Source organism: Campylobacter concisus, from assembly GCF_002914005.1.
Lineage (GTDB): Bacteria > Campylobacterota > Campylobacteria > Campylobacterales > Campylobacteraceae > Campylobacter_A > Campylobacter_A concisus_N.
The window spans coordinates 1-46,846 of record NZ_POZU01000072.1 but is presented as its reverse complement, the minus strand read 5'-3'; the positions used below and the strand labels follow the sequence as shown (position 1 = coordinate 46,846).

General features: G+C 37.3%; 53 protein-coding genes, 4 tRNA genes, 1 other RNA gene and 2 pseudogenes. 27 read left to right on the top strand and 33 right to left on the bottom strand.

What is annotated here, in order from left to right:
* The 17 genes and pseudogenes from CYP54_RS09955 to CYP54_RS08715 all read left to right on the top strand — a co-directional run.
* Positions 1–385 (top strand): annotated as a pseudogene (locus tag CYP54_RS09955) (hypothetical protein); the annotation flags it as partial.
* A complete protein-coding gene (locus CYP54_RS09950) occupies positions 382–531 on the top strand; it encodes a hypothetical protein (RefSeq protein ID WP_181001566.1) in 150 nt (49 codons plus the stop codon). The pseudogene CYP54_RS09955 and the gene CYP54_RS09950, both read left to right, overlap by 4 nt.
* Positions 494–1,096, top strand: a complete 603-nt coding sequence (locus CYP54_RS08780) for a DUF7338 family protein (RefSeq protein ID WP_103604963.1) — start codon at positions 494–496, stop codon at positions 1,094–1,096. Before CYP54_RS09950 ends, CYP54_RS08780 begins: the two co-directional genes overlap by 38 nt.
* An 87-nt stretch (positions 1,097–1,183) precedes the next feature.
* On the top strand, positions 1,184–1,672 hold the full coding sequence (locus tag CYP54_RS08775; RefSeq protein WP_103604962.1) for a DUF2829 domain-containing protein: 489 nt from the start codon (positions 1,184–1,186) through the stop codon (positions 1,670–1,672).
* Positions 1,669–2,046 (top strand): hypothetical protein, encoded by a 378-nt coding sequence (locus CYP54_RS08770; RefSeq protein WP_103604961.1) that lies wholly within the window; start codon positions 1,669–1,671, stop codon positions 2,044–2,046. The genes CYP54_RS08775 and CYP54_RS08770 overlap by 4 nt, the downstream gene beginning before the upstream one ends.
* Positions 2,030–2,323 carry a hypothetical protein gene (locus tag CYP54_RS08765; protein ID WP_103604960.1) on the top strand — a complete coding sequence of 98 codons (294 nt, stop codon included), beginning with the start codon at positions 2,030–2,032 and terminating at the stop codon, positions 2,321–2,323. The genes CYP54_RS08770 and CYP54_RS08765 overlap by 17 nt, the downstream gene beginning before the upstream one ends.
* Positions 2,310–2,534, top strand: a complete 225-nt coding sequence (locus CYP54_RS08760) for a hypothetical protein (protein WP_035142478.1) — start codon at positions 2,310–2,312, stop codon at positions 2,532–2,534. The genes CYP54_RS08765 and CYP54_RS08760 overlap by 14 nt, the downstream gene beginning before the upstream one ends.
* 2 nt (positions 2,535–2,536) lie before the next feature.
* Entirely contained in the window at positions 2,537–2,869 is a 333-nt protein-coding gene (locus CYP54_RS08755; RefSeq protein WP_087586358.1) for a phage holin family protein, read from the top strand.
* Positions 2,856–3,023 (top strand): annotated as a pseudogene (gene nrdD, locus CYP54_RS09985) (anaerobic ribonucleoside-triphosphate reductase). The gene CYP54_RS08755 and the pseudogene nrdD overlap by 14 nt, the downstream one beginning before the upstream one ends.
* Before the next feature lie 41 nt (positions 3,024–3,064).
* Positions 3,065–3,619: a glycosyl hydrolase 108 family protein gene (locus tag CYP54_RS08750; protein WP_103604959.1), complete on the top strand. Its 555-nt coding sequence runs from the start codon at positions 3,065–3,067 to the stop codon at positions 3,617–3,619.
* Complete coding sequence (locus tag CYP54_RS08745) at positions 3,616–3,948, top strand: hypothetical protein (protein WP_103604958.1); 333 nt, start codon at positions 3,616–3,618, stop codon at positions 3,946–3,948. The genes CYP54_RS08750 and CYP54_RS08745 overlap by 4 nt, the downstream gene beginning before the upstream one ends.
* Positions 3,945–4,547: a hypothetical protein gene (locus tag CYP54_RS08740; protein WP_103604957.1), complete on the top strand. Its 603-nt coding sequence runs from the start codon at positions 3,945–3,947 to the stop codon at positions 4,545–4,547. Before CYP54_RS08745 ends, CYP54_RS08740 begins: the two co-directional genes overlap by 4 nt.
* An 87-nt stretch (positions 4,548–4,634) precedes the next feature.
* Positions 4,635–5,873 carry a hypothetical protein gene (locus CYP54_RS08735; RefSeq protein WP_103604956.1) on the top strand — a complete coding sequence of 413 codons (1,239 nt, stop codon included), beginning with the start codon at positions 4,635–4,637 and terminating at the stop codon, positions 5,871–5,873.
* A gap of 62 nt (positions 5,874–5,935) precedes the next feature.
* Entirely contained in the window at positions 5,936–6,235 is a 300-nt protein-coding gene (locus tag CYP54_RS08730) for a hypothetical protein (protein WP_103604955.1), read from the top strand.
* Positions 6,222–7,082 carry a hypothetical protein gene (locus tag CYP54_RS08725; RefSeq protein WP_103604954.1) on the top strand — a complete coding sequence of 287 codons (861 nt, stop codon included), beginning with the start codon at positions 6,222–6,224 and terminating at the stop codon, positions 7,080–7,082. Before CYP54_RS08730 ends, CYP54_RS08725 begins: the two co-directional genes overlap by 14 nt.
* On the top strand, positions 7,082–12,358 hold the full coding sequence (locus CYP54_RS09945; RefSeq protein ID WP_181001564.1) for an LPD23 domain-containing protein: 5,277 nt from the start codon (positions 7,082–7,084) through the stop codon (positions 12,356–12,358). Before CYP54_RS08725 ends, CYP54_RS09945 begins: the two co-directional genes overlap by 1 nt.
* Complete coding sequence (locus CYP54_RS08715; protein ID WP_103604953.1) at positions 12,358–14,643, top strand: apurinic/apyrimidinic endonuclease family protein; 2,286 nt, start codon at positions 12,358–12,360, stop codon at positions 14,641–14,643. Before CYP54_RS09945 ends, CYP54_RS08715 begins: the two co-directional genes overlap by 1 nt.
* Before the next feature lie 73 nt (positions 14,644–14,716).
* Here the strand turns inward: CYP54_RS08715 and CYP54_RS08710 are convergent, their stop codons facing one another.
* The 13 genes from CYP54_RS08710 to CYP54_RS08650 form a co-directional block, all read right to left on the bottom strand.
* Positions 14,717–15,250 (bottom strand): ATPase, encoded by a 534-nt coding sequence (locus CYP54_RS08710; protein WP_087586366.1) that lies wholly within the window; start codon positions 15,248–15,250, stop codon positions 14,717–14,719.
* 735 nt (positions 15,251–15,985) lie between these two features.
* Positions 15,986–16,327, bottom strand: coding sequence for a hypothetical protein (locus CYP54_RS09745; protein WP_141108522.1), 342 nt, complete (start codon positions 16,325–16,327; stop codon positions 15,986–15,988).
* Between the two features lie 505 nt (positions 16,328–16,832).
* On the bottom strand, positions 16,833–17,015 hold the full coding sequence (locus CYP54_RS10350) for a helix-turn-helix domain-containing protein (protein WP_103604951.1): 183 nt from the start codon (positions 17,013–17,015) through the stop codon (positions 16,833–16,835).
* 10 nt (positions 17,016–17,025) lie between these two features.
* Entirely contained in the window at positions 17,026–17,475 is a 450-nt protein-coding gene (locus CYP54_RS08695; RefSeq protein ID WP_103604950.1) for a hypothetical protein, read from the bottom strand.
* 8 nt (positions 17,476–17,483) lie between these two features.
* Complete coding sequence (locus CYP54_RS08690) at positions 17,484–17,852, bottom strand: hypothetical protein (protein ID WP_103604949.1); 369 nt, start codon at positions 17,850–17,852, stop codon at positions 17,484–17,486.
* Between the two features lie 9 nt (positions 17,853–17,861).
* A complete protein-coding gene (locus CYP54_RS08685) occupies positions 17,862–18,323 on the bottom strand; it encodes a DUF736 family protein (RefSeq protein ID WP_103604948.1) in 462 nt (153 codons plus the stop codon).
* Positions 18,324–18,397: 74 nt separating this feature from the next.
* A complete protein-coding gene (locus CYP54_RS08680) occupies positions 18,398–18,979 on the bottom strand; it encodes a hypothetical protein (RefSeq protein ID WP_103604947.1) in 582 nt (193 codons plus the stop codon).
* 238 nt (positions 18,980–19,217) lie between these two features.
* Complete coding sequence (locus CYP54_RS09740) at positions 19,218–19,433, bottom strand: hypothetical protein (RefSeq protein ID WP_141108521.1); 216 nt, start codon at positions 19,431–19,433, stop codon at positions 19,218–19,220.
* Positions 19,423–22,338: a phage/plasmid primase, P4 family gene (locus CYP54_RS08670; protein ID WP_103604945.1), complete on the bottom strand. Its 2,916-nt coding sequence runs from the start codon at positions 22,336–22,338 to the stop codon at positions 19,423–19,425. The genes CYP54_RS09740 and CYP54_RS08670 overlap by 11 nt, the downstream gene beginning before the upstream one ends.
* Positions 22,339–22,346: 8 nt before the next feature.
* A complete protein-coding gene (gene dcm / locus CYP54_RS08665; protein ID WP_103604944.1) occupies positions 22,347–23,489 on the bottom strand; it encodes a DNA cytosine methyltransferase in 1,143 nt (380 codons plus the stop codon).
* Complete coding sequence (locus tag CYP54_RS08660) at positions 23,482–23,874, bottom strand: hypothetical protein (protein WP_103604943.1); 393 nt, start codon at positions 23,872–23,874, stop codon at positions 23,482–23,484. The genes dcm and CYP54_RS08660 overlap by 8 nt, the downstream gene beginning before the upstream one ends.
* A 304-nt stretch (positions 23,875–24,178) precedes the next feature.
* The gene (locus CYP54_RS08655) at positions 24,179–24,580 is read right to left on the bottom strand and encodes a hypothetical protein (RefSeq protein WP_103604942.1); all 402 of its coding nucleotides are present in this window, start codon (positions 24,578–24,580) and stop codon (positions 24,179–24,181) included.
* Positions 24,573–24,836 (bottom strand): helix-turn-helix domain-containing protein, encoded by a 264-nt coding sequence (locus CYP54_RS08650; protein ID WP_103604941.1) that lies wholly within the window; start codon positions 24,834–24,836, stop codon positions 24,573–24,575. The genes CYP54_RS08655 and CYP54_RS08650 overlap by 8 nt, the downstream gene beginning before the upstream one ends.
* 140 nt (positions 24,837–24,976) lie before the next feature.
* Here CYP54_RS08650 and CYP54_RS08645 point away from each other — a divergent pair, with 140 nt between their 5' ends.
* The 5 genes from CYP54_RS08645 to CYP54_RS08625 all read left to right on the top strand — a co-directional run bounded on the left by CYP54_RS08645 (position 24,977) and on the right by CYP54_RS08625 (position 27,686).
* Entirely contained in the window at positions 24,977–25,630 is a 654-nt protein-coding gene (locus CYP54_RS08645; protein WP_103604940.1) for a hypothetical protein, read from the top strand.
* Between the two features lie 10 nt (positions 25,631–25,640).
* Positions 25,641–26,108: a hypothetical protein gene (locus CYP54_RS08640; RefSeq protein WP_103604939.1), complete on the top strand. Its 468-nt coding sequence runs from the start codon at positions 25,641–25,643 to the stop codon at positions 26,106–26,108.
* Positions 26,109–26,258: 150 nt separating this feature from the next.
* Entirely contained in the window at positions 26,259–26,474 is a 216-nt protein-coding gene (locus CYP54_RS08635; protein WP_103604938.1) for a hypothetical protein, read from the top strand.
* Between the two features lie 81 nt (positions 26,475–26,555).
* Positions 26,556–27,443 carry an SDH family Clp fold serine proteinase gene (locus CYP54_RS08630; RefSeq protein WP_103604937.1) on the top strand — a complete coding sequence of 296 codons (888 nt, stop codon included), beginning with the start codon at positions 26,556–26,558 and terminating at the stop codon, positions 27,441–27,443.
* Between the two features lie 15 nt (positions 27,444–27,458).
* Positions 27,459–27,686 carry a hypothetical protein gene (locus CYP54_RS08625; protein ID WP_103604936.1) on the top strand — a complete coding sequence of 76 codons (228 nt, stop codon included), beginning with the start codon at positions 27,459–27,461 and terminating at the stop codon, positions 27,684–27,686.
* Between the two features lie 191 nt (positions 27,687–27,877).
* Here CYP54_RS08625 and CYP54_RS08620 read toward each other — a convergent pair whose 3' ends face one another.
* The 3 genes from CYP54_RS08620 to CYP54_RS08610 form a co-directional block, all read right to left on the bottom strand.
* The gene (locus CYP54_RS08620; protein ID WP_103604935.1) at positions 27,878–29,077 is read right to left on the bottom strand and encodes a tyrosine-type recombinase/integrase; all 1,200 of its coding nucleotides are present in this window, start codon (positions 29,075–29,077) and stop codon (positions 27,878–27,880) included.
* A 234-nt stretch (positions 29,078–29,311) separates the two neighbouring features.
* Positions 29,312–29,669: a transfer-messenger RNA gene (gene ssrA / locus CYP54_RS08615) on the bottom strand.
* Positions 29,670–29,695: 26 nt separating this feature from the next.
* Entirely contained in the window at positions 29,696–30,100 is a 405-nt protein-coding gene (locus tag CYP54_RS08610) for a histidine phosphotransferase (RefSeq protein ID WP_035167557.1), read from the bottom strand.
* 86 nt (positions 30,101–30,186) lie between these two features.
* On the opposite strand from CYP54_RS08610, the gene panB reads away from it, so the two are divergent.
* Positions 30,187–30,996 (top strand): 3-methyl-2-oxobutanoate hydroxymethyltransferase, encoded by an 810-nt coding sequence (gene panB, locus CYP54_RS08605; protein WP_103604934.1) that lies wholly within the window; start codon positions 30,187–30,189, stop codon positions 30,994–30,996.
* Positions 30,997–31,033: 37 nt separating this feature from the next.
* Here the strand turns inward: panB and CYP54_RS08600 are convergent, their stop codons facing one another.
* The 11 genes from CYP54_RS08600 to CYP54_RS08550 all read right to left on the bottom strand — a co-directional run bounded on the left by CYP54_RS08600 (position 31,034) and on the right by CYP54_RS08550 (position 38,298).
* Positions 31,034–32,053 (bottom strand): bifunctional 3,4-dihydroxy-2-butanone 4-phosphate synthase/GTP cyclohydrolase II, encoded by a 1,020-nt coding sequence (locus CYP54_RS08600; RefSeq protein ID WP_103604933.1) that lies wholly within the window; start codon positions 32,051–32,053, stop codon positions 31,034–31,036.
* Between the two features lie 266 nt (positions 32,054–32,319).
* Positions 32,320–32,396: transfer RNA gene (locus CYP54_RS08595), tRNA-Asp, on the bottom strand.
* 8 nt (positions 32,397–32,404) lie between these two features.
* Positions 32,405–32,480 (bottom strand) — tRNA-Val (locus CYP54_RS08590).
* A gap of 18 nt (positions 32,481–32,498) precedes the next feature.
* A tRNA-Glu gene (locus CYP54_RS08585) sits at positions 32,499–32,574 on the bottom strand.
* 13 nt (positions 32,575–32,587) lie between these two features.
* Positions 32,588–32,663, bottom strand: a tRNA-Lys gene (locus CYP54_RS08580).
* A gap of 565 nt (positions 32,664–33,228) precedes the next feature.
* Positions 33,229–33,489: a 30S ribosomal protein S18 gene (gene rpsR, locus CYP54_RS08575; RefSeq protein WP_021091467.1), complete on the bottom strand. Its 261-nt coding sequence runs from the start codon at positions 33,487–33,489 to the stop codon at positions 33,229–33,231.
* A gap of 15 nt (positions 33,490–33,504) precedes the next feature.
* Complete coding sequence (locus CYP54_RS08570; protein ID WP_103600191.1) at positions 33,505–34,062, bottom strand: single-stranded DNA-binding protein; 558 nt, start codon at positions 34,060–34,062, stop codon at positions 33,505–33,507.
* Between the two features lie 13 nt (positions 34,063–34,075).
* Positions 34,076–34,495, bottom strand: coding sequence for a 30S ribosomal protein S6 (rpsF, locus tag CYP54_RS08565; RefSeq protein WP_021091458.1), 420 nt, complete (start codon positions 34,493–34,495; stop codon positions 34,076–34,078).
* A 77-nt stretch (positions 34,496–34,572) separates the two neighbouring features.
* Positions 34,573–35,571, bottom strand: a complete 999-nt coding sequence (gene holA / locus CYP54_RS08560) for a DNA polymerase III subunit delta (protein ID WP_103604932.1) — start codon at positions 35,569–35,571, stop codon at positions 34,573–34,575.
* Positions 35,564–37,483, bottom strand: coding sequence for an RNB domain-containing ribonuclease (locus tag CYP54_RS08555; protein WP_103604931.1), 1,920 nt, complete (start codon positions 37,481–37,483; stop codon positions 35,564–35,566). Before CYP54_RS08555 ends, holA begins: the two co-directional genes overlap by 8 nt.
* Positions 37,480–38,298, bottom strand: a complete 819-nt coding sequence (locus CYP54_RS08550; RefSeq protein WP_021091523.1) for an HDOD domain-containing protein — start codon at positions 38,296–38,298, stop codon at positions 37,480–37,482. The genes CYP54_RS08555 and CYP54_RS08550 overlap by 4 nt, the downstream gene beginning before the upstream one ends.
* A 142-nt stretch (positions 38,299–38,440) precedes the next feature.
* Here CYP54_RS08550 and ilvC point away from each other — a divergent pair, with 142 nt between their 5' ends.
* The 4 genes from ilvC to ruvX are packed head-to-tail and all read left to right on the top strand — an operon-like array spanning position 38,441 to position 42,005.
* On the top strand, positions 38,441–39,463 hold the full coding sequence (ilvC, locus tag CYP54_RS08545; RefSeq protein ID WP_103604930.1) for a ketol-acid reductoisomerase: 1,023 nt from the start codon (positions 38,441–38,443) through the stop codon (positions 39,461–39,463).
* A gap of 3 nt (positions 39,464–39,466) precedes the next feature.
* The gene (locus tag CYP54_RS08540; RefSeq protein ID WP_103604929.1) at positions 39,467–40,858 is read left to right on the top strand and encodes a divergent polysaccharide deacetylase family protein; all 1,392 of its coding nucleotides are present in this window, start codon (positions 39,467–39,469) and stop codon (positions 40,856–40,858) included.
* Positions 40,855–41,625, top strand: coding sequence for a DNA-processing protein DprA (locus tag CYP54_RS08535; protein WP_103604928.1), 771 nt, complete (start codon positions 40,855–40,857; stop codon positions 41,623–41,625). The genes CYP54_RS08540 and CYP54_RS08535 overlap by 4 nt, the downstream gene beginning before the upstream one ends.
* Complete coding sequence (gene ruvX / locus CYP54_RS08530; RefSeq protein WP_103604927.1) at positions 41,622–42,005, top strand: Holliday junction resolvase RuvX; 384 nt, start codon at positions 41,622–41,624, stop codon at positions 42,003–42,005. Before CYP54_RS08535 ends, ruvX begins: the two co-directional genes overlap by 4 nt.
* 15 nt (positions 42,006–42,020) lie before the next feature.
* On the opposite strand, the gene CYP54_RS08525 is transcribed toward ruvX, so the two are convergent.
* The 6 genes from CYP54_RS08525 to CYP54_RS08495 all read right to left on the bottom strand — a co-directional run.
* Positions 42,021–42,821 (bottom strand): hypothetical protein, encoded by an 801-nt coding sequence (locus CYP54_RS08525; RefSeq protein WP_103604926.1) that lies wholly within the window; start codon positions 42,819–42,821, stop codon positions 42,021–42,023.
* Positions 42,818–43,840: a tRNA preQ1(34) S-adenosylmethionine ribosyltransferase-isomerase QueA gene (queA, locus tag CYP54_RS08520; protein ID WP_103604925.1), complete on the bottom strand. Its 1,023-nt coding sequence runs from the start codon at positions 43,838–43,840 to the stop codon at positions 42,818–42,820. The genes CYP54_RS08525 and queA overlap by 4 nt, the downstream gene beginning before the upstream one ends.
* A complete protein-coding gene (gene tatC, locus CYP54_RS08515; RefSeq protein WP_072594579.1) occupies positions 43,833–44,591 on the bottom strand; it encodes a twin-arginine translocase subunit TatC in 759 nt (252 codons plus the stop codon). The genes queA and tatC overlap by 8 nt, the downstream gene beginning before the upstream one ends.
* On the bottom strand, positions 44,591–44,989 hold the full coding sequence (gene tatB, locus CYP54_RS08510; protein WP_084042117.1) for a Sec-independent protein translocase protein TatB: 399 nt from the start codon (positions 44,987–44,989) through the stop codon (positions 44,591–44,593). Before tatB ends, tatC begins: the two co-directional genes overlap by 1 nt.
* Before the next feature lie 67 nt (positions 44,990–45,056).
* Positions 45,057–46,103, bottom strand: a complete 1,047-nt coding sequence (hemW, locus tag CYP54_RS08500) for a radical SAM family heme chaperone HemW (protein WP_103604924.1) — start codon at positions 46,101–46,103, stop codon at positions 45,057–45,059.
* 53 nt (positions 46,104–46,156) lie between these two features.
* Positions 46,157–46,846, bottom strand: a 690-nt coding sequence (locus CYP54_RS08495; protein ID WP_103604923.1) for a helix-turn-helix domain-containing protein, incomplete at its 5' end; no start/stop codon positions are given.

The window sequence follows — 46,846 nt, the reverse complement described above, 5'->3', positions numbered from 1 at the left end:
AATAGATCCACTAGCAAGCAGCAAGGGCGAAACGATCTATCTAATGCCTCCAAACGCAACACAGATCGCACCAACTGAGCCAAAAGCTGGTTACGCAAATGTTTTTACTAATGGAAAGTGGGAGCAAGTAAAAGACGAGCGTGGCGAAACCTACTATGACAATGACAACAATGCCCTAACAATAACCGAATTAGGACAAGAAAAGGGGCTAAGTAAAGAGCCAAAGATAGATGAAAAAGCCAAACAGCTAGCAGAAATTGAAGCTGATATAAGTGAGTGCGAGAATCATATTAGGCATGCTTTGATTATTGGAAATAGCGCCGTACTTGAAAATCTAAGGGCTGAATATAAAGAGCTAATCGCTCAAAGAGAGGAATTAAAATGAGAATAAGAATTAAAAGGTGCGAAATTTGTGCATCAAAACTTGATAAAGATGGTAACTGCACTTGGAGCGAGTGCCCTAAATGCCCTAACTATAAAGCAGAGGTAAAAGATGAAGCTAAACCAAAAGCAAAAACTACAAATTCTTAAAAATGTAGCTATTGAGTTACCTATCGAAATACTGCATTTTATCGTAGTGCCTATCGCTCTGCTAGCCTGCGACGAAAAAAGCGAGAATTTGCCTAAATGGGCGGCGTGGTTTGATGAAAATGACTATGGGATAAACGGCGATGATGGCTGGAAAAACGAGCATTTCTCAAACGGCAAAAATAAAACTTATTGGGCTAGGCTTTGTTGGTTATATCGTAATAGGATAGGAAACTTTAGCGCGAAGTATCTAGGCGTAAAGGTTGAAGATATAGATGCAAGCAGTGTTAAAAGCGTAGGTGATACTCTAGCTACAGAAAACAAAGGAGTAAAAAGCACCCAGTGTCTAGTGACTTGCAAGATGAAAGATGGACGTGAGCGTTTTGGTTATTACAAAGAAATAAGATATGGCAAATCTAAGTTTTATTGCAGGATATATCTAGGCTGGAAGCTTATGGATATATGTGGAATGAATGAAGAGAACAAAAGCACATATCTTGAAGCAGATGATAAGAAAGTGCTTAAAAGTGTTTGGTGTGTAAATCCATTTAAAAGGGTTAAACAGTGAAGTCATCCATGAAGAATTTGGTGGCCATAGTTACAGTCTATTGACGGCTGTATTTTTTTATAAATTTTATTAAACAAAGGAGACATAATGCAAAAGTACATAGGAATGAAAGAGATTAAAGCAATGCCAATGAATCGTGGAGAGTACAACAAGCTACGTGGCTGGGAAGTACCTACGGATGAAAATCCAAATGATGAGGGCTATCTTGTAGAGTATGCTGATAGCAAGAAAAATCATCCAAATTTTGACGGCTACATCTCATGGTCACCTAAAAATCTTTTTGAAGCTGCCTATCAAAATATCTCTGATGGGTTTGATTTTGGCTCTGCGATACGTTTTTTAAAACAGGGTAAAAAGGTAGCTCGCAAAGTTTGGAATGGTAAAGGGATGTTTTTATTTTTGGTCAAAGGATCTAAATTTATCGCAAATCGCGAACCACTTTTATCTATCTTTGGAGAGGGAGAGGAGATTGACTACTGCCCTCACATCGATATGAAGACGGCTGACGATAAGGTTGTGCCGTGGCTTGCTAGCCAAACAGACGTTCTTGCTACTGACTGGGTGCTAGTAGAATGAATTTTTTAATTGCAAATAAACTTTGGCTAATCGTAATTGGTGGGTTAATAGGTGTAATGCTAGGACTTGGAGCTGAAATTTATAGTCTAAAAGGTGGTATTAAAGACGCTAAGACTGAACTAAAGGAAGCACAAAATGAGCTAGCTCTAAAAGAGGCAATTAGTGCAGTTGTCAAAGCAAATCTCGAGGCGTGCAACGCAAAGATAGAGTTGCAGAATGCTAAATTTAAAGAGCTTGAAATAAAAAAACCTGATGTAAAAAAGACACAAGAAAAAGCTAGGAGCAAATTTGATGGTATCAAGCCACTGGTTACACAAAGCTGCGAAGAGAAGCTGGAGCGTTGCGAAAGGATTTTTGATGAGCTGGCACGTTAAGATCACGATTTTTCTTGTCGCTATATTTTCAGGCTGTGCGAGTAAAGAGCCACAAATCATTAAGCAAACAGAATATCAAGATGTATATATCACAGTATCTTGCGTTGACAAAATGCCACAAAAACCAGAACGAGATAGAAGCGATCCAGATAATCAAAAGAAAATAGCAGAGTATTTTAAAGCCTGCGAAGATCTTCTAAGACAATGTGTGCATGCAAATATGCCGCAATCTAGTACGTCCGCAGCAAAATGGGGAGAAAAAAATGAGCGAGATTAAGCTACTACCAAAAGCAAAAAGCAAAATTAGGCGCTGTTTGGTGCTGTTACTTGGTGGTTTGTTTATGGTAGTGTTTAGTGTCGCCCTGTACCGCCTTTACGGCAATATTTTTTACAATGAAGAAATGAAGCTCACAGCGTTGGCCATCACTCAGGGTGTAGTAAATGTTCTATTGAGCCCGGCAAAGATAATTAGTATCTTTAGAGCATAGCCGTGGAATTACATTATTTATTTTATGTATTAATCATAGGTTGTGCAGGATCTATCACCGCTTTTATAAAAAATGGTGGTAGAGGTGTAAAAATTTTACTCAAACGAACGTGGGATGGCTGTTTTAGTGCATATATTGTTTATGAGATAGCTTTCTTTTTTGCCAAGGACGAACATGTGAGTTTTGCGATTTGTGGTGTGGGTGCTTGGATGGGAAGTGAGGCACTGATATTTGTTAGAGACTTTGTATCAAGCAAGGCTGGAAGGAGATACGATGGCTATGACGACTACGGCGGAAGTTTTAAACATGAGGAGTTTGGTGATGACAAACAGTGAAATATTGCAAGGCATGCAAGCACAGCGCACTAGATGCACCGTATGAAGTAGAGTTATGGGTTATCACCGCCCAGTAGAGGGTTTTAACATCGGTAAAAAAGGCGAGCATAAAGAGCGAGTATTTTTTGATGAAAATTTTAACACGTCAAAGTAATGTGTTAAAAAATCTTAAAAAGATTAACACAAGGAGTGAATATGGCAGATTTTAACAACGCTTTTCAAATTTTAATGAGTTTAGAGTTTAGTCGCCCTGAAAAAGCTTTACACAAAAATCCTACCGAGCGTGAGTGGACATTTATGGGGATATATCAAAAATATCATTCAAGCTGGAAAGGTTGGAATGAGATACTTGCTGCGTTAGCTTATGGTGGTGATACAGAAAAAATATCAAGGGTACTGTTTGATAACAAGGATCTTCGTGATGAAGTTTGGAAATTTTACAAGCAAATGTATTGGGATAGGATGAGGCTTGGTGAAATTAATAGTCAGTTAAAGGCCAATGAAATGTTTATCTTTGGCGTAAACGCCGATACAAAACCTGCCATAAGAGCTGCACAACGAATAGCCGGTGTAGTAGATGATGGCATAATGGGTGAGATAAGCTTGGCCGCTATAAATAAAGTAGATGAAGAGAAATTTGACAAAGAGTTTGATAGAGCGGAGCTTGAACACTACAACATGTTAATTAAGCAAAATCCAAATTTAAGAGTTTATGCCAATGGCTGGAGAAGAAGAGCGGAGGCAGTATGACAATAGAAGAGCTAAATGAAAAAATCACAAAACAGCAGACACAAATAGATGATCTAAAAAGTAAGGTTTTGTCTTATGAGAGCTCATTTGAAGAATTAGATGAAAAAATTAAAAAGCAACAGATACAAATAGATGAGCTAAAAAGTGAGGTTTTATCTTATGAGAGCTCATTTGGTGATATAAATAATGCCATAAATGCGCTATCTAGCAGGATAGGCGACATAGAAAATAACGGTATTAAGAACATTGTTGGTGACTTACAAGATGATATTGCCACACAAAGACTAAAGTTAAATAAATTAGACAGAATAAGAAAGGGACTAGCGTGAGTGCGATCAATTATAAAGATAATTTTGTAGAAAATTTTGAAGCAATTTTGGCAAGTAGCACTGGAGAGCGCTCGATATATCAAAAAGCTTTAGCTCATATAAAAAGCGAGTTTGATAACTTTCAAATAACAGATGATGCTAGGGCTAAATTTATAACCTCGCTTATGGCTGAGATGACGATTGCCTTTACGACAAAAGCTATGGATGCAGCCGGTGATGTTGCAACCAAAGCTTTAACGCTAGAAAAAGAGCTTGAAGCTTTGGAACTCAAAAACCAAGGGCTTAGAGATAGACTGGAGCTTGATAAACAAAATTTGCAAATGCAAATAGAACTTACAAGAGCTCAAACTGAAAAAACAAAGGCCGAAACTAAGCTAGCTGAAGAGCAACAAGTGGCCATAAAAGAGCAGATAAACGATAATAGAATTATAAAGGCTGGTATGATGACTGGCGATTTTATGCAAAATGTTTCTAATGGAAATCTTAGTGTGCCTTCGGATATGTTTGAATACCTCTTTAATATAATCGATGAGATTATCAAAAGAGCTGGTATAAATATTAAAAAGGTAAAAAATTTTAATTTACCTAAAATAAAATGAGCAACGCGATCCCAAAGGGGGTATTTCTGAGCAAAGCGGGTAAAATGAGCAAAATGGCCCCAAAGGGAGCATTTCTGAGCGAGTAAAATGAGCCAGTTTATAGCCTTTGATGACGAACTAAACATAACAAACAAAGAGCCAGATGATCTTTTTAGCTATCTAGCTGGCGGAGAACTTTATGCTAATACCTTTGCTGCCGGTGCTGCTTATGCAATCGGCAGGATTTCTAATATAAATTACACTTCTATCTTTTTACCTTTTTTTGTAGATAAGATCTCGTCTATGATGGAGCTTAATGAGGATTTTGTTGAGTTTGCTCTGATGCCTATGCAAATAATCTTTTATAAAACAGCCGATGAAAAGAGGCGAGAGAAAGAGATATATGATGAGATAAGTGAAGATACTGAAAAGATAGTAAAGCTAGCTAATAGGCTACATGAAAAAAGCGGTAGCAAGATCGGTTTTGCTATGGATGATGGATCTATTAGTAAAAGAACCGCTACTGATAAAAATTTCCTTAGAGAGTTGGTAGAACAAAGGCAAAAGGGCTTTTTTAAACAGACTTTGCAAAACATAGCATATACAAAATTTGGAGTTGTTGGTGCGATAGTTGCTGGATGGGCTTATGATGGCAAAGTAAGTGGTGCTGTTGTAGCAGATGTCGTAAGCCAGGTCTCAACTGCAAAAATTGCAGATGTGGCCGCAGGGCTTTTAGGTAAGGCTTTAGGATTGCAAGCCGGATTTGCTACGCTAGGGCTTAGTATGGTGCTAGGCTCTGTTTTAGATGAAGCCTTTGAAGTAGCTAGTGGACTTGATATAAGCTATGGTTTTGGTGGTGATATAGCAGGGTTTAATGAGATAGGTCATGGGATATATGAAGCACCACTCTCTTTTTTGGATGGAATAAAATCCGTGTTTGGTGGTGTACCAACAAAAGATTTGGCATATGATAAAGAGAGCTATCAAAGAACTGGGCAAATAGCTGGCATAAAAACTAAATTTGGAATGTATATAGGTCAAGTTGGCGACAATCTAGTAAGTGGTAAAGAAAAGGGACTAAACAAAAAAGAAAGAGATAGTGCTTTGGGTATGGCTAGAAGTATGGCTAGGGATCTTGATAAAGCTTCAAAGATGAGTCGTAGTGATAAGAGCAAACAAAGGCAAGCTGAGAAACATGGTAGTTCTAGTGGTAGCTCTTCAGGTATGAGTCGTAGTGAAAAAAGTAGACAAAGACAGGCTGAAAAACATGGCAATGCTGGTAGAAATAGCTCTCATGATAGAAACGGCGCTGGTAGAAATAGTGCTAGTGGTGGAGCTATGGCATAGTAAAAATATACGTTTTTTAGGAAATGTCCTAGTAATAATATCATTAAAAAAGGAGCTAAGAAATGTGGGATTTTTTAAAAAATTTAGGAGCTAAGGCTAGTGAAAATGCTGATGGGTTAAAGGCCTTTGGATCGCTTCTTGGTGCTGGTGCTGGGATATGGAGTGCAGTAGAGCAAGGAAAGCAGGCTAAAAAGCAAAATGATCTAGCTATGAAAAACTATAATCTAAATTTGCAAATTTTAAAAGATGAGAAAGCACGTCAAAAACAGATGCAACAAAACTTGGAACAAGGTTGGGCCAGATCAACTGCTGGTATGATCGACAAGGAAGAAGAGGAGAAAAAGAAAAATGGGCTACTTTAACATAGAGTTTTTAAGACGTCCGGAATTAAGTCCACTAAGTCCTAAAGCTGGATATGCTGTTGGGCTTGGTGCTGTTGCAAATGGCGTAAAGGATATAGCAGATATAGGGCTAAATCGTCAAAAGTTAGATGATGATAACAAGAGATATCAAGAGGAAAAGCTTTTTAGAAACGATGAGCTAAATTTTAGAAAAAACTCGCATGCAGAAACTATGAAAGCTAGAGGTGATGAGCTAGCGTATCAAAAAGATAAAGATGAAAAAGACCGCATTTTTAATGAGAAAAAGCTAAGTATAGATGAGCTAAGAGCAAATAGAGATAGGGAAGTGGATTGGTACAAAGCCAAGTCTTTAAACGGCTATTATAATTACTTAACCCAAAGAGGTGGCGAAGAGACGGGTGGTTCTCAAAAGGCGAATTATTACCGCGAAATTTTAAAAGACGAGCTAAAAGATAAATTTGGCGACGACTGGGTTAAGCTCAGCGATAAAGATGTGATTAATTTTGGAAACGTGCAAACGGCGATTAGGCGTGAGCAGGGAGGAAGCGATACGGAGGTCGTAGTAGATGAGTCGACGGCTAAATTTTTATATCCGACCGGAAGAGTAAGACAAGGCAATGACGGTAGATTTTACGCCCCAGCTGCTGCTGTAAATCAGCTCACTAAGGATAGAAACGAGAGAAAAGCAAAAATAGATGCGATGTCGCCAGAGCTTTTGCGTAAAGAAGTACGCAAAAAGCTATGGGAACAAACTGGTGATTTAGCGGAGAGCAATAGACTATATCGGGAGCGTAGTGCAAAAAATCCAAATTTTGCAAAAGATTATTTGCTAGATGGAGCATTATAATGACTGCAAGAGAATTTTTAGGCGATGATAATATAAAAAAGCTTGAAGGACTTGGATTTAGCCCTTTGGCTATAAGAGACTTGGCTAGAAAAGAATATGAAACCAAAAAACAAAGCCTAATAGATAGAGGCATAAACGAGAGTGTCGCAGCACAAGGTGCATACGAAAATATGAGCGATTATGAAATAGAGCAGATGAACGATGACGCTAGTCGCGGATGGATAAGGCGTGGTTGGGACGACACCAAAAAGGCCGTTTTGGAGACAGCTAATGCCTATTCTAAATTTAACGACTATGGTAAAGATATAGAAAACTATCTAAACAAAAAAATAAGTGGAGACGAAAAAGCTAAATTTGAGCAAAAGACAAAAAGTAGTCTTAGTGAGTATGCAGATAAAGAAATCAAGCGAATAGATAAGGCTGATGAAAGATGGGCTCAAGCTCATCCAGGAGAATGGAACGTCGCAGGCTTGGCTGGTGGTTTGGTTGGCGGTTTTATAGATCCTATAAATTTTATACCTTTGGGTAGCTCTGCAAAATGGGGGAAAAAGATTCTTTACTATGCTGGAACTGGAGCTGCTGCAGGTGGCGTTTCTGCATACGGTGGAGATAGAGATATAGGTGAAGGAGTAGTTGCTGGTGCAGTAGGCGGAGCGATCCTGGGGCCTTTGATGGAGTATGGAGTAAGTGGCATAAGTAAGCTCATAGCAAAGCGTCAGGCAAATAAATTGGCAAACGAGGCTGATGCGATAGAGAGTGCCGAAAATAGTGAGTTTTTAGATGGCAGCAATAGTGCCAGTGGAGATGGTGTGGGCACTGAGTTAAAAGAGGCTCAGACAATGACTGCTAGGGAATTTGCCACAAAAGAGACGGGACTTGATGAAGATACGGCCACAAATGTATTAAAAGAGGCTATGCAGGGCAAAGAAAGAAGCGACTGGACGGATGCAGACACTTATGCAGATATAGTTAAATTTAAAAACTTTGAGATCCAAAGAGAGTATGCTAAAGCTTATGGCGAGAAGATACAAGCCGCACAAGTTAGTATAAATAACGCTAGGGAGCAATCGGCCATAAGATATGCAGATACTCAAAAAGCAATTAGCGAGTATCAAAAACAAGGTATGTCACCAAGTGCTGCACGAGAGCTAATCAATGCTAAATTTAAGCCAAGTGTAGATGAAATAAACTACACTAGGGCATATAATGACGGATCAGATGTTGATGCTAGACTTGCCGGACAAGGGATATTTTATGCACTTGAAAAAGATATTGTAGCACAGACCTATACTCCAGAAATTTATGCCACAAGGCTAAAACAAAGAGGTTTTAGTGATGAGAGTGTGCAGGCCTTTACACAAGCATATATAAATAAAGATATAAACATTGCTAAAGACTATGCAAATTCAAAAGTAGCTGATGCGTATGAGAATAAAATTCAAAGAGAAGTAGCTAACGAGATCAGAGATAGAGATGAAGTAGGGGGTGGTTTTGTCAATGAAGAAGCAAAAAATAACGGATTATCAGATAGCGTTTCTGATATCGGCGATAATGCAAGCCGAACAGGAGAACGACAAGCAAGCGATGAGCAAATACTACGCCAAGGCGGACGCAATACTTCAAGCGCTAGCCAGACAAAGCGGACAGCCCAGAGCGATGAGCAAATGGAGCAGCGACCAGCCTTTAAAACAGATGGCGATACTGATGCCACAGCTGCAAGCAAGCAAATGGTGGAAGAACAAGGAAGCGGCGATAATGAGATAAGAGGCGAGAATTTTATCACAAAAGAAAGCCCAGAGCCAAAAAGTGATTTGAATGTAAAAATGGACTTGGCTCCAAATGTGAGAGACTTATCAAAGATAACAACTGATGAGATTAGTGCGGATTTAGATTATCTTGCTAATAAGCACCCTGAAATGTTTAAAAAGCCAAGTGATGTTTTTAAATTAGTTAAAGAGATAAAAAATGAGCCTACACATTTTTTTAATAATAATAGACTTGATTATGCGTTAATAGTCAAAAGGGTTGGCGACAATAAAATAGGCAAGTTGGCAGTTGACAAAGAAAGTGGCGAAGTAAAACATGCGACAAAAGTAAAAGAAAAAGATATAAAACGTCTTGATAGGATTAGCAGAGAAAACTCTAAAAATGCTGGCATTATCCAAACTTTCATCCAGCCAGGCAGCAAATCAAATAGTGAGCTTGGGCTGCCAAGTGAGATTATACCAAAACAAACACAAGAAGAGTATAAAAAGCTTGTAAATGAATATGATGTTGATAAATTCTTAAGCGACAGAGAAAATGTATTATCTAAAGATGCAAGGCATGGAAAAAATAGAATAACTGATAGAACCATTGAAAGCAACGAAGGAGTTGGCGGCTGGGAGTATAAACTAACTCCAGCAGGTTATGAAAAAAACTATAAGGCTGATTTTTTAACTACAAAAGCTGACGTCGCAAAGATAAGAGCTGGCAAAATGGATGAGGCTACTTTTAATAAACTAAAATCTGATCTTGAAAGCAGTGATGCACTAGGCTATGAGTATAAAAAAGCCAGTGAATATGCTGATATGGAAGACTTTGAGCGGGAATTTGGAAGCTTATATAATCCAAAAGGTGGCAGAAATATCAATGCTAACTCTCACATAGCAAGTGGTTTGGTTGGTGGCACACTAAATTCTATCGATGAAGATGGAAGCTTTAATCCAGAGAAATTTGCTGCTGGGTTTATAGCAGGGCTTGCAGGAAGTAAAGCGGTGGCAATAGCTGCAAGAAAGATGACACCACAGTTTTATAATAAGATCTTGGGTGTAGCTAATAAGATGCCACAAATGGCAAAAGGTAATCCTAAACTTCTAGGCAAGCTTTATTCAAATGGCAAAGACATAAGCATAAATTCCTTTGCTGGAGAAAAAGCGATCACGGCAAACGTCGGCAAGCTAGATCAGGCTAAAGCAATGCTCGAAAAGGGCGTGGACGAGGTAGAAATCTGGCAAAAGACGGGGTGGTTTAAGGATAAAGACGGTGCTTGGAAATTTGAGATAGGAGACAGCAAGGCAAGGCTAAATCCAAATTTTAAAAGTGGCGGAAAGCTAGGTGAGCTACTGGAGCATGAAGAGCTATTTAAAGCATATCCGGAGCTAAAGGATATTAGCGTTAAAAAGATAAGCGATGATATACCAAAAGAGGCTTCTTTAAGCACAAAAGACGCTGTGCAAAAAGAAAAGCGGGGGATATATAATGTAACTTATAATGATAAGAGTGCTACTTTGGTAAGGCGTGATCTAGAAAAGATAGATGATGCTTTGATGTTTGAAAAGGGTTCTAACAAAAAAGGTGGAGCGATACATATAAAAAAACATTTAGAACCAGAGGCGCAAGGTGCAATAACACAAAGTGAGCTTTTGAATATTGGTAAAAATATAAGAGAGTATCTGCAAAAATTTAAAGAGCCTTTTATAGACGAGCATGGTGGTAGGATCTATGAATGGGGTAATAAAGAAGGTGTGAAATTTAGAGTTGTGGTATATGAAAAAACGGATGGGATCTCCGCATCCCATCCAAATTCCATTATATCCTTCTACTCTAATAGAAACCTTAAAAAGTCTATGGAGTTTCGCAATCCGCAAGTCAAATACGACGTAAATTTGAAAGAGTGGCATAAGGATAGCGCGCCTATTACGAAAAACTCCGACGGAAGCCCGAAAACGTTTTATCACGGAAGCAACGAGGGTGGGCTCGATATTTTCAAAAGACAGCCTGAAGGCAGCGGCTACGGTTTTTGGTTTACCGTAAGCCAAAAGCAGGCAAACGAATACGCGAGCGCCGAGCTGATACCCGGCTATTTAAAAATCACAAAACCTTTTGAAATAGAAAAAATAAATGATTACGATACGTTAAAAAATATTTTCGGACTAAGCGAGAAGGCTTTTAAAGAGTTCCAATCCGAACGTCAAATTTGGCGAAAGGCTATGGAAAAACTAAGGGCGCGCGAGTTTAGGATAGCCGATAAAGATCATTTGGGATTTATGCTTTACGATAAAAACGGCGACTATGTTCAAACTCCCAATCAAATGCTAGTTCACGACGTACATACGCTAAGAGATGCAGACAACGACGAGTTGGCACATTTTGTTTACGATAAATATTATGACAGGTATGTCACGGGTGAAGTAGACGTTTTAGCCGCCGTGCTAAACAAAAACGACTACGACGTAGGCAAGAATTTTTTACGAAATAAGCTAAAAAAGGCGGGCTACGACGGTATAAAAATCGACGATAACGTAATTGTCGTCTTTGATAGCGCGCAAATCAAACACGTAAAAAACAACGGGAACTTTAGCGATAGCCCGAATATTTACAAATCAGGGGCGGAGGGGTATTATGATCCGGCGCGTAACGAAATAGGGCTAAGCGATCTGGGCGACAAATCGACGCTCATGCACGAAGCGCAGCATGCTATACAAGAGATAGAGGATTTTGCTAGAGGGTCCGGCGCAAAAGACGAGAGCTACCGTCTAAGCCACGGAGAAGCGGAAGCTAGAAATGTGCAAAATAGGTTAAATTTAGATGGTAAAGCACATCCGCACGAAACCTTTGACGTGAACCCAAATGAAACGATCGTAAGCAAAGAGGACGGTATAAGCTATAGTCGTAGGATAGAGGAGATAAAGCGCGAGCATCCAAATGTCGAAAAAGAGCTAGACGAGAGTATAGCAGCGATGAATAAAGAGAGCTTTAATGACTCAAATTTTAAAGCCGGGCTGATAAGTAAATTTGATACAAAAGAGATAACCACCCAGCAGCTTGGTAAAAGCATAAATTTAAGCAATAAACAGCTAACTATCCTAAAAAACGATATAAAAAATGCAGACTTCAAAGTAATCAATGAAAGCAAAATTTACTTTGACAAGGTGGGTAAAGATGGAGACAAAAAGAGATTTTTTATAGATATAGCAGAAGATGGAAATATAAGAGTAGATGCATACGCAAAGTCCCAAATAGATAGTATACCTATAAAAGAGAATGCACTTCAGGAGTTAGCTGGTGTAGGAGATAGAGCAAGGCTAAAAAACATGAGCTTTGAAGTAAAGGCAGCGTATCGCAACGAGCTAGATCCTATCAAAAAAGAGGCGATACTAAAGACTGCTGAGCTAAACAAGCTAAAAAAGGCAGCTCAGAGTGGAGATAAGGTGGCTGTAGCTAAATTTGAAGAGTTTAAGGCTAAAAACCTAGATAAAGATGGAAATATTAAAGACGGATTGAGGTTGTGCTAATGAGTGAAAAATGTCCATTAAAAGAGATCCAAAAAAGATCAAGTAAGCTGCTAGATCGTTGGGCACTAAAGGTTGACAGTGCCTTTGAAAAGGCTAGTGATGGACTTGACAAGGCTGCGAAGTGGACTGATAAAAACATACCATTTGCTGGCAAGTTATTAGATATCAGAGAGCATGCCAAAGAGATAGATGAATTGCTAGGAGAATATCATAGAACAACAGCTGCCATATATACGCAAGCTGGCCAGTTTAAAGAGTATCTTGGCAAACTAAGTCTTGGCAATAGAAAGGCGATGTTTAAGGCACTTGATGGTGAGATGGATCCAGGAGAGCTGCCAGAATATGTAAGACCGCTATACGAAAAAGTGCGTAAAACTATCGATGACGGCGCACAAGCTCTGGTGGATGTTGGTGCACTAGAGTCAAAAAACGTCATCAAAGACTACATAAAACACTACTACAAAAAGCACCTAGACGAAGCAAAAGAAAATAGCCGCATCGCAAAGGCACTAAAGCAAAGCAAATTTTTTGCTAGAAAACAGATGAGTTGGGAGCAAAAACAACTAAGAGAGATAGAAGACGATGCGGCTTTTGCGGTCACAAACACGATCCTAGAGCAAAAAAAGCAGCTTCTTAAGGCTCAGACGTTAAAGCTTTTTGCAGATAAATTTGCTAAAGATGTGCCACCTGAAGGTGTTGATGAGCTAAAATGGGTAAAGATGAGTGATGAAAGTGCAGGCGGAGGTATAAAGAAGTATGGAGCACTAGCTGGCAAATACATCCCTGAAGATGTCGCAAATGCTCTAGCCGAGGCTGAGATGCTAGGCCGAGAGATGGCTAAATTTAACGGCTCATACTTTAAACTAATCGACCATATCAAAGTAAACGTTACTGTAAAAAACCCATTTACGCATCTTTATAACTTTGGCTCAAATATGGCTCTTGCGTTTTTGCATGGAGATTTTAATGAAGCAATTAAAACTACGGCCGCATGGATGAGAGGAGATAAGCAGTTTAAAAAATGGGAAAATTTGGCTAATTCATTAGGACTTGATAGTCATCTAAACGATCTCGAAGGTCTGGTAAAGCCTTTGCAAAGCGAGTCAAAAGGCAATATCTTAACCAAGGCATTAAAAGAAGCATATATGGCCGAGGGTAGCTGGAGTGGAGAGAAAGCTAGATATCTATATTCGATGGAGGATAAGGTATTTAAAATAGCTAGGTTTAAGAAAAATCTTGAAATTATTGCCAAAGACAAGGGTTTTGACGTAAATGACTTTAGCAAATTTAGTGCAAATGAGCTAAAGGCAGCAATGAAAGACGCGCAGTATAGTTACGTGGACTACTCAACGCACTTTAACGGCACGCTAAAACTACTGGATAAAAGCGGAGTTCAGCCTTTTTTACACTATGCTGTAAAATCAACTCCGATGGTGCTAAAGGCTGCGTTAAAGCGGCCAGATAGATTTTTGATGATGCAAGCCGTACTGGCCTACGGCGGAGGCAGCGCATGGCTGGGCGCTGATAATGAGCGAGATAACCTAGCAAAGCCGGAGTGGGCCGAAAGTGGTACGTTACCAAACCTTGTAGGTGTAAAAAGCTGGATGAGAGTTGGTAATACGAACTGGTATTTTAACTCTGGCCGCTTGGTGCCTGGCTTTAGGTTTGATGGATTTGACAAACTAGAGTTTAATGGAGGCTTTGTCGGAGGAGCAATAAATATAGCAAGTGGTAAGAGCACGCTAGGCTACAAAATAGAGGGTGAAGAGGACTCAGTCGCCGAAAAAATAACCAAAAGAGTGCTCGAGCTAACTAAAAGCTACTTCCCACCAATCTCTCCTCTTGGCCGCTACGGACAGCAGTTAGGTGCGCAGGCAACTGCCGATGTCACGGGACTAGATGTGGCACCTAAAGACTACAATAAAGATGATCTAGGATATGGCGGCATAATGGCAAGGGGTATTGGTGTAAGAAGGTTTAATAAAGAAAAAGAGTACGGCAAGGAGCTAAAAAAGGCGCGAAAAGAGTACGAAGAACTCGTGCCTGTAAAGATACCAAACTCAAAAGATGAAGAGAAGATGGCAAAGGCAAAAGCTCATAATGAAAGGGTCGCAAAACTAAGCGTAGCGGATCTGCGCGAGGCTAAGGCAAGAGCAGAGGCCAAATTTAAACGTATCAAAGAGCACGCAAGTGCTGATGGTGTGAAGCTGAACATCGAGCTGCTAAAACAAAGCAAACAGGGCGGAAGAGCTTTTGGAATTTCTAAAATCAAATTTCCAGAGTAATGGGAGCTCCTTTACTTTTAATAAGATTTCGGTTATAATTAACCTACAATTCACCGGGGGCGCTTTAAAGCCCTCACTCAAGATATCCCTTTAAATCTTCATTAAAACAGCATAAAATATCATCTATAAAAAGCTTTAAATTTTCAGGATCTATACCTGCTACTATGCCATCTAAGTTGGTTGATATACGTGGTGTGCCATCGGCATTTAGCTTATATAGATTTTCCCAATGTAAGGCTCTATTTCTAATAGTTAGAAGTAGTGAATAGCATATCTTTACTTTTTTATAATTTAGCATAGTACTTTTGCTTTGCCTATTAAATTTAGAGTATTTTGATAAATTTAATTCACGTAGATCTAGTAGATCGTTGTGTATTTTATTTTGATCTATTAGCCTACACCAATAACCAAAAGTCTGGCGTGATATGAAAACACTATCTATGTTTCCTAAAATTTGCGCTGTTTTATTTCTTGTAATGATTTCGATGATGCCAAGTTTTGGTGCTAGCTGGCCAATAAGCAGCAGATTTGCTCTATGCTCATCATCACTAGCGTATGCTTTTAGTCTATCTACTGAAAAAAGATCGTTAAGCTCTTTGGACTGCATGTCTAACCTTTGTTTTTTATAATTGTGCAATTTTATCAATTTTTTATTCAAACTATTCGGCTTGTGTTTAGTTTAGGGTTTGTCCGCCTCAATTAGTAGGATGTTGGTAAAGATTATCATAGGGCGATCGCAAGCAAGTGGCGGGGCGGTGCCGGTTTTTCACTTAGGAGCGATGGCGTAAGTTCGAACACCAATAGCGGCCAAAGCAAGTAATGAGATGGCTTGTCGGGGTGGGGTGAGTGTGTGAGTTTTTGAGAGTAATCCCAGCCCATTTTTACATATTTGTAGCTTTTTGGTGCGTAGGCCGCCGCTGTTTTTTGGTGTATGGCGTCTATTTTGGCCGGATATTTGCTGTGTAAAAAAATGAAAATTTGCACGCTGGTCGTTGTCTATTTTTGAGAAAAATGGCTTAAGGTTAGTTTGGCAAAAATGGTCAAAAAATGGTGTGAAAATTTACTCATGAAAATTATACTTTTCAATACTAAAAATAAGAGAGTGCCTAAAATACGGCTCTTGCGTGTAGTAAAGAAAAGTTGTTTAAGGTTAGAGCGAGTAAATTTGGCTAATTTTTTATGAAAAATGGCGATTTTGTTTAAGGTTAGAGTGGCTTTTTGAAAGATAGATTAGTTTTATTTTTTAAGCTTTGGTGTGGTGTATGGTGCTTGGATGCGTGAGCTTTGGATAGAAATTTATAGATTATTGGCTTGGTGCGTTGGCCTTGGTATTTTTGTTGTGCTATTTAATAGCGTGAGAGTGCAAAAACTCAACTGTCAAAATTTCTTTTACAGTTGCGTTGTATGGTTTGATAGCGAGATGATACGGAATGATTGGACGTGCGAGCTTTGAGATAAAAACTTGTATGGTTCTTGATCTGGTGCGTCTGAGACGGCAAAGCGTTGGACGAAACACGTGAGAATTTGTGGATTGTTTATCGCTTGTGATTAGGATTACGAAAAAATTACGAGGTAATTTAATGTGTCTATTGGTCTTTGTGTGCGTGCTAGCTATGTGGGCTTGGCTGGAGTGTGATGTGTTGGTTGGTTTGTGTGAGCTGCCTGCTAGATCAAAGCTGGCCATAAAATCTTTGATAGGGGGGGCTATGAACCCACTTGGCCTGCGCCATACAATACTACAGTCACACTAAAAATTTTAAATTTTTTCAAACTTTTTTCATATTGTGAGCGGTTAAAATGGCGACAATAGCCCAAAAAACGTACTTTTATCTAACCTGCTGATAAAAAAATAAGTAAAAAATTCTTTGGCAAGCCAGCCGCTTGGGCGCGCCAGCGTTGGAGCTTGCGATCAATGCAGTTGCGCTAAAATTTCTAGCAATCGTAACTAAATGCTCTTATAGAAATTTTTAACGGTATCAAAGAAAGATGTTTTGATAGATTTTGCAATAAGATGCGGCGAGTTCGCCGCTCAGTTTTGTGTGTTTATTTGTAATTGCAAGCTTGTAAGTCACTATTAAAGAGTGTTGGTAATTAGTCTTGGGTCTTAGATTTTTAGTATTATCATAACTATGGCCAAAATTGCATTCATACTCAGTCTTTTATAGAGCTTTAAGCTCTAGATGGTGAAACTACTGAGGCTTCAAGAAATGCCATGATCTCGCTTGTGGAGTAGAGGACATTTTTGCGAGTGATGGCATACTTTTTAATTTACCATCTCTGACGTAGCGCCATAAGGTCACGGCATTGCACTTTAAAAGCTCGCAGGCCTGCTTAGTCGTTATAGGATCTGTTATAGGTAAAAGTGGTGTCATAGTTTATCCTTTAAATATTTTCAATGTAAAAATAGGCGAGGTTTTGGCTGTCCTCGGCTTCCTTGCTGTATTTCGTGTCGTAACTTTTGTTTAGAATATACGCTATCTTATCTTTATTGCAAGCGTAAAATTCCGCCAGCATGGGTGCTAATCTCTGCCCTTTACGGTTATTTGGTGCAAATTTTAGATAGAGCAGGTCACAAGCAAGTTGTGGTGCTGTGGTGCTAAAATCACTTTTGCAAATGCTGGCCTTGTTTTCAAGGGCTGTTATCTGAAGCTCTATACGCTCTTTAAAAGCATAGTAGTGCTGCACAATAGGCGACATAATCTCAATCAGCTCATCTATAAATTTGCTCGCCTTTTCATTAATGAAAAGTCCTAGATCTTGCGTGCTATCCATCTTTAAAAATGAATAAGCCATCACAAAGATGGCTGCGTCTTTTAGCTCTGCTGTAGTCATTTATTATCCTATATTTCAATCGCCCCGAAAAGCGCGCCCGGGTCGTAAATCGCATAGTCGTTTAGTAAAGCGTGGTTCATCTCCATCAAAATACCTTTTGAGCTTTGAGTGATGTCTGGATCACAAGTTTTTTCACTAGGCACAAATAAAGCGCCACAACTATCAAGCTGTTTTAGGCAAATTTTCATGACTTCGTCATAGCTTAAATTTCTATAGGCTGAGTTACTTAGAACTGGGCTAAATAGCTCATACTTTTCATCGCCGTTAAAATACTCATTGGCTTCTGCTAGCGCCTTGATGGCCACCTCTCTTGCCTTTTTCTTATTGTTCCCAAATACCGAGTAGGGGCTACAAACGTAAATTTTAGTTATTTCCATCTTATTTCCTTAAAATGGTATATCTTGATCATCTTCACAAAAATCAGTGTTCGTATCTTCACTAGGTGGTATATCTTGCTGTTCACTGCGTCTAGGAGCATTCCAAATAACATCATATAGCATGCCCTCTTTAGAGTTCTCTCCAGCATTAAAAAGAGCTATATATACTTTATAACCTGGCACTACTGGCGTTTCAATAAAACCACTTAAGTAGCTTTTTGTGCCATCCTTGCTCTTTCTGCCCCATAGTGCGCCTATTATCTGTCTGCCACCTTCATAGCCTTTTGGCTTTTGAAGGGCAAGATGAAAGCCTGGAAAGTCTTTATTTTTCTGCCTGTCTTCTGCACTTGTGCCAAACATCACGATCTCTATGGGCCTTAAAAATGGGATCATGATAGTCCCACCTATATATCCAATCTCCTCGCCATCAGCGTTTTTGTAGCTTTTGCGTTTAAAATAGCCTACGTTCATCTTCTATCCTTTATAAATTTGCTAAATTTTGAAATATCGCTAAAATAATAACTAGCGTAAAAGCCAGCATAAGCCTAAGAGCTAGCTTTTTCATCTTGCACCTCTGCATCAATAACATCGTCCTCAAACTCAACCTTGACCCCATTTAAACGAGATAAAAGCTGCTGAGCTGAAACAGCCTCTGGTGGCATGATGGCTAGGCGGTCTAGCATCTTGTCGCTTCTGCCAGCTGAGAGGGTAGAGATAAATTTCGCTCGCTCAAAGTCCTCGTCGCTAAGTGTGCCTGTCTCTCGCTGCTTTGCTACGATGCGCTTTGCTTCGCCCTCCATGATCTCATAGCTAGCAGCCAGCAAGACATTGTTTCGCTCGATATCAACCTTGGTGTTTTTAACTACAGTTTCTAAGCTTGATCTTTGAAGCAAATTTCTAGTTTGCTTATCCTCGCTCATGGCTAGCGTCACCTTATTTTGCAAGGCTTGCACCCAGTTAAAATCCTTTTTCCAGCGGTTTATAGAGCTGCTTGATCCTTTTAATCCTAGAGCGTCAAGCTTTGAAGCTAGCTGCTCCTCGCTAATAGGCTTATAGTCGCTCTCAAACGTCGCACTTTCGAGATATATCTCAAAAGCCTTTTGCTGCGTTTCGTTCATCTGCTTCATCTATTTTCCTTTTTTGGCTCGCTTGGCTCATGTGGCTCATAATCACTAAAAAATAGTGAGCCACCCCAAACCCCTAAAATACGTAATTTTATAAATTCTTTGGCTCATAAGTTTAAACTTCTTGAGCCAGCAGTTAAATACGATTTTATCGGTATTTAATAGCTTAAGATTTCTCTTTGGCTCATCATTTTTTATATATATAGCTATGAAAAAAATTTTTAAAAATAAAAAAATAATTTCAAACCAATATAGGGGCAAAAATGGCGAGATTGTGAGCCAACAGCACGCCAAGCCCCATAAAAACGGCTTTTTGCTGGCTCAAGAAAAATAAAAATCGTGAGCCAGAAGTGAGCCACCCAGATGTAAAACATCTATCAAACACCCTAAAATAGGACGCTTTGTAGATATTTTTAGTTAAAATCATCGTGAGCCACAAGAAAAGATTAGTTTTCATCGGCTTTTGCTCCATTGGCTTGATAGTGGTTTATCTGGTTTATGATAAGTTCACCACCGTTTTCTATCCTTACACTATCAAAGTCAAGATTGTCGCTACTTACCCTAAAACCAAAGAAGCACCTTGGTCTATCGCCTACTCCAATATAGTTTGCAGACATACGTTTTTGGCCATAAGAGCAACTTATACCAGCAAGGGTTAGTTCATCACGTAGGGCTTGAACAAAGTTCTTTTGTGCGATAGGCTTACCGCCTTTGTCGTTCATGTATGCTAGATAAACCTTATAAAGTGGCATTGACGGCACAAAATAGTTGGCATCTGCAATAATCGCATCTTTAACAAAGGTACGAAGCGGATTTACGCTATCTTTATACTCTTCAAGCTCGGTTTGCATGCGTTTAGAGCGAGTAAATTTGTTCTGAACAATAAGGCGTTTTAGTCCTTCAAGAGCTAGATTAAATATACCTCCTAGCTCATCATTAAAGCGATCACTAAGGCCTCTTATTTTCTGATTATCTTTTACTTCTTTATCAAACACAATAAGCAACATTCTTCTAAAAACGCCATTATCTATGCCACTTTTTGGCTTTTCATTGCCAGCAAATGCTAGCTTTGGCTTCTCATTTGGAAGCAAAGAGTAGGGCTCTTCGTTTTTTGGGTTTATAGTTATCGCATCTTTTGTGCTGACGATAGCTTTTAGATTGGCTAGTTGCCCTTTATCGGTACCGTTTTTGTCGATCTCAGAACCAATGTTTAAGAGCTTGTTTGTAAGTGCGCAAAGTTGATGCCCTTCAAACTGCTGAAGCTGGAGAGATGAAACATTGTCCTCACCAAAAAAGTTTCTGATGGTGTCTAATATAACGCTCTTGCCGTTTGCGCCACTTTTGCCGTATAAAAACAAAAAGCTTTCAAACTCATGGCTAGGAATAAAGCAATAGCCAATAAACTCCATAAGCGTTTTTATGTCGTCTTCATCACTCATAATATCGCGTAAGAATTTGTTCCACTTTGGGCTCTTGGCCGAAGGATCGTAGTTAAATTTTAAAATATTTGTAGCAGCATCTTTATAGTCGTGCTTTTTCTTAAATGTGATAACGCCATTTTTACTAATAAAAATCGTGCCATTTAATAAATTTATGACGCGGCGAGATTCGTGAGATTTTATCTCATCTAGATCTAGCGATAGGCTAGTTAGATCCTCGACTATCTTATTGACGTTTTCGCGGCTTTGTTTTTTCTTGTCCACATATGCAGCAGCCATCCAATGAGAGTGAATAAATTTGGCTAATGCATTTGTATCTATCTGCATGAAATGATTACTCGCCCAAACGTGCAAATTCTTTTTATACTCACCCAGACGGTAGCCTAGTTTTAAAAAAGTCTGATTTAGACTTGCTACCATATCCGTAATATGCGTTTGATGATAGTTTGTGCGCATGGTTTTATTTATACGGAAGGCATCGCTAAAAGCTTTTGAAAAACGCTCAAAGTTTTTTTCCTCTTGTTCAGTAAGAAGGAAACTTTGGATATAAGCTTTTTTAAATTCCTCATATCTCTCACCCATTTTTCTTTCTAGCTCTTTTGCATTGTTTAGTACTTCATCTACATACTTGTCATCAAGTTCGCCTTTTACTGGAAAGATATTTATAAAATTACCTTCTTCATCTCTTGCTAGTATCTCGGCCTTGATTTGACGAAATTCTTTGATAGGTAGATTTTGTTTAAACTTATCAAGTTTTGCCGAAAGGTTCGGGAAGTATTCGCATATCTCGTCAATAACGACGTTCGTTGGTTCAAAACAGCTAAAGGCCACTACTTCAAGTGGGCTAGCATTTTGAAATTTATAGGCGTGATCATAGAGATAATCGCTAATATCATAGCCTTTTGAAAAGTTTTTACCGATCATATAAAATAGCACTATTCGTACACTTTTAGCTACATCTTTGATCTCGTAAAATTTCTTTATAGCATTTTCATATCCGGCTTCGTCATGATCAAACCAGATAAATACATGCTTGTCTCTTAGAAGCTCTTTGCATTCTTCCCAGCTAGCAGTTACACCACCAAGCGTCAAAGCACAAACATTAAAACACATCAAATTTAATGCGTCTTTCTCGCCTTCACAAATGACTACACTACTACCTTTATAATCATCGTAAAAATTTAGAGGGAAAGGACTAGCGTGTGCACCACTTTCTCCTATCCATTTTCCAGGCATTCTCTCACTTGTTAGTTCGCCCTTATGTGTGTCATAGGCAAATTTCTCTCTATATTTGATATTTATAGGTGCGCCGTTAGCGTCTCTTATGATGATGGCTAGACTTTTATGCTCAAAGCTATATCCTATAAGCTCGCGGCTATATGAATCAAAGTTATTGACTTGTGTTGGGAATAGTGCTGAAATTTGATCTTTGATAAGATCGTAATTTTTAAGCTTGTTTTCCACAAGTTGTGGAGCTATCTTGGCTAGCCTGACTTTAAGGGCAATTTCCTTTTTTGCTCTTTGCTCAGCTTCTTTTTTCATACGAGCTTCATTTTCAGCCTTTAAAATGGCTTGGTGTGTTTCATAGGCTGCTTTCTCTTCCTCGCTCATCTCTTTTGCGTTGATAGTATTTGGTATACCAAAATGATCACAAACTTTTTTGGCTGCTTGAAGTGGTGAGAGATGCTCTTTTAACTCAACAAATTTTGTTATATCACCACTGGCATTGCATGCAAAGCATTTAAAGAATGCACCATTAGAGTCAGAATTGATGCCAAGACTAGGTGTATTATGACCATGGTCATGAAACGGACAATAAGCATTTCCGCTTTTAAACTCGATACCATAAACACTTTGCACAAAATCTTTAAAATCATGCTTAGATATTGTTTGTTTTATCGTTTGAAAAATGTTATCACTCATCACTTTGCCTATCTAGCCAGTTTAAATTGTTTGATGCTAGCTTTTTGAATTTGCTTAAATATCATCTTTATAATATTGACGCTCATCGCATTTCCTGCTTGTTTATAAGTCTGTGTATCGCTCACTACGATTTTAAAGCTCTCAGGAAATCCTTGCAGGCGTAGACACTCTCTAGGGGTTAGCTTGCGTATGCGCGCGCTTTTTAGCAGATTGTTTTGCTCAAAGCTGCTAGAGCTTATCGTAGGGCAAACTGCAAACTCGCCACCCTTATTAAAACCTCGTGCACGTTGTAAAATTTTCGGCTCTTGATTGCCACCTTGTGCCGTATATATAGTAGGAGCTACCCCGTCGACATCATAAACTCGTTTTAGTATGTCGTTGCCTTTTATGTCGAGCTTGCCGACTACTTTTATGAAGTTATCCGTGCGACGACTTCCTGCGGTAGTCATTATGCAATTCCCTACATCGCTTAAAGACTTTGGGGCAAAGCTGTCCTGAAAGTTGTTTTCTTTTTTCTTAAGACATGCGATCATCTTATCGCTCAAAAAGTATTTTTCATCTACTTCGCAATCTAGCATATCGCCCAAATTTAGCTCTAGTGCCTGCTTTGGTGCGTTAAAAAAGGCGTGATATTTGTCTGCGTTCAAAAACCCCACGATATACAATCGCTCTCTATTTTGCGGGATGCCGTAGTCTTTTGTGTTTAAAACTTCGGCGTGGCAGTGATAACCCAGCCCTCGCAAGGTGTCCGTAAAACTTTGATAGCTTTTGCCGCCGTTGATAGACAAAAAGCCTTTGACGTTTTCATAGATGAATACGCTAGGGTAAGCCTCGCTAACGACGCGGTAAAATTGCCATATCAGATTGCCTCTCTCGCCGTCCTCGCCCGCGCGCTGCCCTGCGATTGAGAAGTCTTGGCAAGGGCTACCGCCGATCAAAATATCTATTTGCCCGGCGTAAGCTTTGGCGTCAAGATCGCAAACATCCTCGTAAAAAGCTAGCGGGGCGTCGTGATTGGCTAGGTAGCTAAGTCGGGCAAATTTGTCTATCTCGCAGGCAAATACCGTCTTTACCTCGCTAAATACTTCGCAAGCGGCAAACTCGGGCGCACCGATGCCTGAAAATAGAGTGGCGAGGGATATTTTATCCATTATGCACATCCGAAAAGAGACTATTTTCTTTTATAAATTTCTTTAAAATTTCTACAACTTCATGTGCAAACTCAGGATTTTTAAAACGAAAACGCCTAAAATAAAAATAAATTGCAGCTTTGTTTTTACCAGTATACTTTGAGACGTAGTCTGCGATCTCGATTTCGCTTGATGCGCATTCAAGTGCTTTGTAGTATATATCTGCCACTTCATCAAAATGTGGGCAAAGGTAGTTTTGTTTAACGAAAAGGGCGTGTTCATATACCTTAAAACGATCATGCCTGTCATGCTTGCGGTCAAGATAGCTTAAATTTTGTAGATTTTTCTTGCATGTTTCAAGTATGCTAGCATGATCTACACGTATATACTCCCTCATCGTTGTCATGAGCTAGCTCCTTTTTTTAAAAAACAAAGCTAACATGCCAAGCGTAAGCATAGCACCGCCTACAAAAGCACAAACAACTACTGCAATAACGCTTAAGGCAAATTGCTCAGTCATCCTAAATCCTTTTTTAATCAAATTCACTCTTTTAACTCCTTTGGGATATAATCAAATCACGAAACGAAACCCCAAAGGAGCTAAAACAATGAACGAAGAGGGCGACTTAAGGCTGGTTTTTCATCAGCCTTTATCTCGTCGCTTGCTGGCTTACTTGCCTTCTTGTTAGCTTGTTGTTTTACATTAGACATTAATATCCTTTTATCTTTTTGCAGAGGCGTAAGGCTTTTTCCATAGCCACTATAAATTCTGCAAAGTTATCTTCGTTTTTCCTAAACATTGGATTGACATAGTGATTTGGATTACGAACGATCTTTTCTGCTTCCATCGCCGCTTGTTTAAATAACTCATCTACAAAATAGTCTTCCAAAGATGGATCATAAGGATCGTGCGGAATGCGTGCAGTAGGTTTTTCACTACATTTCTCTTCATTTTTTTTCTTAAACTTCAAAGAAGGTTTGGGTTGAGCGTATTTGGTTGGATATTTCCTGCACTCCTCTTTGGCTTTTTCCATAACTTCAAAAATTCTCTCATCAGTAAAAAATCTCTGAGTGGTCATTTCGATAAAACGTTTTCCTGAAGAATTACACATCGCTTCTCCTTTTACTAAAAGTTTCGCCTTCGCCATAAAATAGCCACTGGATCGAAAAGCCGTACTTGTCAGCAAGCAGTATGATCCACGATAGAGGCGGGTTGTTCTCTTTTATGGTGTTCCAGTAGGTAACCCTAGTGGTGTTAAGCACTTGCTCGGCAAAGGCGGCTTTGCCGTAGTCAAGCAGTCTCCTAGCAGCGTCAATACGTTGCGTAATCGCTACTATATCAAGCGTTGCGTGCTGCTTTTTATCCATCGAAAACCCTTTTTTACGCTATAATGTAAGAAATATTTAACATTTTTGTAAAATATTGTCTTATTTTTTAAGAAATTATACGACAAAAAATCTATTTTGTCAAGAAATTATAGACATTATTTTTTAAAAAGGAGATAAAAATGACTGTCAGAGACGAGCTAGACGATTTAAAATTTCGTTTGAGAATAAAGACGGACGAGGAGTTGGCGGTAGTTTTAAACACTTCGAAAGTATCAATAGACAAATGGATAAATAGAAAAGAAATACCGCAGAAATGGCGTAGGATAATAGAGATGCAATTTAACGGAGTAAACGTATCAAACGGGCATTTTATAAACGGCAACAACGTCAGCGTGGGTAACTATCACATAGGACAAATCTCGGCAAAAGGCGAAGACATCGAACTCATAAACGCCATAAAAGAAAACGATCCGAATAGGGAATATAGAAATTTGGAAGACTTAAAAAAACGCTTGTTTATAAAGACAAATGATGAGTTTATGAAAATTTTTCAATTAACAAGAGAAGATTTTAATAAAATCCCGTATAGCGGAATATCGCAAAAAATGGCCGCTGCAGCGCATGCGATAGAGCGAAAAATACACAGTCTTTTGCTGGATCCGGGTGAGGTTACCGGCTTAAACGAGTATGGCCGCATAAAAATAGAAGGCGGAACGCGCGAGCTAGTAGGAGAGGATATAAAAATAGCCTATCTGCTAGCTTACGCAAATAAAGAGTTTAAACAAAACGTTTTAAAAAAACTGGAAGCTTTTAGAGAGCTTTCGAAAATTTAAGGAAATAATTATGAAAAAAATATTTTTTGCGTTATTTTTTCTTTTTAACTTTGTTTTTGCAAATTGCGATATGGAGCAAAGAATAGATGAAATGACGGACAAGCCTGAATACATGATGGTTTGTAGTAATATGGATGCTGGTATTCGTGTAGCAATTTTTCCTAAAAATAAAACACTAGAGATACAAGAAGATGAGTTAGGCGTTATTATTGGCTTATTAAATGGAGAAAAATTTAAGGTCAAATCAATAGAGGAGTTGCAAGGATTTCAAACCATAGAAATAAGGATTGACAAAAATAAATCTTTTTTATCAAGAGGAATGATAGACGATGTGGGAGATATAATTTTTTTTTATTTTAATAAAGAGCAACAAAAGCAAATTATTAACGGAAATACTCTAATAGTTAGATATACGACGACAAACAATCGGCTAAACACACAAAAGATAGATATATCAGGGTTTAAAAAATTTAAATGAAATTTTTATCCATATTTTTAATACCTATTTTCTTGTTTGCACTTGAGGGTAAAGTAATAGGCATACTTGGATTATAGAGTGATGAATATCCAATAAAGCCTGAAATTTGACGAAAAAATAAACGGTATATAGAATTAAAAGGAGACGATAATGCTAAAGAAAATTTTAGCGTGCATGCTTGCGCTATTTGTTTTGGCTAGCGTAGCCGAAGGTGCGCAAAGAGTTCGCGGATATATGAAGAAAAACGGAACATACGTCATGCCGCACTATAAAACCAAAAGAGACGGTACGAGGTTAAATAACTACAGCACGAAAGGTAACGTAAACCCATACACTGGTAAAAGAGGGCATAAAAAGTTGAGATAGCTAAATTTGACGTATAGCGCGTAAAAATTCGCGTAAATTTATGGAAAATATGATATATTGCCGATACATTTGGAGAAAGAAATGATTCTAGATAACAATACTTTAAATAATACTAGCTTGAAAGTTCTACATATTTTAATATCAGAAATTGAGAAAAAATTCAAAGAATCTTTTTCGATAGAAGATGAAATAAGTGTTATATCATATACCGGCACGATAGAGGAAAGTTTTGAGGCTCCCTTTATGGACTTTATCGAAATGGTTAAAAACGCAAAGCCAAATGCAAATATATTACTAATAATATTAACCACTCCAGGCGGCAGCGCGGTTAGCGTAGAAAGAATGGTGGATACTGTGAGACATAATTACTCAGAGGTTTATTTTTTAATCCCAGATTCTGCTATGTCGGCCGGAACTATTTTTTGCATGTCGGGAGATAAAATTTATATGGACTATTTTTCGGCGCTAGGTCCGATAGACCCCCAAGTGCAAAGCGACAATGGCGACTGGGTGCCAGCGCTAGGATATATCGATAAACTTAATGAATTGATAGATAAATCAAATAAAGGCACATTATCTGATGCTGAATTTGCTCTTTTGCAAAAACAAGACCTAGGAACAATACGCACTTATGAACAGGCAAGAGATTTATCTATTAGTCTTTTGGAAAAATGGCTAGTTGAATACAAATTTAAAGACTGGAACACACATAAAGACAAAAGGAAGGTCACGCATAATGAAAAGACCGCTAGAGCCAAAGAAATAGCATCCACCTTAAGCGACAATAAGAAGTGGCATACTCACGGCAGATATATAAACAAGACTGTGTTGACGGAACAGCTAAAATTAAAAATTGAAGACTATAGTGATAAGGCGGACTTGAGGGCATCGATAAGGGAATATATGAAGCTATTAAAAGACCATATAGCAAGGATAAATAGAAGAATATTTTTCCATTCCAATATATAAGGGCAGGGAAGAGACATGATTGGCATGACTGAACAAATAAAGAATATTATAAAAAAAGAGGCAAAAGAGAGGTTGAAAAAAAAATCGGATCTAAGAAGAGCTATAGACAAATATGATGATTTAAAGAGACGCGGAATGATCAAAGATGATATGTATAAAATTCGCAATATAGATATCGGCGAATATAATGAAAATAAAGATTCAATTTTTAAAAAAAATATACAAAGAATATTTTTTATGTAAAAAAACTAAAATTATTATACATTTTTTATGAAATTCATAATCTAAACTATCCACAAAAAAGTGGAGAGTTTAGATGGGTAACGATTTAGATTTGATCAAAAAAACTTTAGCGATCTTGAAAATTACAGGGTTTATAAAAAAAGTTTTTTAAATTTACACTCTATGCAAAATGATACACAATATTTTATACATTATTTTACTAACTCATCCAAATAATCTGCCCACCATTGCATCAAAGTCTTCATATCTGCTAAATTTTGAGCTCTATTGTAAGCTTCTCTTACTTTATCCTTGTCCTTGTGTGCAAGGCATCGTTCAATAATGTCAGCATGACAGCCATGTTCATTTCTTTTTTCGTTGGCCATAGTTGAAAACATTGCACGAAAGCCATGAGAAACGATCTCGTCTTTGCTATATCCCATGCGTCTTAGTGCTGTATTTAACGTATTTTCGCTCATTGGTCTGCTTTTGGATAGTGCGCTTGGGAAAAGATATCCTTCGGTATTCCCACAAATTTTAGTGTAGTCTTTTAATAAATTTACGACTTGATCAGCTAGTGGTAGTCTAAATGCCTCTTTCATTTTCATTTTATCCGCTTTAATTGTCCAAATTTTAGCGGATAGATCAAACTCATCCCACTTGGCAGCTCTGACATTAAATGGGCGCATGGCGGTATAGATCGCAAGCTTTAGTGCAACTTTTGTTTTTATGTCGCCATTATATCCGTCTACTGACACAAGCAGCGTACGCATCTCATTTTCATCTGTGATAGTAGGGAAATTTTTAGGCTTTGCGGTTTTAAAGGCGTATTTGAAATTTATATCGGCCACGACGTTGTGAGCAACTATCTCATAGGTGACGGCGTATCTAAAAATTTGATTTAGCAAGATAAATACACGCTTGATGGTTTCTAAATTTCCAGCTTTTTCTATGATCTTTAATACATCTATTATTTCTACTGCTTTTATATTGTCCAATGGCCGATTGCCTAAATACGACGCAATGTGCTTGTTAAAAATTAAATTTTGTTTTTTTAAGTAGTTTGGAGTTATGTTTGCAGATTTTATATCTAGCCATTTTGCAGCGATATCGTTTAGTGTTGTTTTGCTACTCTTTTTACTTACTAGCGGATCAATACCATCTAGTATTTGAGCGGCCAACTCCCTGCGTTTTTCTCTGGCGGCTGAGAGGCTAAGATCAGGATAATTACCCAGGGCTATTCGGCGTGTTTTTAATGTAAGAGGACTTTTGTATTCGAGTGCAAAAAATTTACGACCGCTTGACTCGATAAAAATAAATAAATTTTGCCCGTCAGATTTTTTATAAACCTTATCTTTGGGCTTTAAAGCTCTTATCGCTGTGTCCGTCAAGGGAGGGTTAATTTTTGGCATTTTTGTCCTTTTGGTGCCCACAAGCCCCTAAAAATCAAGCAACGATTTTTTACGGACATTTTTTAGCGGACAATATTTTATCCTTTAAATTATCCGTAAAAAGTCCTTAAAGGCAATTAAAAAGATTTAAAAATATTGAAAATAATTTAAATAAATAATATATATCAAAGATTGTTCTTGTCGTATTTTTTGAAAGGTTTTTAAAAGGATTGAAATGAATTAAAAAGTATAAAATGGTGGAAGCGAGGGGGATCGAACCCCTGTCCAAAAACAAAACACATACAGCCTCTACACGCTTAGCAAAAGTGAAAATTTCATCTAAAAAGGCTCACTTTCCAAAACCAAAATTTAGACTAAGACTAAATTTCAGCTAGCAAGCAGTCACTTTGCGAGCCTACTCTAGCTAAATTACTTGCTTTTGTCCTAGCTAGAATTAGACTAAGCAAGGCTCAACTGAACTTACGCAGCTTTAGCGTAAGCAGGAGCGAAATTAACGTTGTTTGCGTTTAAATTTAATTTGAGCTTTTTACGCTTTGCTCAAAGCGACGTGCCACCGTACACACTCTGCTCCTGTCGAAGCCAAGTCACTCCCAAAAAATAAAATGGTTAGTGAATTATTTAGTTAAGTTTTGCAGGCACATCAATGATTTTTGGCTCAAGAACGCTAAAATATTCAAAATCGTTCTCGACATCATCTTTATATTTATTAAACTGATCGCTAATAAGTAGTAACCAATCTATAAATTTATCATTTGCTGGCCCTTTTAGACTTCTTGCCTCTTGAGTTATCTCTTCAGCTAAAGTTGTAAGCTTTAATATCGGATCAAGATGCATGAATCCTGCTGCTGATTTAATATTATGAAAAATCCTAGTAAGCTCTAAGATACTATCTTTATATTTATCAGCTCTTCCTAAATTTATTATCAAAGGCTCGAGTAAATCGCACATTAAAGCATAGTGAGATAAAAATTCTTCAACTATGTCATAAGAGTAATCTATTTCAAGCCTTTTTAATATACCCATTTTTATGTCCTTAAGAAATTGGCGTAATTGTAGCAAAAATTTGATAAAATTGTTAGCCTTTTAGCTAAAAATCCTTGGAGCTTGCAATGAAAAATGAAAAAACTCAGATGAAAAAACTAAGCATAAATGATATAAAAAACAAAAAAGGCATTGAGCCTATTGTAATGATAACAGCCTATGATGCGTTATTTGCTAAGCTTTTTGATGATTATGCTGATATTATTTTGGTTGGCGATAGCTTAAATATGAGTTTTAATATGCAAGAAAGCACGATAAGTACGGACATGAATTCCATGCTTTATCATACAAAGGCCGTTTGTAACGGAGCTAAAAATACTTTTATCATGGCTGATATGCCATTTGGCAGCTACACAAATGAAAAGCAAGCGATAAAAAATGCGATGAAATTTTTCAAACATACAAATGCCGATGCAGTAAAGCTCGAAGTTGGCATGCACCAAGTAAATTTAGTAAAGCGCCTTTGTGAAGAGGGCATAAACGTTATGGCTCACATTGGCTTAAAGCCTCAGCTTTATAAATTTGAAGGCGGTTATAAGATAAAAGGCAGAAGCGAGATCGAGGCAAAAAAACTAATTGACGAGGCTTTGGCGTTTGAGCAAGCTGGAGCATTTGGCATCTTGCTTGAGGGTACGATGAGTAGCGTGGCTAGCGAGATAACAAAGCAAGTTCATATACCAGTTATTGGCATTGGGTCTGGGGTAAATGTCGATGGACAAGTGCTTGTATGGTCTGATATGCTTGGGTTTTTTGAAGACTTTAAACCAAAATTTGTAAAACGCTATCTTGATGGAGCGGATATTGTAAGAAAGAGTGTGCAATCCTACGCAAATGATGTAAAAGGCAAAATTTTCCCAAGTGAAGAATTTTGCTACTAGGATGGATAATATCCGCATTAAATAGAACGTGACAAAATTAAATTTCTTTATAGCCTTTTATATCAAGACCAAAACCTGCAAGGCTTACAAATTCTTTATTTTTATTTGAGCTTAAAAGCTCAATTTCGCTTATGCCAAAATACTTTAAAATTTGTGCCCCAATACCATAATCTTTTTGTGAGCTTGCATCGCTTTTATTGCTGTCTAAAAATAGCAATACTCCGCCATTTTTACTTAAAAAATCCAATGCCTTTAATAAATTATCAAATTTATCTCCGCTTAAAAGCTCATGGTCTTTGCTTATTTTTTGAAATTTTACATTAGTTTGCGCTTTTGTCTCTCCAAAAACATAGGCAGCGTGATTTTTATTTTCGTGATCTTTTATGTCATATCTTTTTGCTTCAAAACCACAGATTTTTACACTCTTTGCGGGCGAAACCTCTATTAAGCTTTCGTGGCTAAGTCTGTATTCTACCAATTCAGAAACGCTTATCATATTTAGGTCAAATTTTTTACAGAATTCTTCCAAATAATCACGTCTTGCCATTGTGCCATCTTCTTTTACAATCTCGCAAATCGCTGCCATTGGGCTAACGCCAGCGAGTTTGCAAAGATCAACTGATCCTTCAGTGTGACCTGTTCGAACGAGTACACCGCCTTTCTTTGCAATAAGCGGAAATATATGCCCAGGCCTTACAAAATTTTCAGGCACCGAATCAGTACTAGCAGCAAGTCTAATCGTCATATCACGCTCATAAGCACTTACGCCTGTCGTTGCTTCCTTTGCATCAATCGTGACAGTAAATGCGGTTTCGTGACTGGATGTATTTTTAGAAACCATTAGCGGCAAATCAAGTCTTTTTGCGTTTGCTTCATCCATTGCAAGGCAAAGTACACCTTTTGCATGAGTGATTGCAAAATTTACCTTTTGCATATCGCTGCTTGCCGCTGAAAAGACCAAGTCTCCTTCATTCTCACGGTCTTCATCATCGACCATAATTACCATTTTGCCATTTTTTATATCTTCAATCGCTTTTAATACATTTTCAAATGCCATAAATTTCCCTTATTAAATTTTTACGATTATATTGATTTTTTGATAACTTAGAGATAAAAATATTAATTTTTGATTTATCTTGTATCAATTATTTAGAAATTTTAGTAAAAGATTTATTTTTAAATATATGCGATTTAGTGGTGATAACTTAGATTTTATTTTTTAATTTGTCTTATGTATAAATTTTTAAAGCATAAATTTTAATAAAATACACTATTTTTAAGAATTTCAGTAATTAGGTAAAATAAAAGTCAAAGAATAAAAGATGGCGCAGCGGACGGGGCTCGAACCCGCGACCTCCGCCGTGACAGGGCGGCATTCTAACCAACTGAACTACCGCTGCACCTAAAATGGTGGTCGCTATAAGACTCGAACTTATGACATCCACCTTGTAAGGGTGGCGCTCTACCAACTGAGCTAAGCGACCTAAAATTTAAAAAATATCTGGCGACCCTTAGAGGATTTGAACCTCTGTTTCTACACAGAGAAAGTAGAGTCCTGAGCCACTAGACGAAAGGGTCATAAACCCAAAAATGGTGTCCTGCGTTGGATTCGAACCAACGGCCCCCTCATTAAAAGTGAGATGCTCTACCGACTGAGCTAGCAAGACATTTGTTTAAAAAAGAATTGAGATTATACAAAAAACATTATTACATGTCAAGAAAAGGATGCTTAAAATTTGTTTTTAGTTAACATTGTTGCATGGTTAGGTTGGTTTGGTATCAGTTGATTTGAAAAATACATGATAAATACCACTTGCAAGATATATGAACACCAAATGGATGAATATTGGATTTATTGAATAAAGTTTATTTACATTTAAGTACCTTGTCTTTTAGCATTATGTGGACAGCTATTGCTATACGATAGATGATGCGTGATTCGTGGTAAAAATTGTGAATAATATAGATCAACGATATTGATTGTATATATGGCTAAATAAATTATTTTGAACTAATAAATTGATGCTATAGAGTTATTTAAAGACAGCATATATTTGAGATATCCACCTGAATAAATTCTAATTGTCTCGTGTAAGTTAAACCAAAATTATAGATAGTACTTGAAAAATATTTTAAACTGCAGTCAATAAATAAAAATCTATAAGAACATAAATCTAGGATATTTAAGATTAGGATTAAACCCCATTAATAGGGGTTTAATAAATTAAATAATTATAGTCCATCAAAAGGATTTGAAACTACATCTTTGCGATCTACTATGTAAGGTATAATAGCTGCATGACGAGCTCTTTTGATCGCTTTTTCTACCATTTCTTGATGTCTTTTTGATGTGCCAGTTAAACGCCTTGGCATTATTTTAAATCTCTCTGATAAACAATACTTTAAAAGAGAAGTATCTTTATAATCTATAAAATCAATTTTTGCTTCTGTAAATTTACAATATTTGCGTGAATATTTTCTTTTTTCTGCCATTTTCTATCCTTTAAATTAAAACGGTATTTCGTTGTCGCCATCAAAATTATCGGCGTCAATGTTTATATCAGGGATTTTTTCCTCATAGTACTCTTCTTGTACTTTTTTATTTTGTGGTTGCATTTGCTGTCTTTGTGGTGCTGAATTTTGATATCCACCATTGCCATAGCTATTAGTTGAACCATTATTTCGTTGTTGTGAGTACGAACTATTTTGATTAAATCCACCTTGACTTTGTCCATTAGCTCCGCTATTTCCGCCAAGCATCTCCATATTTTCAACTACGATTGAGTGCTTTGAACGGTTTTGTCCATTGTTGTCGGTCCATTGATCAAATTTTAATCTTCCTTCAATCAGAAGCTTAGAGCCTTTGCTTAAATATTGATTTGCTATCTCAGCTGATTTGCCAAAGAATGATATGTCAATAAAGCATGTCTCTTCACGTTTTTCGCCGTTAGTATTAAATTTTCTAGTAACAGCAATACCGGAATTTCCTATAGCAGATCCACTAGTAGTGTATCTTAGCTCGATATCTCTTGTTAAATTCCCAACTAGTACTACTTTATTGAACATTTTTGATCCTTGATTATTCTTCTGTAAAAGTTTGCTCGTCTACTTTTTCAACTCTTGGCTCACGCGGTGCTCTTGGCTCACGAGGCTCTTTTTTTATAGTTTGTTTGATACCTTTGCAAAGTCTTTCCCAAGCTGCGATTTCGCGTTTATTTTCATATTTAACGCTTAAAAATCTTATTATATCTTCAGTGATCCTTACATTTCTCGTAAGCTCTGCAAGAAGCGCTGGTGGTGCTTTGTAATAGATAACAAAGTATGTTCCACGCTCGTATTTTTTGATGGTATAAGCTAGTTTTCTAGTACCCATCTCAACGACAGTAGCGATCTCGCCACCATTTTTTGTTATAACTTCTTTTACGAAGTCAACTTTAGCTTTAACTTCCTCTTCCGTTAATGTCGGCTTAAGAATAAATAAAAGCTCGTAATGTTTCATTTCTTCTCCTTATGGATATTTAGCTCACTTTGTGAGCAAGGATTTTGCTTTAAACAAGGGTGGATTTTAGCTTAAAGTTACTTAATATTTGCTGTTGATATGAGATATTGTAAATTTAAAATGGTTGATAATACAAAAATTTCTTTATCCATTTTTGTGTTTGTTTTTAGCTCTAGCTCGGCTAAATTTAGCGTTTTAAATATCTCTAAATAGGCGTTTAAATTTAGTTTTAAGCTATTTGTTTTTAATAAATTTGCAACATTTACAGGCGGTTGATAACCAATCGCCTCATCTAAATTTAAGCGACCATTTATCTTTATATAAGAGTAAATTTTAAATAGCCTAAAAAATGCTTTGTAAAGTGAGTTTAAAAGTAAAATTTCATTAAAATTTGGATCTTCCAGATAAGTAAAAAAGTCGTTTTTTATATCTTTTAGAGCCATAAATTTGTTAAAAAAATCATCAAAATTTATCCCACCAAGTCCAAAAACCAGCCTTTTTACATCATCTTGTTCGATGTGTGTGTTTAGGCTCTTTAGCTTTGTTAGCTCGCTTGCTGCAAGGTATAAATTTTCATTATGCGTAAAGTAAAGCTCATAAAGTGCGTTTTTGGTTATGTTTAGACCAATTTTAGCTACGCTTTTAGCTAGCAAATTTATCGCTTCATCTGGAGTTGAAGGCTTGAAAAATCTCGCAAAATTTGTCCCAAATGCCTTTTGCGTATCAAAAACTAGTTTCATGTCGGACTCATAAAGTTCAAATAAAAAGTAATTATCTTGGCTTTTTGAGCAAAGTGAGATGAGCTCTTTTAGCTCTTTTGCTGGGATCTTTTTATCGCTTTTTATATAAAGGATATTTTTGCCGCCAAAAAGTGACTGCTCGCTTAGGTGAGAGCTTGCTTGCGCGTAGTTGTACTCGTCAAAATAAAGGCTTAATAAATTCGCGTCTTCGCTTGAGTAAAAGCTCAAAATTTCCTTACCAAAGAGCTCTATCTGAAACTCGTCCGCTCCAAAAAGCAAGAAGTAGTTGCTTAAATTTGCATTTGCTAAATTCAGCTCCAAATCTTTTCTATACATCGATCTTTCTTACCACTTTTGCAAAAATTTTAGCGCTTGCGATATCGGCCTCTGTGATCTTTACAACGAGCTTTTGAAGCAAATTTGCGCTGTATCCTGTTATAAAAATCCTAGCTCCAACAAAATAATCATCAAGCTTAGCAACCAAGACATTTTGGTTTTCGCTCACATAGCAGCGCACCTCTTTACCGATGTTTGCGGTTGCCCAGCGTGCAAATTTCCTATCCATAAAGTCGTAGGCTACCTTGTCAGCTTCTCTTTCAAGCTCGCTTAAATTTGCGCAGGTGCTTTGGATGTTTAAAAGCAAGAAGTTGTAAAGCTTCTCATCTTTTGAAATTTTAGCCTTTAAAAGTCTGTGCAAAATAAGGTCAGAATAGCGTCTAATAGGACTTGTAAAGTGTGTGTATCTATCAAATCCAAGCCCAAAGTGGCCTAAATTTTCACTTGAGTATTCAGCCTTTTTTTGAGACTTGATGATGAGCTTGTCTATCTCTTCGCGGTTGCCTAGTTCATCGGCCTTTGCTTGGATCTTTCTTATCAAATTTGCAAGGTCACTCTCGTAGGTAAAGTCAAGCCCCAAAAGTTGCAAATCTTCAAGTAAGGTATCTATCTTTTTAAAATCAGGCGAAGCGTGGTTTCTAAAAACGCCCTTTGTGATGAGCTTTGCGGCGGCTTTATTTGCTAAAAGCATGCAGTCCTCGACAAGTCTATGTGAGTCGGAATCACTTTCAAATCTAGTTTGTAAAATTTGACCCTCTTCATCAAGGCTCATTCTAAGCTCTTTTGTCCTAAAGTCAAATGCGTGCAAAAGTCTTTTTTTGCGAAGCTTTGTGGTGAGTTTAAAAAGCGGCTTGGTCCATGAAATTTCACACTCTCTTTTGCCTTCTAAAATTTCATCAATCTCATCGTAGTTAAAGCGCCTTTTTGAAAGGATGATTGCCTCAAAAAGCTCCTCTTTTTTTACCTCGTTGTTTGCATCAAGTGAAATTTTAAAACAAAATGCAAGGCGAGGCACGTCTGGCTTTAGTGAACAGATATTTTCACTTAGCGCGCGCGGCAACATCGGCACTGAAATGTGCGGAAAGTAGATAGAAAAGCCTCTTTTTTTAGCTTCACTGTCAATGGCGCTATATGCGGTCACATACTCGCTTACATCAGCGATTGCGACATAAATTTCTCGCTTTTTCTCATCAAAATATATGGCATCGTCAAAGTCTTTGGCATCGACTGGATCGATCGTACAAAACTCTAAATTTCTTAGATCAACTCTATTTGGATACATGCTAGCATCGACTTCGTCGCCAAAAGCCTTTGCCTCAAGCTCGCAGGCCTCGCTAAATTTATCGTTTTTATTATAAATAGCAAGCGAAATTTTCTCATCGCTTAATGGGTCTTCTAAATTTCCTAAAACCTCAACTATCTCGTTGTTTAGGTTATTTATCTTTAGTAGCGTCCCAAGTGGGAGCATCTTTAGGCTTTTTTGCGTCGCTTTTAAGGTCGTGCTTAGTCCAGTTTTTAAATTTACTCCTAAAATGGCCGCTCCAAAGCGTTTTGTATAGACCACACTTGTCTCATTGGCAAGCTTTAGGCTCATTACTATTTTAGCGCTTTGGCGTTTTTTCTTAAGCGGCAAAAGCTTTGCTAACACGATATCGCCAAGGTGAGAGTTGTTTAAATTTTTATTTTCTACGATGATGTCTTGCTTGAAGCGTTTATCAAATGGCATGATAAAGCCAGTTGCGTTTTGACTGATGTCTAGCTTGCCGCAGACGTAGCCATTGTTTAGGTAAAATTTATCTTTATGGGAGCTTACGGCACCAAGATTTAAGAGATTTCGTAAAATCTCTTTATCTTCGTTTGAAACTTCTTTTTCCTTGATGCCAACTAGTAGTGATGTTAGAAATTCTTTCACAAATTATCTTTGACTTTAGCGACAGCCATTAAAAACGTATCATGTCCAAAGCCGTATTCGTCAAGAAGGGGTAGAGTATTTTGTATGCTTATATCATCAAGTTGATTGAAGATATTTACAGCTGTTTTTATCACTTTTAGGGCTTTTGCGTAATCTTTTATATGATCTGGTGCCTCTTCTGGATTATTTGAATAGAGTATTGAGCTGCTAAGCTCTGTCTCAAGGTTCCATTGTTCAAAAATTTTAGCCGTAACTTCTTCATTTGACATATCTAAAATTTCTGTTTCAAATAGAGCAAGATCGATTGGGCTAGATATATTTTTAAGTTTTTCTCTAAATTCGACGTCTTGCTTATTTTCGGCTAATTCGTGAGCAAGAACTATCTTGCCAATCTCAAGCATAAATGAAGCTGGAGAGAGAATTTCTAGACTTTTAGGATTAACTTTAGAATGCCAATTGTACATCAGTGCATTTTGTATTATCGAGATATTTAAAAAATCTTGTGTAGTAATGCCATAAGGCTCTAAATTTATAGAAAAGCTCTTTTTAATCGTACTTGAAAGTGCAAAACCTCGAATAGTAGCCATACCAAAAAGAGAAATAGCTCTTGCAATGGTTGTGATCTCTTGAGAAAACCCATAAAGTGGAGAGTTTGCTGAACGCAAGATATTTGCTGTTAGCATCGGATCCTTTTCGACCACTTTTGTAAGATCACTTATTGAGCTGTTTTCGTCCGCATGTAAGCGTTGAATTTGTATAACTGTGTCATCTAATGGTGGAAGTGCTTTGATTTTTTTAAAAACTGATTCATTCATTGAGTTATCTCTTTTTTTGAAATTTCAGCGTATTTTATCAAAATAAATTATCATAAAACTTAAAAAGAGTTTCTGTATATTTCAGCCGAATTTTTGCTGGCTAAAGTTATAATTTTGCCAAATTTTAATAATAGGAGTAACAATGGCTATAAATGTTTATTATGATAAAGACTGCGATTTAAGCCTTATTCAAAGTAAAAAAGTAGCAATCATCGGCTTTGGTTCACAAGGTCATGCACATGCTGAAAATTTAAGAGATAACGGTGTAAGCGTTGTGATCGGTCTTTCAAAAGGTGGCAAAAGCTGGGCAAAAGCTGAAGCAAAAGGCTTTGAGGTAAAAACCGTAAGCGAAGCTACAAAAGGCGCTGATGTGGTTATGATTTTAACTCCAGATGAGCTTCAAGCAGAAATTTATAAAAATGAGATTGAACCAAATTTAAAAGATCATGCTGCTATCGCATTTGGGCATGGTTTTAACGTTCATTTTGGTCAAATCAAAGCTCCAGCAAATATAGATGTCATCATGATCGCTCCAAAAGCTCCAGGACACACAGTTAGAAGCGAATTTGTAAGAGGTGGTGGTATACCTGATCTTATCGCTGTTGAGCAAAATGCAAGCGGAAAGGCAAAAGAGATCGCTCTAAGCTATGCTTGCGGTATAGGTGGCGGTAGAACTGGTATCATTGAGACAACATTTAAAGATGAAACTGAAACAGATTTATTTGGTGAGCAAGCTGTGCTTTGCGGTGGTCTTTGCGCTCTAGTAAATGCTGGCTTTGATACGCTTGTAGAGGCTGGATATGAGCCTGAGATGGCCTATTTTGAATGCTTGCACGAGCTAAAACTAATCGTTGATCTAATGTATCAAGGCGGCATGGCTGATATGCGTTACTCTATCTCAAATACAGCTGAATATGGTGATTACGTAAGCGGTGTAAGAGTGATTGGCGAAGAGAGCAGAAAAGCTATGAAGGAAGTTTTAAAAGAGATTCAAAATGGCAAATTTGCAAAAGACTTCATACTTGAGAGAAAAGCGGGTTACGTTAGAATGAACGCTGAACGCGGTATAGCTGAGAGAAGTTTGCTAAATCAAACTGGCAAAAAACTTCGCGCAATGATGCCTTGGATAACTAACGGCAAACTTATAGATCAAAATAAAAACTAAGCCTTGAGCGAAAAAAAGACTACAAAGAAGCGACCTACAAAAAAGAGTGCAGGTCGCTCTCACAATAAAACCTATCTTGGTATCGGCATTATCGCGGCTATTTTGATAATAGCACTTAGCGTAGCTCTTAGTATAAAAAATAATGGTGCAGAACAGATAAGCAAAGCAAATGAGCCAAAGATAGAGAAGCAAATTTCTAAAAAAGCTGAGCCAAAGGTTGCTAGTAAAGAGAAAAAACAAGAATACGAAAAGAGAAAATACCCTCTAAAATTTGATGAAGATGAAAATTTAAGTAAAATTTTTACCGATCCTAAGCATAAAAGTGAGCTTGCTTTAAATTCAAAAGTTGAGCCAAAAGAGCAAAAAAAGATAGCTGAAGTAAAGAGTGAAGCCAAAAAAGAAGAGATAAAAAAAGAGCAAAACGATACTAAAAATTTACTCGCAAGTTATAAAAATACAGAACCTAGCGTAATAGAAAATGAACAAAAGATAGAGCCATTTTATAGCTCAAAAGTCGAACAAAAAATCGAGTTAAAACCTCAAAATTTTGAAGTAAAAGTCGATCAAAATAAAAGTACTGAAATAGAAAAAAAAGAGAAATTTAAAAGCGAGAACATAAAAGTCGAGCCAGCTAAAAAAGCTGAAAATTTAACCACTAAAAAGATAGAAAAAACAAAATACGAAGAAAAGAATATAAAAAAAGATAGCTTTGAAGCGGTACCTTTTACGCCAAATGCCAGCATAAAAGGGCGCGCAAAGCTCATCATCATAATAGACGATGTGGCGACATTTGAACATGCGAGTATGATAAAGTCGCTTGGCTTAAAAATCACGCCGTCTATTTTTCCAGCGACAAAGACTCATCCAGATACGCCAAATATCGCAAGAACATTTGAGTTTTATATGATACATCTTCCGATGCAAGCAAAACACTTTGATAGCCCAGAGATAGGAACTCTTACGATCAACGAGAGTTTTGAGAGCATACATGAAAAGATAAAAAAGATACGCAAAGACTTCCCACGTGCAAAATACACAAACAACCACACAGGATCGCGCTTTACAAGCGATTTTGACGCTATGGATAAGGCATATAGGGCGCTGATAGAGCAGGGCTTTGTCTTTGTTGATAGCAAAACTATCGCGCAAACCGCAGTAGCAAGAGCCGCAAAAAAACATAATCAGCCATACATTTCAAGAGATATATTTTTAGACGACGATCCATCGGCTAGTGCTGTTAGGCGTGAGCTTGTGGCTGCTGTAAATTTGGCTAAAAAAAGAGGCTATGCGATCGCCATTGGACATCCAAAGAAAAATACGATCGCGGTGATAAAAGAGAGCAAAAATAATCTTTTAAAAGATGTTGATGTGGTTTATTTAAAAGATATTTTATGAGACTTGATTTTATCCCAGAGCCGTTAAAAAGACTAAAAAATCCACCAAAACAGCTAAATTTTATCGGAGATACTTCACTTTTATCTTTACCAAAGATCGCAGTTGTTGGCTCAAGAAAGGCAAGTGTTTATACAAAAGAGTGCGTTACGGCACTTTGTACAGCACTAAAAAGTGCAAACGTCTGCATGGTAAGTGGTGGAGCAATCGGTGTTGATATCGTAGCTCATAAAGCTGCTATGCCACGAACGATTGGCATTTTTGCGAGCGGACTTGATACTATCTATCCAAGCCAAAATAAAGCGGCGATAAATGAAATTTACACCAAAGCCTTGGCTCTTAGTGAGTATGATGAAGGTGAGCCGCCACTTGCTTATAGATTTTTAGAGCGAAACCGCATAGTTGTGGGGCTTTGTGAAGCTCTAGTCGTCGCGCAAGCTGATCTTAAAAGTGGCTCGATGCAAAGTGCAAGGCTTGCAAATGAGCTTAAAATTCCAGTTTATGTGTTGCCACAACGCATGGGTGAAAGCGATGGGACAAATTTTTTGCTTGCAAATAAAAAAGCCGAGCTTATCGATGACTATCATAAATTTGCTTTAATTTTTGGTGAGATAAAAGAGCAAGAAAAAACTAGTAACGAGATCTTAAAATTTTGTAAAAATGGCGTAAGTCTTGATGAAGTTTTGGCAAAATTTGGCGATATCATCTATGAGTACGAGCTTGAAGGGTTGGTTGAAATTTCAAATCTAAGAGTAAAGAGCGTGCTATGAGAGAGAAATTTATGGCTATTGATGTTGGGCTAAAGCGAATAGGACTTGCCTTTGGTTTTGGCGAGATCGTGACCCCGCTTGAGCCAGTGCTTAGAAAAAATAGAAATCAAGCCGCAAGAGATGTGAGCCAAAAGGTAAATGAATATGCCCCAGATACGCTAGTGGTAGGTGTGCCAATCGGCGGTAGTAGCGAAGATGAGATGAGAAGGCGCATCGAGCATTTTGTCTCACTTCTTGATGTAAAGGCAAATATTGTCTATCAAGATGAGGCCTTTAGCAGCAGCGAAGCTAGTGAAATTTACACAAATACAAAGCGAAATGGTAGGCTAGATAGCATTTCAGCCACTATTATTTTAAAAAGATATCTTAGGATAAATTAAAAAGTAAAAATCGGTCTATTTCTCAAGCGAATTTTTAAAAGCTAGTTGAAAGCTATCTGTGCTAAAAGGCTGCTTTAATACCGTGACATGATTTGGCAGATCGTTAGCTGACTCATCGCTTTTACAAATGGCTACAATACGAAAATTTTTAATATTTTTAAACTCAAGTATATCTTCTAACATCGCTTCATTTTTTAAAATTTTACTATCGATAAAAATAACAAATGGGGTAAAAATAGAATCTTTTATATGTCTCATTAGATTGCTAATGTCGTTTTTGCCGATAACCTTTAGACCTAAAAAATTTATCTGAGCACTAATGGTGTCGAACAAAGCATCATCATCGCAAGCGACTAAGATATTTGTATTTGTTTGATTTTTGATATTTATTTGTTTTTGGATGGCTCTATCGCCTGTTAGTGCCGCGCTAAAAGATATTAAAAATTCTCCATCATTATGAGAGATCATAGATTCATTTGCTTTTTTTAGATAGTCATTTATCTTGCTGAGATAGTAGTGGCTTGGCCTCATTACGCTATGGCTAGATTTTATTTTAATGTCAAAATGTACAGATTTGGGACTATAATTTTTAAGTTGAAAGAGAATGTAAATGTCTGCATATTCGGTAGAGTAAAGGAAAAATTTGCAAATATTTTCAAGTGTTTTTATGAGATTTGTGGCATCAAATTTTAAAAGCCTTGGATAACTTGGATCGTAACTAAAAATGATGGAATTTTTAGTATCTTGTGCGTCTTGGTATATGGTACTAAGAAAAATTTCCATTCTATTTATGATATCGATAGGCTTATCTTTCATATTATCAACATCCCGTCGCCGTATGAGTAAAATCTATACTTTTCATCAACTGCCGTTTTATAAATCCTCATCGTCTCTTCAAGCCCTATGAAGCTAGTAACTAGCATTATTAGAGTCGATTTTGGTAGATGAAAATTTGTAAGAAGGTAGTTTTGCCTGATAGGCTTATTATTTAGGTTTAAAAATAACTTACAAAAGCCGCTTGCTTGCTTGCTTCTTGCAAATTCTTCAACACATCTAGTAACCGTCGTACCAACGCCAAGGATTGGTTTATTAGAATTTATAATCTCTTGAGCTTGCTCGCTTAGCTCGTAAAATTCTGAGTGCATTTTGTGGTCATTTATATTTTGGCACTCTACGCCTTTAAATGTCCCAGCGCCAACATGAAGCGTAATGTAGGCGACTTCATGCTTTGCCTTTATCTGCTCTAGCATTTGTTCACTTATGTGAAGGCTAGCTGTCGGAGCTGCTACCGCGCCACTATTTTTAGCAAATATACTTTGATACCAGCTCTCGTCATCCTTTGTATCAGCCCTTTTAATGTATGGTGGAAGTGGAACATGACCAATCTTTTCAAGCTCACTAAAAAGGTGAACATTATCAAGCAAAACGCCATTTTGCGTAAAATTTACCACTCTTGTGCCATCGTCATTTAGCTCAAGCACATTTACTTTTAGATTATCAGGAAAATTTAAAATGCTACCAGAGCTTACTTTACCTCTTATATAGACGCTAAATTTATTTTCGCCTATGGGCTGATTTAGCATTACTTCGCAAGCCCCGCCGCTTTCTTTTTGTCCTAAAATGCGAGCTTTGATAACTTTTGTGTTATTAAAAATGACCGCTGCGTCCTCTGGGATGAGGTTGGAGAGATCTTTAAATTTGTAGTGTTTTATCTCTTTTGTATTTTTAAAATAGACAAGCAATCTTGCCTCTTCTTTTGGCAAAACTGGCTCTTTTGCGATGAGCTCTTCTGGCAAAAAATAATCATAACTTGAGACGTCGTTTATATTACTCATCGCTTGCTACGTCGCTGTCTTGTTCTTCTTTTTCGTCTTCATTGTCGCTCTTGTTAGCTCTTTTGGCGACGATTATTGAAATTCCATAAAGTCCGATGAGTGGTAGTGCCATTAAGACTTGACTTATCACATCAGGTGGTGTAACGATAGCTGCAAAGATAAAGATAATAACAACAGCGTATCTGAAGTAATCTTTTAGCATCTTGTCATCGACAAGTCCGATCTTTGCTAAGAAAAATGTAATGACTGGTAGCTCAAATGAAATTCCAAAGCCAATTAGTAGTTTTGCAAAAAAGCCAACATACTCGCCAATGCTTGGTAGTGCCGTAAAGAGCTGGCCACCAAAATTTACCAAAAATGCAAAGCCAAGTGGAATCACCACGTAGTAACAAAACGCCGCCCCGCACGCAAACATAAATGAAGCTGAGATTACAAATGGGATCACATATTTTTTTTCATTGTCATAAAGTCCAGGAGCGACAAATAACCAAAACTGCCAAAAAATGATAGGTAGCGCGATCACGACACCAGCAAAAAATGCAACCTTCATTGCTGTAAAAAATGGCTCTTGAATTTGAGTAAATATGATATTTGAGCCAGCTGGCAATACCTGTTTTAGTGGTTCGCTCATCCATGCAAGCAGTGGGTTCCAAAACGTAAAGCAGATGCCAAAACAGACAAAAACGCTTACTATGCTTATAAAAAGTCTCTTTCTAAGTTCGATTAAATGGGGTCTTAGCTCTTCAAACATTACGCCTCTTTTTTATCGTTTAAGATCGCATCTTTAACTAAATTTGTTGGATTTTGTATATTTTCTACCGTTTTTTTCGTGTCGCTTACGACGTTTTGTATGCTTTCAGTGACGTCGCTTGCGCTTTTCTTGATCTCGTCAAGCTCTTCAAAAGTAAGCTTTTTGCGCACATTCTGCGTGCTTTTAGTTATGCTTTCTTTATATTTTTGGGCATCTTCTTTTAGCTCAGCTATCTTCATTTCTTGATCAAATGTTGATTTTGCGTCGTTTATGCCTTTTTTAAACATTTTTAGAAATTTTGCAATCTGAACCATCGCGCTTGGCAGCTTGTCAGGACCTAAAACTAACACTGCAATAATGGCGATAACTAAGATTTCAGAAAAACTCATTCCAAACATTTTTGCCTCTATTAAATTTTATTTAAGCTTTGTATTTTATCTTGACTTTGCTCAAAATTTTATAAATTCACCCTTCGATAAAGAGTGCAATTTCGTCGCTTAATAAGAAATTTGGATTATAAAATTTACCGTTTTCAATATCAAGTTTTTTATTTTCCACAAGCAAATTTGCTCTGCTTAGTTGTGACTTATTTAAGCGAGTAGCATCTACTCCGACTATGCTTCTAAGCCCCAAGAATATATGCTCTCTTGCTAGCTCACTCTCGTTTAAAATTTCCTTTTCTCTATATGTTGGTTTGGCTATGTAGGCATCTATGTTAGTTTTGGCGTAGTATCTGGTGCCATCTACAAAACCCACACTAAAAGCCCCTACGCCAAGGTAGTTTTTACCTTGCCAGTAGCCAAGATTGTGCTTGCAAATTTGACCAAAATTTGAAATTTCATACTGCTTAAAACCAGCTCGCTCGATCTGCTCTATCATAAATTTAGCCAGGCTATCGCTATCCTTTTTATAGCTTTTTTTGCCAGCAAATGGGGTGTTTTCTTCAAGTGTGAGCGAGTATGCGCTAAGGTGAGTGATATTAAGATCTTTTAAATTTGCCACTTCAGCTAAAAGACGTTTTTTGGTATCAAATTTAGTGTCGTAGATGAGGTCTAAATTTATACTCTCAAAGCCAGCTTTTCCAGCATTTTCTACAGCTTTAAAAATTTGCTCCCTACTGTGAATGCGACCAAGAAATTTAAGCTTATCTTCAAAAAAACTTTGAGTACCAAAGCTTATGCGATTTGCACCTAAATTTTTTACATGCTTTAGCCAAGCAAGGCTTGCTGAGTTTGGATTTGCCTCGAGAGTGATCTCGGTTGTTGGTGTACAAAGGGGCACTAAAATGCTAAAAATTTCATCATAAAATTTAGCATTTACAGCACTTGGTGTGCCTCCACCAAAAAATACGCTTGAAATTTCTCTTACATTTTGGCTTTTTAGCTGAAAATTTAGATCAAGAACTAGCGCTTGAAAATAAGCTTTAGTCTTATTAAATTCGTCATCACTTGAGCCAAAAGCACAATAAGGACACTTGCTTTCGCAAAATGGCACATGGATATAAACTTGCAAATTTCTCTCTTTTAAATTTTTAGGATTATAAAAAATTTGGCATTTAGAGCAGTTTAAAAGTAGCTTTTGGTCTTTAAGAGTTTGTTTGGTAAAAAGCCAAAATTTATCTTAAAAATTTTTGCAAAATGTGCAGTATTTGCATAACCTACGATATTTGCGGCTTCTTTTATGCTGATATCATTTTGCTCCAAAAGAGTAAAAGCAAGCTTTAAACGCTCTTTTGCTAAGAGCTGATAGATCGTATCTTTGAAAAATAGCTTAAAATTTTTCTTTAGCCAAAAGTCATTTGTGCCACAAAGATGGGCTAGCTCTTTGATGCTTGGAGGATTTTGCATACGACTTAGCAAGATCGTTTTAGCCTTTAAAAGAGTCTTTTCTTCATCTCTACTAAGTGAAATTTCGCTCTCTTTTCGTATTTTACTTTTATAAATAAGCTCTAAAATTTTTGACTCAGTAAAAATTTCTCTCATTGCGCCTTCATATAAATTTGTCGTCTCAAGTTCGTTTAAAACGCAAATTTGAGCTAAATTTTTTTTATATTTCAAAAGCTCAAATTTATCATCAAATCTAAGTCCAGCAAATATCTCAAGCTTATTTGCATAACTTTCGTCAAAAAGTAGTGTTTTTGTCTTATAAAATTTATTTTGATACTCAAAGATACCTTTAAAATCGTCATTAACAAGCCCAATGCAAAATTCATCTTTATTTAAAATATACTCTTTTCTATCAAGCTTAAAGCAAAG

Excerpts from the sequence above, each read along its gene's own strand:
- CYP54_RS09745 (WP_141108522.1), bottom strand. The coding sequence starts at position 16,327 with ATGGCCAGCTTTGATCTAGCAGGCAGCTCACACAAACCAACCAACACA.
- CYP54_RS08620 (WP_103604935.1), bottom strand. The coding sequence starts at position 29,077 with ATGCCAAAAATTAACCCTCCCTTGACGGACACAGCGATAAGAGCTTTA.
- CYP54_RS08570 (WP_103600191.1), bottom strand. The coding sequence starts at position 34,062 with ATGTTCAATAAAGTAGTACTAGTTGGGAATTTAACAAGAGATATCGAG.
- tatC (WP_072594579.1), bottom strand. The coding sequence starts at position 44,591 with ATGTTTGAAGAGCTAAGACCCCATTTAATCGAACTTAGAAAGAGACTT.
- CYP54_RS08775 (WP_103604962.1), top strand. The coding sequence starts at position 1,184 with ATGCAAAAGTACATAGGAATGAAAGAGATTAAAGCAATGCCAATGAAT.
- CYP54_RS08535 (WP_103604928.1), top strand. The coding sequence starts at position 40,855 with ATGAGACTTGATTTTATCCCAGAGCCGTTAAAAAGACTAAAAAATCCA.
- CYP54_RS08685 (WP_103604948.1), bottom strand. The coding sequence starts at position 18,323 with ATGAACGTAGGCTATTTTAAACGCAAAAGCTACAAAAACGCTGATGGC.
- CYP54_RS08725 (WP_103604954.1), top strand. The coding sequence starts at position 6,222 with ATGGGCTACTTTAACATAGAGTTTTTAAGACGTCCGGAATTAAGTCCA.
- CYP54_RS09950 (WP_181001566.1), top strand. The coding sequence starts at position 382 with ATGAGAATAAGAATTAAAAGGTGCGAAATTTGTGCATCAAAACTTGAT.
- CYP54_RS08550 (WP_021091523.1), bottom strand. The coding sequence starts at position 38,298 with ATGAATGAATCAGTTTTTAAAAAAATCAAAGCACTTCCACCATTAGAT.
- CYP54_RS08770 (WP_103604961.1), top strand. The coding sequence starts at position 1,669 with ATGAATTTTTTAATTGCAAATAAACTTTGGCTAATCGTAATTGGTGGG.
- tatB (WP_084042117.1), bottom strand. The coding sequence starts at position 44,989 with ATGTTTGGAATGAGTTTTTCTGAAATCTTAGTTATCGCCATTATTGCA.
- CYP54_RS08630 (WP_103604937.1), top strand. The coding sequence starts at position 26,556 with ATGATTCTAGATAACAATACTTTAAATAATACTAGCTTGAAAGTTCTA.
- CYP54_RS08645 (WP_103604940.1), top strand. The coding sequence starts at position 24,977 with ATGACTGTCAGAGACGAGCTAGACGATTTAAAATTTCGTTTGAGAATA.
- CYP54_RS08640 (WP_103604939.1), top strand. The coding sequence starts at position 25,641 with ATGAAAAAAATATTTTTTGCGTTATTTTTTCTTTTTAACTTTGTTTTT.
- CYP54_RS08525 (WP_103604926.1), bottom strand. The coding sequence starts at position 42,821 with ATGAAAGATAAGCCTATCGATATCATAAATAGAATGGAAATTTTTCTT.
- CYP54_RS08715 (WP_103604953.1), top strand. The coding sequence starts at position 12,358 with ATGAGTGAAAAATGTCCATTAAAAGAGATCCAAAAAAGATCAAGTAAG.
- CYP54_RS08745 (WP_103604958.1), top strand. The coding sequence starts at position 3,616 with ATGACAATAGAAGAGCTAAATGAAAAAATCACAAAACAGCAGACACAA.
- CYP54_RS08610 (WP_035167557.1), bottom strand. The coding sequence starts at position 30,100 with ATGGGTATATTAAAAAGGCTTGAAATAGATTACTCTTATGACATAGTT.
- ilvC (WP_103604930.1), top strand. The coding sequence starts at position 38,441 with ATGGCTATAAATGTTTATTATGATAAAGACTGCGATTTAAGCCTTATT.
- CYP54_RS08650 (WP_103604941.1), bottom strand. The coding sequence starts at position 24,836 with ATGGATAAAAAGCAGCACGCAACGCTTGATATAGTAGCGATTACGCAA.
- CYP54_RS08660 (WP_103604943.1), bottom strand. The coding sequence starts at position 23,874 with ATGACAACGATGAGGGAGTATATACGTGTAGATCATGCTAGCATACTT.
- rpsR (WP_021091467.1), bottom strand. The coding sequence starts at position 33,489 with ATGGCAGAAAAAAGAAAATATTCACGCAAATATTGTAAATTTACAGAA.
- CYP54_RS08730 (WP_103604955.1), top strand. The coding sequence starts at position 5,936 with ATGTGGGATTTTTTAAAAAATTTAGGAGCTAAGGCTAGTGAAAATGCT.
- CYP54_RS09945 (WP_181001564.1), top strand. The coding sequence starts at position 7,082 with ATGACTGCAAGAGAATTTTTAGGCGATGATAATATAAAAAAGCTTGAA.
- CYP54_RS08655 (WP_103604942.1), bottom strand. The coding sequence starts at position 24,580 with ATGTGTAATTCTTCAGGAAAACGTTTTATCGAAATGACCACTCAGAGA.
- CYP54_RS08780 (WP_103604963.1), top strand. The coding sequence starts at position 494 with ATGAAGCTAAACCAAAAGCAAAAACTACAAATTCTTAAAAATGTAGCT.
- CYP54_RS08670 (WP_103604945.1), bottom strand. The coding sequence starts at position 22,338 with ATGAGTGATAACATTTTTCAAACGATAAAACAAACAATATCTAAGCAT.
- CYP54_RS08765 (WP_103604960.1), top strand. The coding sequence starts at position 2,030 with ATGAGCTGGCACGTTAAGATCACGATTTTTCTTGTCGCTATATTTTCA.
- CYP54_RS08695 (WP_103604950.1), bottom strand. The coding sequence starts at position 17,475 with ATGACTACAGCAGAGCTAAAAGACGCAGCCATCTTTGTGATGGCTTAT.
- holA (WP_103604932.1), bottom strand. The coding sequence starts at position 35,571 with ATGTATAGAAAAGATTTGGAGCTGAATTTAGCAAATGCAAATTTAAGC.
- CYP54_RS08710 (WP_087586366.1), bottom strand. The coding sequence starts at position 15,250 with ATGCAGTCCAAAGAGCTTAACGATCTTTTTTCAGTAGATAGACTAAAA.
- CYP54_RS09740 (WP_141108521.1), bottom strand. The coding sequence starts at position 19,433 with ATGAAAACTAATCTTTTCTTGTGGCTCACGATGATTTTAACTAAAAAT.
- rpsF (WP_021091458.1), bottom strand. The coding sequence starts at position 34,495 with ATGAAACATTACGAGCTTTTATTTATTCTTAAGCCGACATTAACGGAA.
- CYP54_RS08680 (WP_103604947.1), bottom strand. The coding sequence starts at position 18,979 with ATGAAGCAGATGAACGAAACGCAGCAAAAGGCTTTTGAGATATATCTC.
- CYP54_RS08625 (WP_103604936.1), top strand. The coding sequence starts at position 27,459 with ATGATTGGCATGACTGAACAAATAAAGAATATTATAAAAAAAGAGGCA.
- CYP54_RS08635 (WP_103604938.1), top strand. The coding sequence starts at position 26,259 with ATGCTAAAGAAAATTTTAGCGTGCATGCTTGCGCTATTTGTTTTGGCT.
- CYP54_RS08760 (WP_035142478.1), top strand. The coding sequence starts at position 2,310 with ATGAGCGAGATTAAGCTACTACCAAAAGCAAAAAGCAAAATTAGGCGC.
- panB (WP_103604934.1), top strand. The coding sequence starts at position 30,187 with ATGAAAAATGAAAAAACTCAGATGAAAAAACTAAGCATAAATGATATA.
- CYP54_RS08690 (WP_103604949.1), bottom strand. The coding sequence starts at position 17,852 with ATGGAAATAACTAAAATTTACGTTTGTAGCCCCTACTCGGTATTTGGG.
- ruvX (WP_103604927.1), top strand. The coding sequence starts at position 41,622 with ATGAGAGAGAAATTTATGGCTATTGATGTTGGGCTAAAGCGAATAGGA.
- dcm (WP_103604944.1), bottom strand. The coding sequence starts at position 23,489 with ATGGATAAAATATCCCTCGCCACTCTATTTTCAGGCATCGGTGCGCCC.
- CYP54_RS08750 (WP_103604959.1), top strand. The coding sequence starts at position 3,065 with ATGGCAGATTTTAACAACGCTTTTCAAATTTTAATGAGTTTAGAGTTT.
- queA (WP_103604925.1), bottom strand. The coding sequence starts at position 43,840 with ATGAGTAATATAAACGACGTCTCAAGTTATGATTATTTTTTGCCAGAA.
- CYP54_RS08600 (WP_103604933.1), bottom strand. The coding sequence starts at position 32,053 with ATGGCATTTGAAAATGTATTAAAAGCGATTGAAGATATAAAAAATGGC.
- CYP54_RS08735 (WP_103604956.1), top strand. The coding sequence starts at position 4,635 with ATGAGCCAGTTTATAGCCTTTGATGACGAACTAAACATAACAAACAAA.
- CYP54_RS10350 (WP_103604951.1), bottom strand. The coding sequence starts at position 17,015 with ATGACACCACTTTTACCTATAACAGATCCTATAACGACTAAGCAGGCC.